Source organism: Chroogloeocystis siderophila 5.2 s.c.1 (genome assembly GCF_001904655.1).
Classification (GTDB): Bacteria; Cyanobacteriota; Cyanobacteriia; order Cyanobacteriales; family Chroococcidiopsidaceae; genus Chroogloeocystis; species Chroogloeocystis siderophila.
Window position 1 is genome coordinate 57,672 of sequence record NZ_MRCC01000017.1, and the last position, 57,671, is coordinate 115,342.

55 protein-coding genes (1 of these 55 only partly in view) are annotated in these 57,671 nt (G+C 43.1%); 23 read left to right on the forward strand and 32 right to left on the reverse strand.

Features of this window, described 5'->3' with window-relative positions:
- Positions 1–22: 22 nt before the first annotated feature.
- Complete coding sequence (locus tag NIES1031_RS18675; protein WP_143167815.1) at positions 23–1,579, reverse strand: hypothetical protein; 1,557 nt, start codon at positions 1,577–1,579, stop codon at positions 23–25.
- A gap of 346 nt (positions 1,580–1,925) precedes the next feature.
- Entirely contained in the window at positions 1,926–2,660 is a 735-nt protein-coding gene (locus tag NIES1031_RS18680; RefSeq protein ID WP_073550991.1) for a precorrin-2 C(20)-methyltransferase, read from the reverse strand.
- Between the two features lie 23 nt (positions 2,661–2,683).
- On the opposite strand from NIES1031_RS18680, the gene NIES1031_RS18685 reads away from it, so the two are divergent.
- Together NIES1031_RS18685 and NIES1031_RS18690 are read left to right on the forward strand one after the other, a co-directional pair.
- Positions 2,684–3,433, forward strand: coding sequence for an esterase/lipase family protein (locus NIES1031_RS18685; RefSeq protein WP_236738905.1), 750 nt, complete (start codon positions 2,684–2,686; stop codon positions 3,431–3,433).
- A 104-nt stretch (positions 3,434–3,537) separates the two neighbouring features.
- Positions 3,538–4,188, forward strand: coding sequence for a cytochrome b N-terminal domain-containing protein (locus tag NIES1031_RS18690; RefSeq protein ID WP_073550993.1), 651 nt, complete (start codon positions 3,538–3,540; stop codon positions 4,186–4,188).
- A gap of 163 nt (positions 4,189–4,351) precedes the next feature.
- Here NIES1031_RS18690 and NIES1031_RS18695 read toward each other — a convergent pair whose 3' ends face one another.
- Positions 4,352–6,241 carry a cation:proton antiporter gene (locus NIES1031_RS18695; protein ID WP_073550994.1) on the reverse strand — a complete coding sequence of 630 codons (1,890 nt, stop codon included), beginning with the start codon at positions 6,239–6,241 and terminating at the stop codon, positions 4,352–4,354.
- Positions 6,242–6,661: 420 nt separating this feature from the next.
- Between NIES1031_RS18695 and NIES1031_RS26420 the strand changes: the two genes are divergently transcribed.
- The 4 genes from NIES1031_RS26420 (at position 6,662) to NIES1031_RS18710 (ending at position 8,934) form a co-directional block, all read left to right on the forward strand.
- Positions 6,662–6,805 carry an EamA family transporter gene (locus NIES1031_RS26420; RefSeq protein WP_218596858.1) on the forward strand — a complete coding sequence of 48 codons (144 nt, stop codon included), beginning with the start codon at positions 6,662–6,664 and terminating at the stop codon, positions 6,803–6,805.
- Positions 6,806–6,899: 94 nt separating this feature from the next.
- Positions 6,900–7,457 carry a bifunctional transcriptional activator/DNA repair enzyme AdaA gene (locus NIES1031_RS25105; protein WP_218596859.1) on the forward strand — a complete coding sequence of 186 codons (558 nt, stop codon included), beginning with the start codon at positions 6,900–6,902 and terminating at the stop codon, positions 7,455–7,457.
- Positions 7,372–7,956, forward strand: a complete 585-nt coding sequence (locus tag NIES1031_RS25110) for a methylated-DNA--[protein]-cysteine S-methyltransferase (RefSeq protein WP_218596860.1) — start codon at positions 7,372–7,374, stop codon at positions 7,954–7,956. Before NIES1031_RS25105 ends, NIES1031_RS25110 begins: the two co-directional genes overlap by 86 nt.
- 93 nt (positions 7,957–8,049) lie before the next feature.
- Positions 8,050–8,934: a DUF5895 domain-containing protein gene (locus NIES1031_RS18710; protein WP_073550995.1), complete on the forward strand. Its 885-nt coding sequence runs from the start codon at positions 8,050–8,052 to the stop codon at positions 8,932–8,934.
- Between the two features lie 43 nt (positions 8,935–8,977).
- On the opposite strand, the gene mltA is transcribed toward NIES1031_RS18710, so the two are convergent.
- From mltA to NIES1031_RS18730, 4 genes are all read right to left on the reverse strand, one after another.
- Positions 8,978–10,174, reverse strand: a complete 1,197-nt coding sequence (mltA, locus tag NIES1031_RS18715) for a murein transglycosylase A (RefSeq protein WP_073550996.1) — start codon at positions 10,172–10,174, stop codon at positions 8,978–8,980.
- A 13-nt stretch (positions 10,175–10,187) separates the two neighbouring features.
- The gene (locus NIES1031_RS18720) at positions 10,188–10,439 is read right to left on the reverse strand and encodes a hypothetical protein (protein ID WP_073550997.1); all 252 of its coding nucleotides are present in this window, start codon (positions 10,437–10,439) and stop codon (positions 10,188–10,190) included.
- Between the two features lie 189 nt (positions 10,440–10,628).
- Entirely contained in the window at positions 10,629–11,399 is a 771-nt protein-coding gene (locus NIES1031_RS18725; RefSeq protein ID WP_073550998.1) for a hypothetical protein, read from the reverse strand.
- 528 nt (positions 11,400–11,927) lie between these two features.
- Positions 11,928–12,395 (reverse strand): riboflavin biosynthesis intermediates N-glycosidase, encoded by a 468-nt coding sequence (locus NIES1031_RS18730; protein ID WP_073550999.1) that lies wholly within the window; start codon positions 12,393–12,395, stop codon positions 11,928–11,930.
- Between the two features lie 131 nt (positions 12,396–12,526).
- Between NIES1031_RS18730 and NIES1031_RS18735 the strand changes: the two genes are divergently transcribed.
- Positions 12,527–13,024, forward strand: coding sequence for a DUF2243 domain-containing protein (locus NIES1031_RS18735; protein WP_073551000.1), 498 nt, complete (start codon positions 12,527–12,529; stop codon positions 13,022–13,024).
- A 115-nt stretch (positions 13,025–13,139) separates the two neighbouring features.
- Here NIES1031_RS18735 and NIES1031_RS18740 read toward each other — a convergent pair whose 3' ends face one another.
- The gene (locus NIES1031_RS18740; protein WP_143167816.1) at positions 13,140–14,864 is read right to left on the reverse strand and encodes an ATP-binding protein; all 1,725 of its coding nucleotides are present in this window, start codon (positions 14,862–14,864) and stop codon (positions 13,140–13,142) included.
- A gap of 326 nt (positions 14,865–15,190) precedes the next feature.
- Positions 15,191–16,168 (reverse strand): cysteine synthase A, encoded by a 978-nt coding sequence (gene cysK / locus NIES1031_RS18745; protein ID WP_073551002.1) that lies wholly within the window; start codon positions 16,166–16,168, stop codon positions 15,191–15,193.
- A gap of 212 nt (positions 16,169–16,380) precedes the next feature.
- On the opposite strand from cysK, the gene cysH reads away from it, so the two are divergent.
- Positions 16,381–17,274 carry a phosphoadenosine phosphosulfate reductase gene (gene cysH, locus NIES1031_RS18750; RefSeq protein WP_236738906.1) on the forward strand — a complete coding sequence of 298 codons (894 nt, stop codon included), beginning with the start codon at positions 16,381–16,383 and terminating at the stop codon, positions 17,272–17,274.
- A gap of 73 nt (positions 17,275–17,347) precedes the next feature.
- Complete coding sequence (locus NIES1031_RS18755; protein ID WP_073551003.1) at positions 17,348–18,706, forward strand: selenium-binding family protein; 1,359 nt, start codon at positions 17,348–17,350, stop codon at positions 18,704–18,706.
- 178 nt (positions 18,707–18,884) lie between these two features.
- Here the strand turns inward: NIES1031_RS18755 and NIES1031_RS18760 are convergent, their stop codons facing one another.
- The gene (locus tag NIES1031_RS18760) at positions 18,885–21,098 is read right to left on the reverse strand and encodes a phosphoketolase family protein (RefSeq protein ID WP_073551004.1); all 2,214 of its coding nucleotides are present in this window, start codon (positions 21,096–21,098) and stop codon (positions 18,885–18,887) included.
- A gap of 179 nt (positions 21,099–21,277) precedes the next feature.
- Here NIES1031_RS18760 and NIES1031_RS23975 point away from each other — a divergent pair, with 179 nt between their 5' ends.
- The 4 genes from NIES1031_RS23975 (at position 21,278) to NIES1031_RS18775 (ending at position 24,168) form a co-directional block, all read left to right on the forward strand.
- Entirely contained in the window at positions 21,278–21,472 is a 195-nt protein-coding gene (locus tag NIES1031_RS23975) for a hypothetical protein (RefSeq protein ID WP_143167817.1), read from the forward strand.
- Between the two features lie 12 nt (positions 21,473–21,484).
- Positions 21,485–21,760, forward strand: a complete 276-nt coding sequence (locus tag NIES1031_RS18765; RefSeq protein WP_073551005.1) for a YqhA family protein — start codon at positions 21,485–21,487, stop codon at positions 21,758–21,760.
- Between the two features lie 153 nt (positions 21,761–21,913).
- The gene (locus tag NIES1031_RS18770) at positions 21,914–23,281 is read left to right on the forward strand and encodes a cytochrome P450 (RefSeq protein ID WP_073551006.1); all 1,368 of its coding nucleotides are present in this window, start codon (positions 21,914–21,916) and stop codon (positions 23,279–23,281) included.
- Between the two features lie 86 nt (positions 23,282–23,367).
- Entirely contained in the window at positions 23,368–24,168 is an 801-nt protein-coding gene (locus NIES1031_RS18775) for an LmeA family phospholipid-binding protein (RefSeq protein ID WP_236738907.1), read from the forward strand.
- 154 nt (positions 24,169–24,322) lie between these two features.
- Here the strand turns inward: NIES1031_RS18775 and NIES1031_RS24495 are convergent, their stop codons facing one another.
- Positions 24,323–24,475: a hypothetical protein gene (locus tag NIES1031_RS24495; protein WP_178378180.1), complete on the reverse strand. Its 153-nt coding sequence runs from the start codon at positions 24,473–24,475 to the stop codon at positions 24,323–24,325.
- Between the two features lie 127 nt (positions 24,476–24,602).
- A complete protein-coding gene (locus NIES1031_RS18780) occupies positions 24,603–25,403 on the reverse strand; it encodes a cyclic nucleotide-binding domain-containing protein (RefSeq protein ID WP_073551007.1) in 801 nt (266 codons plus the stop codon).
- A 270-nt stretch (positions 25,404–25,673) separates the two neighbouring features.
- Here NIES1031_RS18780 and cysC point away from each other — a divergent pair, with 270 nt between their 5' ends.
- From cysC to NIES1031_RS18805, 5 genes are all read left to right on the forward strand, one after another.
- Complete coding sequence (gene cysC, locus NIES1031_RS18785; protein ID WP_236738908.1) at positions 25,674–26,324, forward strand: adenylyl-sulfate kinase; 651 nt, start codon at positions 25,674–25,676, stop codon at positions 26,322–26,324.
- 182 nt (positions 26,325–26,506) lie between these two features.
- Positions 26,507–28,201: a beta-carotene ketolase CrtO gene (crtO, locus tag NIES1031_RS18790; RefSeq protein WP_073551008.1), complete on the forward strand. Its 1,695-nt coding sequence runs from the start codon at positions 26,507–26,509 to the stop codon at positions 28,199–28,201.
- A 224-nt stretch (positions 28,202–28,425) separates the two neighbouring features.
- On the forward strand, positions 28,426–29,532 hold the full coding sequence (locus NIES1031_RS18795; RefSeq protein ID WP_073551009.1) for a saccharopine dehydrogenase family protein: 1,107 nt from the start codon (positions 28,426–28,428) through the stop codon (positions 29,530–29,532).
- Positions 29,533–29,674: 142 nt separating this feature from the next.
- Entirely contained in the window at positions 29,675–30,040 is a 366-nt protein-coding gene (locus tag NIES1031_RS18800; RefSeq protein ID WP_073551010.1) for a hypothetical protein, read from the forward strand.
- 198 nt (positions 30,041–30,238) lie between these two features.
- Positions 30,239–30,712: a TspO/MBR family protein gene (locus NIES1031_RS18805; protein ID WP_073551011.1), complete on the forward strand. Its 474-nt coding sequence runs from the start codon at positions 30,239–30,241 to the stop codon at positions 30,710–30,712.
- 36 nt (positions 30,713–30,748) lie between these two features.
- On the opposite strand, the gene NIES1031_RS18810 is transcribed toward NIES1031_RS18805, so the two are convergent.
- The 6 genes from NIES1031_RS18810 to NIES1031_RS26120 form a co-directional block, all read right to left on the reverse strand.
- Entirely contained in the window at positions 30,749–31,180 is a 432-nt protein-coding gene (locus tag NIES1031_RS18810) for a WGxxGxxG family protein (protein ID WP_073551012.1), read from the reverse strand.
- A 415-nt stretch (positions 31,181–31,595) separates the two neighbouring features.
- Positions 31,596–32,846 (reverse strand): cation:proton antiporter, encoded by a 1,251-nt coding sequence (locus NIES1031_RS18815; RefSeq protein WP_073551013.1) that lies wholly within the window; start codon positions 32,844–32,846, stop codon positions 31,596–31,598.
- A 117-nt stretch (positions 32,847–32,963) separates the two neighbouring features.
- Positions 32,964–33,914 (reverse strand): branched-chain amino acid ABC transporter permease, encoded by a 951-nt coding sequence (locus tag NIES1031_RS18820; protein WP_073551014.1) that lies wholly within the window; start codon positions 33,912–33,914, stop codon positions 32,964–32,966.
- A 400-nt stretch (positions 33,915–34,314) separates the two neighbouring features.
- Positions 34,315–35,541 carry an ABC transporter substrate-binding protein gene (locus tag NIES1031_RS18830; protein WP_073551016.1) on the reverse strand — a complete coding sequence of 409 codons (1,227 nt, stop codon included), beginning with the start codon at positions 35,539–35,541 and terminating at the stop codon, positions 34,315–34,317.
- Between the two features lie 144 nt (positions 35,542–35,685).
- Entirely contained in the window at positions 35,686–36,117 is a 432-nt protein-coding gene (locus tag NIES1031_RS26110) for an Rpn family recombination-promoting nuclease/putative transposase (protein WP_330219975.1), read from the reverse strand.
- A 61-nt stretch (positions 36,118–36,178) separates the two neighbouring features.
- On the reverse strand, positions 36,179–36,487 hold the full coding sequence (locus NIES1031_RS26120; protein ID WP_269086027.1) for a DUF2887 domain-containing protein: 309 nt from the start codon (positions 36,485–36,487) through the stop codon (positions 36,179–36,181).
- A gap of 404 nt (positions 36,488–36,891) precedes the next feature.
- Here NIES1031_RS26120 and NIES1031_RS26425 point away from each other — a divergent pair, with 404 nt between their 5' ends.
- Positions 36,892–37,050, forward strand: a complete 159-nt coding sequence (locus NIES1031_RS26425; RefSeq protein WP_236738912.1) for a protein-tyrosine phosphatase family protein — start codon at positions 36,892–36,894, stop codon at positions 37,048–37,050.
- A gap of 118 nt (positions 37,051–37,168) precedes the next feature.
- Here NIES1031_RS26425 and NIES1031_RS18845 read toward each other — a convergent pair whose 3' ends face one another.
- Positions 37,169–38,050 carry an MOSC domain-containing protein gene (locus NIES1031_RS18845; protein ID WP_330219973.1) on the reverse strand — a complete coding sequence of 294 codons (882 nt, stop codon included), beginning with the start codon at positions 38,048–38,050 and terminating at the stop codon, positions 37,169–37,171.
- A gap of 53 nt (positions 38,051–38,103) precedes the next feature.
- On the opposite strand from NIES1031_RS18845, the gene NIES1031_RS18850 reads away from it, so the two are divergent.
- Entirely contained in the window at positions 38,104–39,087 is a 984-nt protein-coding gene (locus NIES1031_RS18850) for an alpha/beta hydrolase family protein (protein WP_073551017.1), read from the forward strand.
- 9 nt (positions 39,088–39,096) lie between these two features.
- On the opposite strand, the gene NIES1031_RS18855 is transcribed toward NIES1031_RS18850, so the two are convergent.
- The 6 genes from NIES1031_RS18855 to NIES1031_RS18880 all read right to left on the reverse strand — a co-directional run bounded on the left by NIES1031_RS18855 (position 39,097) and on the right by NIES1031_RS18880 (position 47,008).
- Positions 39,097–40,164, reverse strand: coding sequence for an ATP-dependent 6-phosphofructokinase (locus NIES1031_RS18855; protein ID WP_073551018.1), 1,068 nt, complete (start codon positions 40,162–40,164; stop codon positions 39,097–39,099).
- 4 nt (positions 40,165–40,168) lie between these two features.
- Positions 40,169–41,173, reverse strand: coding sequence for a dihydroorotate dehydrogenase-like protein (locus tag NIES1031_RS18860; RefSeq protein WP_073551019.1), 1,005 nt, complete (start codon positions 41,171–41,173; stop codon positions 40,169–40,171).
- 226 nt (positions 41,174–41,399) lie between these two features.
- Entirely contained in the window at positions 41,400–44,072 is a 2,673-nt protein-coding gene (locus NIES1031_RS18865) for a chloride channel protein (RefSeq protein WP_073551020.1), read from the reverse strand.
- A gap of 28 nt (positions 44,073–44,100) precedes the next feature.
- On the reverse strand, positions 44,101–44,688 hold the full coding sequence (locus NIES1031_RS18870; protein ID WP_073551021.1) for a GDSL-type esterase/lipase family protein: 588 nt from the start codon (positions 44,686–44,688) through the stop codon (positions 44,101–44,103).
- A gap of 58 nt (positions 44,689–44,746) precedes the next feature.
- On the reverse strand, positions 44,747–46,057 hold the full coding sequence (locus NIES1031_RS18875; RefSeq protein WP_073551022.1) for a TldD/PmbA family protein: 1,311 nt from the start codon (positions 46,055–46,057) through the stop codon (positions 44,747–44,749).
- 87 nt (positions 46,058–46,144) lie between these two features.
- Positions 46,145–47,008: a Tab2/Atab2 family RNA-binding protein gene (locus NIES1031_RS18880; RefSeq protein ID WP_073551023.1), complete on the reverse strand. Its 864-nt coding sequence runs from the start codon at positions 47,006–47,008 to the stop codon at positions 46,145–46,147.
- Positions 47,009–47,381: 373 nt separating this feature from the next.
- Between NIES1031_RS18880 and NIES1031_RS18885 the strand changes: the two genes are divergently transcribed.
- On the forward strand, positions 47,382–47,645 hold the full coding sequence (locus NIES1031_RS18885; RefSeq protein WP_143167818.1) for a hypothetical protein: 264 nt from the start codon (positions 47,382–47,384) through the stop codon (positions 47,643–47,645).
- A gap of 58 nt (positions 47,646–47,703) precedes the next feature.
- On the opposite strand, the gene NIES1031_RS18890 is transcribed toward NIES1031_RS18885, so the two are convergent.
- From NIES1031_RS18890 to NIES1031_RS18910, 5 genes are all read right to left on the reverse strand, one after another.
- Positions 47,704–48,477, reverse strand: coding sequence for an SDR family oxidoreductase (locus NIES1031_RS18890; RefSeq protein ID WP_073551025.1), 774 nt, complete (start codon positions 48,475–48,477; stop codon positions 47,704–47,706).
- Positions 48,478–48,920: 443 nt separating this feature from the next.
- Positions 48,921–49,868, reverse strand: coding sequence for a prolyl aminopeptidase (pip, locus tag NIES1031_RS18895; RefSeq protein WP_073551026.1), 948 nt, complete (start codon positions 49,866–49,868; stop codon positions 48,921–48,923).
- A 184-nt stretch (positions 49,869–50,052) separates the two neighbouring features.
- On the reverse strand, positions 50,053–51,048 hold the full coding sequence (gene ilvC / locus NIES1031_RS18900) for a ketol-acid reductoisomerase (RefSeq protein ID WP_073551027.1): 996 nt from the start codon (positions 51,046–51,048) through the stop codon (positions 50,053–50,055).
- A gap of 203 nt (positions 51,049–51,251) precedes the next feature.
- Positions 51,252–52,019: an SDR family NAD(P)-dependent oxidoreductase gene (locus NIES1031_RS18905; RefSeq protein WP_073551028.1), complete on the reverse strand. Its 768-nt coding sequence runs from the start codon at positions 52,017–52,019 to the stop codon at positions 51,252–51,254.
- 226 nt (positions 52,020–52,245) lie between these two features.
- The gene (locus tag NIES1031_RS18910) at positions 52,246–53,121 is read right to left on the reverse strand and encodes a DUF6920 family protein (protein WP_073551029.1); all 876 of its coding nucleotides are present in this window, start codon (positions 53,119–53,121) and stop codon (positions 52,246–52,248) included.
- Between the two features lie 197 nt (positions 53,122–53,318).
- Between NIES1031_RS18910 and NIES1031_RS18915 the strand changes: the two genes are divergently transcribed.
- Positions 53,319–55,577, forward strand: a complete 2,259-nt coding sequence (locus tag NIES1031_RS18915; protein WP_073551030.1) for an FdhF/YdeP family oxidoreductase — start codon at positions 53,319–53,321, stop codon at positions 55,575–55,577.
- A gap of 236 nt (positions 55,578–55,813) precedes the next feature.
- Here NIES1031_RS18915 and NIES1031_RS25120 read toward each other — a convergent pair whose 3' ends face one another.
- Together NIES1031_RS25120 and NIES1031_RS18920 are read right to left on the reverse strand one after the other, a co-directional pair.
- A complete protein-coding gene (locus tag NIES1031_RS25120) occupies positions 55,814–56,137 on the reverse strand; it encodes a hypothetical protein (RefSeq protein WP_218596861.1) in 324 nt (107 codons plus the stop codon).
- Positions 56,073–56,846 (reverse strand): alpha-amylase family glycosyl hydrolase, encoded by a 774-nt coding sequence (locus NIES1031_RS18920; RefSeq protein WP_218596862.1) that lies wholly within the window; start codon positions 56,844–56,846, stop codon positions 56,073–56,075. The genes NIES1031_RS25120 and NIES1031_RS18920 overlap by 65 nt, the downstream gene beginning before the upstream one ends.
- Before the next feature lie 514 nt (positions 56,847–57,360).
- On the opposite strand from NIES1031_RS18920, the gene NIES1031_RS18925 reads away from it, so the two are divergent.
- On the forward strand, positions 57,361–57,671 hold the 5' portion of the coding sequence (locus tag NIES1031_RS18925) for a DUF2459 domain-containing protein (RefSeq protein WP_269086031.1). Its footprint extends 238 nt past the window's final position; the window shows 311 of its 549 coding nt (coding positions 1–311); its start codon is at positions 57,361–57,363; its stop codon lies beyond the right edge, outside the window.

Genomic DNA, 57,671 nt, shown 5'->3' on the forward strand with positions numbered 1-57,671 from the left:
AGTCAGGATCAATTAGCAGCTATTACGCATCTGATTGTTGGGGTTGTTCTGGTGTATTTGGCGTTTCTGGAGGTTGAGCAGCGCAATTAGCTATATCGTACTGGTATTGCAAGTGGAACTGTTGATTTACTGAACTTTCACCCTTGGGAAATTCGTATGCTTGAACATATTCTTTAGCAGCCTGCTCAACACTCGCCGCCCCTTTGCGCGAAAGAAAATCAGGTCCAGAAACAATTCTACCAGCGGGATTGACAACGACTCCCAAAACTGCAACGCCTTCTAGTCCGCGATCGCAAGACTTAATCGTTTTATATATAGGTGCTTTGGTCACCACATTCGAGTAGTTTTGCTGGATGGTACTTTGACGTTTCGCCCACGCTTGCAATTGCGCATCTCTGTCACTCGTTGCAGATAGACCAGAACCCGAACCACCAGCAGTATTTGGCTCGCTACGCAATGCGGCAACAATTTGTTGTCGTCGTGTTTGTTCTGCGGTATTGTCTGGCTGAGCAGGATTAGTCGCACTAGCCGTATTTGGCTCGCTACGCAGTGCAGCGACAATTTGTTGTTGTCGTGTCTGTTCTGCCGTGTGTGGCTCTACAGGTTGTGGGTTAGTAGCAGTTTGTGGTGCAGCAGCTGCAGGTGGATTTGTCGCAGCGCGTTCCTCGCGAATTTTTTGCTGTAGTGCTAAGAGTTCCTGCTTACCGCGTTCTGGTAGTTGTTGAGGTCGAGGACCTGACTCAACAGGTTGCGTTGGGTTAACTACGGCAACTTGCTGTTGTGGTTGACTTTGGGGCTGTTGCGGCTGAACTAAATTAGGAGGTGTCGGCAGCGTTTGTGCTACTTGACTTGGTGGTACTCCCTCAGGAGAAAATGGCTCCGCTGGATTCAAGCGCATGGCTGGTAGTCCTGCATTACTCGGCTGTCGCCATTGCGGTACCGGTGGTAATAATTCTCCTGAATTGTACGTACGGTTTTGATTTTGGTTTGGTGCTGCTGCTACGGGAGGTTGGAGATTGCCGAGTGGCGGTGGTGGCGGTAGTGTATTCAGAATAGGCGGCGGTGGTGGGGCGTTGATTATAGAACCTGTAGAGAAAGCCTGTTGGCTGTTTCGGCTGGGATTGACCTTGGGTACTCCGCTTGTTGTGCGGTTACTACGTTCTGGCGATACAGGCAAAATAAACGTTTGATTAGGTCGTAACGCTTGTAAGGAGTTGCTACCTACTGGCGGTAAACCAATTGATGGCGGCAGCGCAATCGGGTCTGGTAATGGTGGCAGCGCCCCTACGGGAAATGGTGGCGGCGGAGGTAACGGCGGTAAGGGACTCTGCTGTGTGGCAAATGGTGGCAATGCTGCGGGTACTGAGGACGCTCCTGGCAGACGGCTTTGTTCTTCAGGAGTTAGCTCTACAATTCCCACAGTTCGCTGCTGAATATTTGCGGCTAATTGCGAATCGTATGGTAAAAATGGCAAAACGATCAACAGCAATCCATGAATGCCTAAGGATGCTACGGCAGCCATGCCATTGGTCGAGCGAAAGCTTTCTGGTAAAGTTCTCATCAGGGAGGCGTAGGACATGATAGCTAAAGGTACACTCGTCTCCGGATTACAAGCTAATGACTGCGAGTAACGCGATACTCGTCGAGGTGTAACATACGACTTCTGTCGAAAGAAGTATGCCTATGGATCTTGATATTAACCTTTCTACTCTTAACACTAGAACAGCAAAGTTACCAGTTTTTGATTGAGAAAATGAGTATTCATTGTTAACTGTGTACAGACAAATATTCAAATTGCTAAGCCACTAGGGAAAAAACGTGAGATTGAAACTCAGATGAATGCATATGACACTGTGTATAATTCTACACAAATCTTAATAAAATTGTGGCTAAAAATCTATCCATAAGTGATTTTTCTCTGCCCTCTACTTTTGTTCTACGACGTTGCGCAATCGCCGAAGTTGCACGATAAGCAGTGAAAAATACGCTAACTTTAGTGTGGGATGTGATCGCAAGTCAGTATAAATTTTTTGTTGTGGTAAAGTTGCGTATTCGACAATCGCGCTATTTTCTAGCAACTGCCGCTGCTGCAATATCGCCCACACTTTCTCATAAACCGAACTTACTTTCATCAAGACAACAACATCAGCCCAATCAAGTACTGTTTCTAATTCCTTCACCGTATAAAGTGCTGGTAACACAACCAGTCGCTGTTGTCGCAAAGTTAATGGCAATCCCAACGCTGCGGTAGCCGCCATTGGCGAACAAACTCCAGGGATAACTTTAACGATCGCCTTGGGTTGTAGTGCTTGTAGTGTTTGTGCTAAGTAGGTAAACGTGCTGTAAAAACTGACGTCACCTTCACACGCAAACGCCACGTCTTTGCCTTGACTGAGATATTGCCAAACTTGTTGTGCTGCGGTTTCCCATGCGGCTGTTAATACCGTCATATCTTGTACGTAGGGAAAAATCAGTGCTAATTGCACTTGCTGCGGATTCAACCACTGCGCGATAATTTGCTGCGCTAACCCTTGTTTACCTTGAACTCCTGCTGGAAAAGCTACAACTGGCGCTTGTTGCAAACAACGCCAACCTTTCAAGGTAATCAATTCAGGATCGCCAGGTCCTACACTAATGCCGTAAAGAGTACCGATTACCATCAACAAGAGGCTAGGGAATGAATATGAGTATACTGAAATTTGTCCCCTCGCTCCTAGTTCCTAGCTTCTCGCTTCTCATGCTGCCGACTGTTATTCTGCCTGGATATCTTGAAGGTGCGATCGCTTACCGCGAACTCGAACAATCTTTACAGCAACAGGGATTGCCTACAGTTACTGTACCGTTGCGGCGTCGTGATTGGTTAGTGACTTTGGGCGGCAAACCAGTGACACCAATTTTGCAGCAACTCGATCGCACGGTCAAGCAAGCCCTAGAGCAATACAACGCGTCAAGAATTAATTTGATAGGACACTCGGCTGGCGGGTGGATTTCTCGTATCTACTTAGGGGATAAGCCGTATAGTAGTCTTGCCCAAGTCGATTTAACAACACCTTGGCAAGCACACCAGTACGTTGCGACATTAATCACCCTCGGAACTCCGCACACGAGTTTAGAACGCTGGACGCGCTGGAGTCTGGATTTTGTCAATCACAACTATCCAGGTGCTTTTTACCCACACGTTCGTTATGTCTGTGTTGCGGGAAAAACCATCTTTGGGCAACGCCGTCGCGGTAGTTGGTTAGCTTACAGTAGTTATCAATTAACTTGTGGTCAAGGCAATTGTTGGGGTGATGGCATTACGCCGATCGTTGCTGCGCATCTCGATGGTGCAGAAAACTTAATCATTGAAGGTGTCAATCACTCACCGCGATCGCCTGGTTTGTGGTACGGTTCGCCCTCTATACTACCGTTCTGGGTGACGTACCTAGCATAAGCACAATTAATTAAAATCTGCTTTGCAAAAGAGCTTCTTTATTAAAAATCGCGTTAAGATCTTAATAAAACTATACACTTTGTAAACGCAGGGAAAAATTAGTTATGAAATCGTATGAATTCGTCCTGCGGCGACTCGCGACTATTCTATCGGTAGCAATTATTTCATTAAGCGTCATGGCAGCAGTGACAGGAATTTTGCTGTCTTTCTACTACGAACCCGTCGCCGGTAGAGCCTATCAGTCATTAAACTGGATTGACACTGAAATTCCAAATGGCTTGTTAATTCATAGTATTCATGACATTGCAGGTAATGCCTTAATCGTCACCGCCTTAATTCAGATTGTCGTTATGTTTTTAGGCAGACAGTTTCGGTCGAGTTGGTTGACTGCTTGGATTAGTGGTATCTTGCTAACTTTAACTGGAATTGGTTTAAGTTGGACAGCAATTATCCTCGACTGGAGTCAAGTTGGCTACTGGCGTTTTCGCATCGAGTTAAGCACGATTGAAGCAATTCCGTTCATTGGTGGTACGTTACGCAATATTCTGACAGGTGGCGGAGCCGTCAATACAACAACAGTTGCGCACCTTTACACAATACACAGCTATCTTCTCTCTGTCGGTGCGATCGCGCTTGCTATCGTTCACTTGTGGAGTTTACTACAGCAAGAAAAAGAAATGAAAGGCGCTGTGGCAGAAACTTCACTGATGACAAGCGAAGTAAAAACAGAAGAAACCACATTTTCGCAAATTTGATTGTGATATCATCTCCAGCTAAATAACTAGAATATCGGTATCGTTTCGCTGTTAATGGTTAGTTAATAGTCACCCTTCCCCTTGACTAACCATTTTTGTTATCACCAATCAACTGGATTTGATATGATTTAAAGCAATTAGTCAAAGGCTAGTCGCTTTTGTTTTACAGCGGTGGAATGGGAACTTCTTCAACTTTAGAAAGCTTTTCTACATTCAAACGCCTTGCATTGCAATCGCCTGACAAACGTTTGAGCAGATTCGGTCTGGGATCGTGCAAGATGTAGATAATGCGATCGCTTGGTTGCCACTCTTCTGTCGCTGGTGCAATCAGAAACTGATCTTCGCGTTCGAGAAACAACGGAACAATCGCTTCAGTGCGCATCAAAGCTTGTAAATGAGCTTGTTGAAAAGAAAACTCGCGCTCGGTTAAAGTTGTTGTGCCTAACTTAACTCTGCCATCCTTGAGGTATTCATTCCAAGTTTTCAGCGGCAAGTCGGCAATAAAAGCTTGCTGCACCTTTGCTTTACCCGTAGCATTATTCGCTTCCGGGGTGCGCGGAAAAACTGCCAAAACGCGTGGAGGATTAAACTCTTCCGCAGCCCGCTGTGCTAGAACAAAATTAACTTCACCGTTATTCGTCATTGCCAAAAAAGTTCCTACCGAGTCGAGTTCGGCTTCTTCCAACACGCCTTTATCTAAAGCACTGCGAACGATCACGCGAATATTTTCGGCTTCTGCCTGTTGCGCTGCCACAGGGTCAGTATCAATTATCACTACAGACTCGCCACGTTCTTGAAACAAACGCGCAATTAAAACACTTAACGGGTTACAACCTACAATAACCGCTCCCGTTGCTTCTTTCGAAGTAATCTGTAACCAACTCGCAACCCAACCCGCAGTCAATCCTTGACAAACAACAGTCAAGATAATTGTTAAGAAAACGAGTGCTTTAATCGAATCTCCGCCGTTGATGCCGCGTTCAGTTAAGAAAATTGAAAATAAAGAGGCAACCGACGCAGAAACAATGCCTCGTGGTGCGATCCAACATAAAAACAGCTTTTGTCGCCAATTGAGATCGCTATTCCACGTACATATCCCTACATTCAGTGGGCGGATAACAAACATTAATGTCAGAACAGTAAATAAGCTACCCCATCCTAAAGCTAAAATACTCGCCAGCGATAAATCTGCTGAGAGCAAGATAAACAGCACCGAAACGCCTAGGATCGTGAGTTGTCCTTTAAATCGCCTTAACAATCGTTCTTCTGGTACAGATGAAGCGCGTAGTACAATACCTGCAACAACGGTTGCCATCAATCCCGATTCACTACGAACGAGTTGAGCTAACGTAAATAATCCCCACACTCCCGCTAAAACGACTAGATTTTTGAGTTCGTCGGACAAAAAATTGGCACGCTTGAACATTAAGCCGAATAATAAGCCACCGATCGCGCCAATACCTCCACCAATACCGAGACGGATAATCAAGCCACTGATTGCACGAATTGGATCGGTTTCGCCATTGAGAATCGTATCGAGAATCACAACCGCGAGGATCGCCCCTACAGGATCGATTAAAACCCCTTCTCCCTCCAACAATGTCGCCACTTGACGATCGACTTTAACAAGTTTAAGAAGAGGACTAATAACCGTAGGTCCAGTGACAACAACCAAGGATGCATAGAGAAAAGCAATTGTCCACGGGAATTCACTTAACCAATGCGCCGCCATACCTGCACCGATCAGCGTAATTGCAGTACCAATTGTTACCAAATTCCGCAAACTGCCAGAAACCTTGCCTAATTCGCGCAGTTCTAGGTTAAATCCACCCTCAAACAGAATAACAGCGGTTGCCAGCGCGACAATGACTTCTAAGCCAGAACCCAATGAATGGGGATGAAGTAGCCCGATGCCATCAGCACCCAACAAAATACCAAATAGCAGCAAAAACACGATACTTGGTACTTTGAGGTATTCTGCCACTACCTGAGCACCAATGCCAGCAGCGACAGCAATAACCATTTGCAAGGTAAGTTCAAACGATGCTTCCATAGGGGACTTGCAAAGTCTCTGTCATAACCTTTCGTTAAGGATAGTCGATATTCGCGCTGCTCGGTGTAACACTACACGCTCCCTCTGTTGTGAAGTTTTAATTTATTACGGTTAATTGTATTTTAGAATACATATTCTCTCATATTGTTTAGAGAATAAAGCAAAATAAATTTTTTATTGATTAAGTTAACTTATGGTTGTCCGCGTCGAAAAAGCAATCGCTGACTTATGAATTAGTCGTAATATTACGTATTTCTCAAAAGTAGAAAGTAGTTTTTTACTCAAAAATACTTTCTACTTAATCGCAAGTATCGAATAGAGATGAAGCGAAAAGAAAGCTTATGCTGTGGTCATACTGACAGCAAAGAAATAAATCTCCTGGATAAATCCTGCGAATAAGCCCCCTAAATCCATGCTAGTTTGACCTTAATTCCCGTCAGTGCACTGTTCCTTGGTGTATTTATCTTAAATGAACAGCTGACATGGAATGCGATCGCAGGTATGGCATTGATCTTTGTTGGACTTGTCGCAATTGATGGCAGACTTATAACAAAAAGCAGCTAACTTCAGTCTCATTCCAGTCAACCTCTCTCATACTGCCAACTCTGTGTTCTCAGTGTCCTCTGTGGTTCGTCAAAAAACTATTGCACATATCAAAATGAACTCAGCATTAGATTCTTTACAAGAATGGCAAGCAATTTTAAATCGAGACTCGCAATCTGATGGCAAAATTTTCTACAGCGTACACTCGACTAAGATTTATTGTCGCCCTAGCTGTCCTAGTCGTAAACCAAACCGCAACCAAGTAACATTTTTTCAATCGGCGCAAGAAGCCGCTGAATCACAAGGGTTTCGTCCTTGTAAGCGATGTCAACCACAAAAAATCCTCGCGCCTACACTCGATAAGGTTCTCACAGCCTATCGTTATATTGAAGCACAAAGCGATCGCATTCCCACCCTGACAGAATTGAGTACTCAAGTAGCATTAACTCCTACTTACTTCCAACGAGTATTTAAGCAAATTATTAGTGTCACTTTGTTTGAATACGCAAACGCCCAACGAATAAAACGATTGAAACAACATCTCCACCAAGGTGCAGAAATTACTGATGGGCTTTACGCAGTCGGCTATGGTTCAAGTAGTCGCCTTTATAAAAAAAGCACCCGAACAACTCGGAATGAGTCCTGCTACATACAAACGACGCGGGAAAGGTGAAGCAATTCGCTATACAAGCGCAAACTCGCCACTGGGTTATCTAACAATTGCAGCAACGACACGCGGGATATGTAGTGTTAAACTAGGAGACGATTTAACAAAACTAGAAAACGAACTTCGTAATGAATTTCGCTACGCATTGCTACATCGTGCCGATGATAAACTACAAGAATGGATTCTTCAAGCTTTAGTAGATTATCTCAGTGGTAAATTGCCTTTACCAGAACTTCCCTACGATGTCAAAGCCACTGCATTTCAACTGCAAGTTTGGGAAGCACTAAAGCAAATTCCTCTCGGTACAATAGTGAGTTACAGCGATGTTGCTTGCGCGATTGGACATCCTACCGCAGTTCGTGCTGTAGCGCGTGCTTGTGCGACAAACCCTGTTGCTCTCATTATTCCCTGTCATCGCGTATTACCGAAAACCGGAGGATTGGGAGGGTATCGTTGGGGCGTTTCTCTGAAACAAGCACTATTGGAAATGGAACAACAGCTTTGAAAAATAACCGTATTTCTACGGTACTCATTGTTGCTAAAGCTGGGAACTCTGAATGACGAGTAACCTCTTGTCAACCTTATTTAATATATTGCAATGGTTTCATCTGTAACGCATACTCCCAGTTTTGATTTTGATGATGACAAATTTAAAGCACCTGCTTCTGAGATACTGCCTTGGTGTCAAATGATTAACCCGCAATGGGGTGAAAATGGATTGAAGCCGTATGGATTAGCGATTACGCAAGAAAACGCAAAACTTGTTGGTTTTACACCTGATGAGAATTGGCAGCAAGTAGAATATACTTTTGGTTCGGGCGAAATTGTTGAGTTGTTAATGACAAGTACTCCGCGAATATTAGTCCTACATCGCGGACCTGTTTGTATCAAAGATCGTACGACAAATACCACTTTGGGTCGTCTGATAGATCATTACGAAAGTTTTACCAACGAGAAGCCAAAATTTAAAACGTTTACACGTTATCTCGTTTTCTTGGTAGGAAAAAATCAAAAGCTGCTGCATCATTCTCCATTGCGCTTGACATTAAGCGGTGCAGCTGGGGCAAGTTTTAGTACAGCGTTTCGTACCTCAAAAAATGGTCAAGTCACGAGTGGGTTTACGTTAGAACTGGAAAAAGCTTATGCTGCTTTTCGTCATCAATCATTTGCAGCTAAAAGTGGACTGTTTCACGCTCACGGCGTTTTTTGCCCTATCATTACCTCTGAGGAAAGAGGAACAGCACCTAATAAAGCTTTAGTGGCTGTTACAGTAGACTACGAGCATCCGACAGCAGAGAACTTAGTAGAGTACTTAATTCCGACAAATTCAGAAGAATCTGCTGTCATTTGTCAAACGTTTGAAACTTATCAAGATTTTGGTAAAGAACAACCAAAATTAGAAGCTGCTAGTACTCCTGACGTAGAGGAAATTGCTGATAGCGATCGCTTTGATGAATATGATTTTGATGCTGCACCTTATTAAGTAAATAGCAAGGGGACAAACAAGATGTCCCCACCACTTGAGTTTATTTCAGTAACAAATAATACAAATGTCCACGATGACCAGTCACTCCAGCGCGATCGCCGGCTAGTTTACCTGTACCCATGAAATAATCTACTCGTCCTGGCCCTTTAATCGCACCACCCGTATCTTGATCTAAAACGTAGCGGCTCACAAGGCGATATTCCATACTGCCTGTAAAATCGTTAGGAAACGGTAGTTGCGTATGAATCAATGCTAAAGCACCAGGCGGCATGAGTGATTTATCTGTCGCGATCGAGCGATCTGCGGTGACGGGTACTCCCAAAGATCCGACGGCTGGCGCACCTCCTGTTTCTCGGAAGAACACAAAACCACGATTACGCGGTAAATAGTTATTAAGCTCGGCTGGGTATTGCGTAAAGTAGTCGATCATCACTGGTAACGTTAAACCCGCTAACGGTAATTTGCCGTCTTTGGCTAATTCTTTGCCAATACTGGTGTAAGGGTAGTCTGTTTTTCCTGCAAAACCAATTGAAATCATTTTTCCATCAGCGAGTTGCAGCCGTGCTGATCCTTGAATTTGGGCTAAAAATGCTTCTAGGCGATCACGTAACCAAACAATTTCTAACCCCTTGAGTCTACTTTTGTCGCCTAGCAAACCATCTTTACCTTCGAGTTCTTGGCGAGTGGGGTGCGGTTTGCGCCAAGATTTGAAATTTGGCGGTAGCCGATACAATGGATAACGAAATTCTGCGGTGGGAACGCGGCTGGCTTGATAAATCGGTTCATAGTAAGCCGTGTAAAGAACATCGCCTTTGCCGTCTCGCCCTGTAGACTGGTAAAACACGAACTCACGCGATACCGCAGCTTGTAGTTCTTCCGGTGAATTTGAACGCACAACTAATTGTCGAAAACGCTCTAAACTACGTTGAACGCGATCGCGGGTAATTCCCGTTCCTCGATAGCGTCGATATGCGGCTGTCGCGGCTGGAGATTTAATATAACGTAAACTATGATCAATTGATGTTAGTAAGGCGTGTTTATCTCCAGGTTGACCACTTTGACCCCAAAAAATTTGCTCATCTAACCCTAATATTTCAGTCTGACAACAATCAGTATTTTGCTTTTGAACGCGTTGTGTGTCAGAAACAGGTCGCAATGGTATCCGCGCCACCGCTGGTACTGTCGTCAAGATAGCAGCGGCTAAACTTAGGGTCATTAAAGCCGTTTTTTTTCTCATCGTTCACTCCACACTAAAATCGTTCCACACTAGAGCTAAATATCGGCTCCACCCGAATTGCTACAATCTTCGATGGACGCACCACAAGGTACTCTCCTTGAATATTTTTGATCGGTACGCTAATAAAGTCATTAGAAGCCGCCTTTGGTGTTAATTCACTGCTGTACCACTTCTGAAATTCTTGGATTGTCGGAAAACGCACTTCTTCTCTGTGTCCGCCCTCGATGAGAAGATGTACCACGTATTCGTTAGGAGTTCTCGGCATACAAATAACGTTAATTTACGAATGCATCGCATTCATTTCTAACTGACTCGACTCGAAATTGAGAAGAGGCGGTAGAAAGGAGTCAGAGGTTAGGGTTAAAATAGGCTACCACAATATAGCTAAGAACTAAGAGTAAAACGCTAGTTTAAGTGAGCTTAGACTTTAGCCTCTACCTTCTCAGCAAACCAATTACGTAAATAAATTGAATCGCTGAAGTTGTGTTTCCATGACTTGAGGCAGTATTGTACCAAGTTCTATGCTGTTATTGAATTGCAATAATTGGTAATTAGGTAAATCAAAAGGTAGTTGTCCAGCTAAATCTTTTCGCTGCATCTGTGCGAGAACAATTTGTTCGGTTCGCTTGCTTTGGATCGCATAGCCAATTTCAACACAGACATTCGGGCTAAGAATAAGCTGCGCCTTCCCTTTGCTGTCAATACTTGTAATCGGTGTACTATCGGCAATAAATAATAAACTTTTACGAATTTTTTGCATCGCGGTGCTATTCAAGCGTATACAGCTATCACCAGAGCGATGTGATTCAATTAATGATAATTCGATCCGCGATCGCTTATTTAAGGTAGCGATCGCTTTTTGTAATTCTTCTCTTAAAGCTTCACTAGAAGCTGTATACTCGGTTTGATAACAAAAAAAGATTGTTGGCTCTAACGACGCCATGACCGTCTGCTTCGTGAAATAAATTTCATGGCTACTCAGGTCAATATTCGCGATTGTATAACCACCGCTACCTTCAATGTAAAATTCAACGTTCTCTCCTTGTAAGTAACGCTGAAACCATGTCGATTGTTTAACTTGTTCGCGATCTTCTAAAAAATCTGCCCTAAGCGCAGATTTTAATAAACTGTTTTTGCTGAGGCGCAGATCGTGAGGACGTTTTTCTAATTCTTCTAGCGGTTCATATTCGTGAATATACCAAGCTTTTAGAGCAATAATCGCCATACCGTGCGCTGTTTATGCTGACTTTATGTTCATTACTCTCAAAATTCTACTCTAAAACAAAACAACACCCAAAACTCTACTAGCTAAGACACTTCCTCTTATAAAATTAGCTTCCCAGGGTTGTATCCATTAGAATACATCGCCCCCAATTGCCAGCTTGAGGAAATATTAGCATTCGACTTGGGTGTCGTTTTTTGTTTGACGAGACAGATGATAGTTAAACAGCGCTTTTACCTCTTATACTAGTTTGTTTTTTTTCTTAGGCTGTTGTATCTGCCAGGGAAGCTTGAGAAGCTTCAATTACTAAGTTAAACACTTAGCTATCAGGATGCAAGCGGATGCAATCAAACTTTACTTTATCCACTTCTAAAACAATAAGTAGCAGATCATTGTTGACTGATGAAATAGACAAATTCAAAAAGTAATAACTCAGCCAATATAAAGTTATATAAACAGTTGGACTCTCATAGTTAAACTCAAAAAACGATAGCAAACAGCGATCGCTGCTCAAAAACAAAGACAATTTCGTTAGCAGTAGTTGTTCGCAGTATATACTGTACGGATTTGTTCGCGCACACTCATAAGAACTTGTCCCAGATGGTTCTGACCTGTTTTATCTACACCGCAACCCCAGTAATAATCCGTAGGTGAATTTTCCACAAGCAGCGTGTCGCCGGTAGCAAGTAAAATTGCTTGAATGTCTTTGTGGGTGAGAAATTTTTGTAATACAGCTTCGCGCATGACAGAAATTTTGACTTGTTCCCAGTCAGGGCGTACTGGGCGCGTACAGTCACGTCCTAACGCTGCGGCTTCCTCTGGCGTTTTTACGGCGTGAATGACAGGAATAATTGCGGCTTCTGCGGTTCCCACAAACTTTTGTGCTTGATAGTAGTGTTCGACGGTTTGCCAGTGTTTACCTTGTAAAAAAACTCCATGAGGTGAAAAATTGGAGAAACAGCCGTAAGGCTCATTCACTTTATAAAAGTAAATCGTCATCTTCCGCAAATCTCTGACACGCCAAGTTCTATCATGCCTGTAGATAGAGCAAGCACTGAAATTTCTCATTTAAATTAAATGGCAGCAAGTACTGCAAGGTAGTCGCTGTTATCACAAGGTGAGGTTTCCGTATGGAGGTGAATAACGAGAAGACGCAACGCTACAGCCCATTAGTGGCTGCTGGTGTTTTTCTCGGTCTAGGTTTAGGAGGGTTCTTCGATGGCATTTTACTGCACCAAATCCTCCAGTGGCATCATATGTTAAGTAGCGTTCGACCTGCTACAACTGTTCCAGAATTAGAACTAAATATGGTTGGGGATGGTTTATTTGAGGCAGGCACATGGGTGATGACGACTGTCGGAGTTGTTTTACTCTGGCGCGCAGGTAAGCGTGAAGATGTCCCTTGGTCGTCTCGTACTTTTTTTGGCTCCATTCTTGTCGGTGCAGGACTATTTAATTTAATAGAAGGATTGATTGACCATCAGATTCTTGGCATTCACCATGTAAAACCAGGTGTAAACGAGTTGCTTTGGGATATTGGCTTTCTCGTTGTTGGAGCAACTCTCGCAATCGTGGGAGGGTTGTTAATTCGCGCTGATCAGCTTTCTGGCGATCGCCAATTCTCTTAGTTCGCCATCTTAGGGAAAGTATAAACGTCGTTGCACTTCATAAGTTTTTTGCGATCGCCAACGGAGTGAAAGCTTGGAAAGAAATTTTGCACAAAGGCTAATAGATAGCTAAATGCTACCAATTATCACTGTATTTTGTGAGTTCAGCAACAACAGCAACTAAATCATACGGTTCGATTGGTTTTGGAAGATGCTTTTGAAAACCGGCTGCAAGCGCTTGTTGTCGATCTCGATCGCTGGCGTACGCGGTGAGGGCGATCGCAGGAATTTGTCCGCCTTTTTCTGGCGACAGGTTGCGAATTTGACGCATCAGCGCATAACCATCAATTTGAGGTAGCCCAATATCAATGACGAGTAGATCTGGTTGAAAACGAGGTAGAGTGTTGAGTGCATCAACTGCGGTACTTGCCCGCGTCACTTTAGCGCGATATTGTTCAAGAACGAATGTTACAAATTCTTGCGTACCCGCGTCATCTTCTACTACTAAAACTTTGGTATGACTTAAATCTAAGTCGGGTTTCGGCGGTTCAGTGTTTGCGGGTAACTTTTGCGGAGTTGTTATCAGCGGTAGTTTAAGAATAAAAGTTGCGCCTTGTCCTACACCAGGACTTTGAACTGCAATCGTTCCGCCGTGCGCTTCGACGATTTGTCGCGAGATCGCAAGTCCTAGCCCCAAACCACCAAAGCGGCGTGTAATTGAGCTATCTTCTTGACGGAAACGGTCAAATACATAAGGTAAAAAATCAGGCTGAATACCTTGTCCATTATCGCTGATCGTTACTTGCGCGTAGCGCTCTACACGTTCAAGTTCCACCGCGATCAAACCGCTTTCAGGTGTAAACTTAATAGCATTAGAAAGCAAGTTCCAGATGACTTGTTGCAATCTACTTGCATCACCCATCACTTGTCCAACTGTCGCGTTCAGCGTTGTTTTGATTTGAATTGACTTAGCTTCGGCTGCAAGACGCACGGTTTCTAATGCTTCTGAGATCAAAGTCACCAAGCTGACAGCAGTTAAATTGAGCGTTAGCTTACCTTGGATAATCCGTGATATATCCAGCAGATCGTCAACAAGTTGCGCCTGACGTTTGGCGTGTTGCTCAATACTAACTAATGCTTCTTGCAGCTTATCTTCTGGTAATTTATTTGATTGTAAAAGTTTTGACCACCCAAGAATTGGTGTTAGTGGGGTTCTCAGTTCGTGCGAGAGTGTCGCTAAAAATTCATCTTTAACTCGGTTTGCGGCTTCGGCTTCAGTTCGCATCGCTTGTTCGCGTTGTAGCAGGCGATCGCGTTCTTGTTCCATGTGTTTACGGGTGGTGATATCGCGCTGAATCGCTATAAAATGCGTAATTGAGTGATTAATATTACGAATGGGGGTGATATTCCACTCCACAAAAAATTCTGTGCCGTCTTTGTGATAATTAATTGCCTCGCCGTGAAATGATATACCCTCTAAAAGATGTCTGCGTAAGTCTTTTAGGACTTTACGATCCGTATTGGCACCTTGGAGTAAACGAGGTGTTTTGCCTAACACTTCCTCAATGGCATAGCCCGTCATCTGGCTAAAGGCTGGATTCACATAAACAATTTCCGGTCCTGGAGGATCGAGTTTTTCTGTTGTGATCAGAATCGAATCGCGCGATTGCTGTACTGCTGAGAGTAGCAACCGAATTGTTTCTTCTGTCACTTGTAGTTCTCGTAAAGCCGTACTTAATTGCTCTAAAGCTGTCGTTATCTGACTTTGCTGTGGTGAGGACAATAAGCTAGCATTCTGTTGCAGTTCAGTCATGTGCGTATACACATCTTGAATCTGCTTAATAAACTCGTCTCCGTTCACTGGAATGGTATCTTGATTTACGTTTATCTATTGTGAACTATTGTAAACAAGATTACTAAAATCCAGTATTAGCACTTCGAGAGATTTTGGTTGTGAGGTGATTGGTAACTAGTAATTGGTCATTAGACATCCTGTGTGAAGAGAATCGCAAATGAATTCGCTATTTCTTGATTAACAAAGTCCACCTCCGTGTACTGCGGGTAAGGCACGCCTTACCCTCTCAAAAATCTTGTTTGAGTGTACGAAGGTACACTTTGCTTGGATAGCCTCGACTTTAGTCGTATGGCATATGTGATTCATGCAGGAGACTGATTACCAATTTAGCCTTAGTTATCAGCACCAATTCCCGCTAAAGCAGGAGTTTCTATGAGATCTTCGCGAAACATTGCTGTACTCAAGTAGCGTTCGCCAAAACTCGGTTGAATCATGACGATCAATTTTCCAGCATTTTCGGGACGCTTTGCGACTCGAATCGCCGCAGCTAAAGCCGCGCCGGAGGAAATACCTGATAGCAATCCTTCTTCGCGTGCCAAACGACGACCATAATCCATCGCATCATCATCTTTGACCGTGATAATCTCATCAATCAAGTCGGTGCGTAAAATCTCTGGGACGAATCCTGCACCAATTCCTTGGATTTTGTGTCCTCCTGGATTACCGCCAGAAAGAACTGGACTAGCAATAGGTTCAACCGCGATCGCCTGAAAACTCGGTTTACGTGCTTTAATGACTTCAGCGACTCCGGTAAGTGTACCGCCTGTGCCAACACCAGAAATCAGAATATCCACTTCACCATCAGTATCTGTCCAAATTTCTTCAGCGGTTGTCTCGCGATGAATTTTCGGATTTGCGGAATTGCGAAACTGCTGTGGCATAAATGAATGAGGCGTTTTTGCCGCAATTTCTTCCGCACGGGCGATCGCACCTCGCATCCCTTGTGCGCCTGATGTTAAAATCAGTTCTACACCATAAGCTTTGAGCATCGTTTGCCGTTCAATGCTCATCGTATCCGGCATTGTCACAATTAATCGATAGCCTTTCGCCGCTGCGACCATTGCCAAAGCAATACCTGTGTTACCCGAAGTCGGCTCTACTAATACAGTTTTTCCAGGTTCAATTAAACCCGCTTCCTCGGCAGCTGCTACCATACTGACACCGATACGGTCTTTGACAGAAGCTGCGGGATTCATTCCTTCTAGTTTAACGACGATTCGTCCTACACATCCTTCTGATTGCGGAATGCGATTGAGTTGTACAAGAGGTGTTCGACCGACTAACTGAGTAATATCTTGAGCAATTCGCATCGTTTTACAGGCTCTACTAGCCACAGCTTAACAGGTAATTTTTATTATACTCCGGTTTTCCGATGGATTTTTAGTATTTTAAGGCTTGCTTTGGATTTCTTTATATGTCATACTTTGAGTTGCTCAAAAGATAAAAATACGATATTCCTACCAAAATACAGTAGATTAAAATAGGAGAGGATACCCAGAATCAGCAAAAAAACTTTGTCAGAGTGAACAAGGATTGGCACCAAGCGATCGCCAACGCTACTGCAAAGTCTGCAACAAAGGAAACTGCTGCACTAATGCAAACCGCTCTCCAACTACGGGTTAAGCATTGCCTATCGCTTGTTTTAGCCCTGACCCCCAACCCCCGATCTCTGACCTCTGTTACAAATATGCTCGTTCAAGATGTCGCAGTAGATACAACACAAAGTTTTGATTTAAACGAACTAAATCAGCGCTTTGCTGAGGTTCATCCAATTAATATACTGGGGTGGTGCTTAGAAAATTTGCGCCCTGGTTTAGTTCAAAGTAGTGCTTTTAACGTTAATGGTATGGCAATTATGCATATGCTCTACCAAATCGCGCCGAATCCTCCGGTACCAGTTTTATTTCTGGATACGCTACACCATTTTCCAGAAACTTTAGAGCTTGTGCGCGACGCCCAAAAGCTTTATGAGTTAGATTTGCACGTATATCGAGTTCCTGATGCGGATTCGCGAGAAAGCTTTGCGGCGCGCTACGGAGAATCGCTGTGGGAAAAAGATTTTGAGAAATACCATTACTTAACGAAAGTTGAACCACTACAGCGGGGCTTGCGCGAGTTAGGTGCGACGGCGTGGATTACCGGAAGACGCCGCGACCAATCGTCAACGCGATCGCATACTCCGATTTTTGAACAAGACAAACACGGACGACTTAAAATTAACCCCTTAGCAAGTTGGACGCGCCAAGATGTGTGGAAGTATGTCATGAGACATAACGTGCTTTACAATCCACTACACGATCAGGGCTATCCAAGTATTGGCGACGAACCAACAACAACACCAGTAAATGCGGGTGAAGACGAACGCGCAGGACGTTGGCGAGGTATGGGGAAAACAGAATGTGGTATTCATTTGTAAACTTAACTCTGGCACAATGGTTGGAGATCGAGGACTTTGATTCCAGAATCTTACTGCTTTTGGTGTAAGAGAAATGAGCAATCACAATCATGCTTGTTGTGGACCAGGTTACGCGTCGCCAGCAGATGCAATTCAAGCTGAACGCGAAAAGCTACTTTATACGATCGCGCTTTACACAGGAACAGGAATCGAAGAACCTGATTACTTAGCCACGATCGATGTTGACCCTAACTCTCCGACCTATTCGCAAGTGATTCATCGCTTACCGATGCCGTATATTGGTGATGAATTACATCATTTTGGTTGGAATGCTTGCAGTTCGTGTCATGGCGATGCGAGTAAATCGCGGCGCTTTTTGGTAGTTCCTGGTCAAAGATCGAGTCGAATTTATATTATTGATGTCGCCGAGACGCGATCGCCCAAAATCCACAAAGTTATTGAACCTGAAGAAATTATTCAAAAGACGAATTTAACTGCACCGCATACGGTACATTGCCTTGCGGATAGTCATGTAATGATTTCGATGTTGGGCGACAGCGAAGGTAATGCGCCTGGTGGTTTTTTATTACTCAACGCGGATTTTGAAATTGCGGGACGTTGGGAACTCTCCTCAGGAATGAACTTTAACTATGACTTTTGGTATCAACCGCGTCATAACGTCATGGTGAGTAGCGAGTGGGGCGCGCCAAAAACGTATTACCCTGGCTTTGACCTTGATGATGTTACCGCTGGAAACTACGGTCATCACCTGCACTTTTGGGATTGGTCGCAGCATAAAATCATCCAAAGTGTAGATTTAGGCACAGAAGGGTTAATTCCGTTAGAAGTTCGGTTTCATCACGATCCTGATAGTACGCATGGTTTTGTTGGTACAGCACTCAGTAGTAATGTATGGCATTGGCACAAACCAAACGGACATTGGCAAGTCGAGAAAGTGATTGATGTTCCATCGGTTGATGTCGAAGGTTGGGCAATTCCTGTACCGTCGCTGATTACAGATATTCTGATTTCCATGAGCGATCGCTATTTGTATTTCTCCAACTGGTTGCATGGTGACATTCGCCAGTACGACATTAGCGATCCATCGCAGCCCAAGCTAACAGGACAAGTTTGGTGCGGTGGCTTGTTAAGTAAAGGTGGTGAAGTGCAAGGACGTAAACTTCAAGGCGGACCGCAAATGCTGCAATTAAGTCTTGACGGTAAGCGGCTTTATGTCACCAACTCGCTATTTAGTACTTGGGACAATCAATTTTACCCAGACTTGGCAAAAAGTGGTTCGTATATGTTGCAAATTGACTGCGACACCGAAAACGGCGGTCTAAAAATCAATGAAAACTTTTATGTAGACTTTGGCAAAGAACCCGCAGGACCCGCACGCGCGCACGAGATGCGTTATCCTGGCGGCGATTGTACTTCGGATATTTGGATTTAGAAAGTGCGCTCGCGGTGTGACTCAAACCGACAGATCAATAAATAGCCTTCCTACATGAATCATAGATGCCTTCTGATCCGTGGACTTAGTTTATATAGCAGCGAATTTATTCGCAATTCTTTTCATACAGGAAGTTTATGATGGAAAAGTCCCCCAATTTATTGGGGGATTTAGGGCGCTAACTCACTAATTCCATCGCACGTTTTACTAAATTTTCTGCGGTTAAACCATTCAACGCCATCAATTGGGCGGGGCTAGCGGTTGTTTCTCCGCGTTTCCAAGCAAACGTATCGCGTTTGGCGGTACTGCGTAGCATGATTGGTTCTAGCATTCCACTTGCACCCGCTGTTACCCCAATTAAAGCATCGGCACCGAATAACTTTTCAAATTCCGCATCATCAAGGAAATCGCCATCAGGTTCAGCGCAGCTATCCCATGCAACATCACTTGGACGATACAAGCGACGAGGATTAACAACCGATACAACTCTGACGCCGACTTCTTGAACAGCAAGCGCCGACGCAGCTTCTAACACTGGTAGCAATACCATGTCACCAACAACAGCAAAGACAACGGTTTTACTTCCAGAGGCTTCTTGCAGTGCGATCGCACCATCTGCAATTGCTTTTCTTCCTTGTTCAAATGTTGTGCGAATTGGTAAGGGTGATTTACTCGCAGTGATGACAATACCTTTATTCTTTGTTGTCAATGCCCATTCATACGCAACTTGAATACAGTTAGCATCAAGGGGAAAGATTGGAAATACATTGCCATTACGCATCATCGCAGCAAAATAGGCTTCCACCTCTGGGCGTTGGTGCGTCCAACCGTTACGACCTTGTTCTAACGCGCCAGCCGTAAATAAAGTCACTGTCGATGGCGTTGGGCGGCGTAATTCTGCCATCGCTTGCGTCACAGTTTGCCAAATGGGTAAACCATTGATTGCAAAAGATTCGTAGGAACACCACAACGTACGACTACCCATAAGTGCAGAACCTGCGGCTAAACCTGCGCAAGCATCTTCACTGAGTGGTTCGTAAACTTGTCCGCCAGGTTTTTGATTGTACAGCGGATCTTCGGTCGGGTGAATGATTTTTAAGGCTTGGTTGATATTGGCAATTCCTGAAGCTTCATTTCCATCCGCATTCGTCACCAAGAAGTTGCGATCGCATTCACCAACTTTCCCTACCAATCGTCCCATCGCGGTTGTGGCAACTTTTGGATCGCCACCTACAGCGTATTCTTCTAAGGGTAAATCTTCGATTTCTGGTAATTCTAAAACCGATTCGGTCACTGCAACACGACTCGCAGGACCACCCCCCGCGCGTTCAAAGTTAGTACGTACCAATTGCCAAGCCTGTGGGGCTAAGGCGCGGGCTTGCAGCGCCTTGACAATATCTGGATTATCCAGCGTATGCATAGCGTAGAGGTTGTGCGATTTTGCGCCTCTTGCATGGACTCCAGCACCTTTTAATTGTTTGATAATGAGTACTGTACGCGTCCCACTTAATGCCGATTTGGCGGCTTCGTCGGCGGCGATGAGGACTGCTTTGGTAAACGCTAGGCGTTGCTTGAAAGAAAACGCGGTACTATCGACGTAGTTTCCTGATTGGTCTTGGTCGTCAAAGTCTTTGGCATCGACTAACACAACTTCCTCAAAGCCGTTACCGTGCCAATAAGCCATCATCTGCTCGTTGGATTGCGTAGACACCATACTATGATGCTCTTGGCTAAAACCATTCCACACCAGCACGGGTAAAAAGTTCGTCATTCCTGGATACGCGGTGTGAAAATGCGCCATACTGCTCATAATGTAAGGTTCGCCTAATCCACCGTCACCAATCGTCACAGGAAATAGCTTGTCACGGTGCAAGCGCGCAGCTGCCATTGCGAAGTGTTGCCCTTGTCCTAACGGACCTGCGGGTGAGAGAATTCCTGGAATGCAACCGGATAAGTGTCCGAGTAAGCCGTGATGTTCGCGAAAGCGATCGCGCAGTTGTTGTACCGTATTGATTCCCATGTCTTCGAGGGATCTATCGAGAAACATCGCACTGTAAAATCCTGGGGCGTGATGCCCAACTTCAGTGAGAATGTTTTTATGCCCCAGCATGACTAATGCGGCATACGCTTCGACTTGGCTGGCAAATCCGCCTGGATGTCCTGAAGCTTTGCTTGCCGTAATTTGTAATGTTAGATAACGTAGCGCGTCAGCAGCAAGTAGCGTTTGGAAAACTACCGCTGGATCTTCAAGGTCGCTAATCGACGTATTACCAGAGGCGATCGCGGCTTGTTTGCCATAAGTTTCAAATTCGGGCAGCATTTCTCCAAAATACTGAATTCCTTCGCAGAAATCTGGAGTTGCTAACTTTGCCGCTTGCGTCGATGCCGTCATGCTCAATTTCCTCTGTAATTACAGTACTGTTGCTCTTGAAGTGGCTTAACTAACGATTTTACAATTTCCCTATTCCCGAAATTATTACTTCTACTTCTGGCAAAAATCAATTCTGGTAATCTAATCTGGGCAAATTGTTACACTTCTATCGTTTGCATAGCACAATATTTTAAACATTTATGATGCGTCGCCTACTCTCTTCCTCAAAATATATTATGATTTTGCCTGCTTTGTCTAATGTGTTAGTAGCCTTGGTATTGATGATTTATTGTACTATACAAACCTTGGCTGCTTTTATTAATTTGCTTCAACGAAGTTTTAGTGGCGGCTTATCTAAAACTGTTGTTTTTGATGCTGCTATTAGTTTTTTATAAATAGCTGATCTTGTGCTTTTGGCAACTGTAATTTTAGTGATCTGTCTTGGTTTAGACGAGCTTTTTATTAGTCAGCTTAATTTGCCAAGCTGGTTATTAATTGGCAATCTTGGCGATCTTCAAGATAATCTTATTGGTACTGTTGTTGCTGTTATATTTATTCTATTTCTTGGGGCAGTTGTTAATAATATTCCTAACTTATTACCCTTCGGTGCATCTGTGGCTTTAGTAATTGTTGCCTTAGCCATTTTTACTAATTGGGTTCCTAACTTGAAGAAAAATTCATAAAAATTTAAAATAAATAGCAATTTTTTAACAACCGCAGAGACGCTGAGAACACAGAGAGAAAAATTAGGAAAGATGTTACGAATGGTTTAGAAGCGCTATAGTAGCTGTAGAAAATAGTTAATAAGATAAATATATAAATAGCTTAAATTTGAAATGCGAGTAACTTCTTCTATACAAACTCCTGCACTACTGCAAACTTTGCAATTAATTTCTGAACCAACTAAGTTCTTAGAAAGTTGTGTGCAGCGGTATGGAGATCCTTTTACTGTTAGAGTACTAGGTTTGAATTCTCCACCAGTTGTGTTTTTTGGTAGTCCCCAAGCTATTAAAGAAATCTTTGCTTTACCAGGTGAGAAGTTTGATTTTAAAAAGGCTACTCATGTTTTCAAACCGTTGATGGGAGAGAAATCAATTATTTTACAAGAAGGTCGTAGTCATCAGCGCCAGAAACAATTAATGATGCCACCGTTTCATGGCGATCGCATGAAAGCTTATGGTGAAATTATCGCGCAAATTACGACAAACGTCACTGACCAATGGTCTGTAGGAAAAGTCATTTCGCTACAGCACGAAATGTCAAATATTACTTTGCAGATTATTTTACGAGTTGTCTTTGGAATTAGTCCAGGAACGCGCTATGACAAAATTCAAATGTTACTTGGTTCGCTATTAGATGATGTCACGAAGCCTTTGTACTCTAGTTTGTTTTTCTTTCCACCGCTACAAAAGGATTTGGGTGCCTGGAGTCCTTGGGGAAAATTTTTACGACGCCGACAAGCGATTGATGAGTTAATTTATAGCGAAATTGCGCAGCGTAGGCAAGAAAACAAGACTACGCGTAGTGATATTCTTTCAATGTTAATAGCTGCACGCGATGAAAACGGTCAACCTCTGACTGATGTAGAGTTGCGCGATCAATTAGTTTCACTACTGTTGTTAGGGTACGAAACTACAGCAGCAGCTTTAAGTTGGGCGTTTTATTTAATTCACTCTTCGCCACAAGTTTTGGCAAAATTACTACAAGAATTAGCCGCATCTTCGGCGAATCCTGAAGATGTTGCTGCTTTACCCTATTTAACCGCAATCTGTCAAGAAACACTGAGAATCTATCCTATTGGCTTAATTTGTACGCCACGAATGGTTAGAGATTCGGTACAAATAGCAGGCGAAACTTTTCATGCGGAAACTATTGTTGTTCCTTGCATTTATTTAGCGCATCGTCGCCCAGAAACTTATCCTCAACCTGAAGAATTTTTACCAGAAAGATTTTTAACGCGGAAGTTTTCACCATACGAATATTTACCCTTTGGTGGTGGTATTCGTGGCTGTATTGGAATAGCGTTTTCAATGTATGAAATGAAACTTGTGCTGGCAACTATTTTATCGCGCTTTCACTTAGCTTTAGCTGATTCGCGTCCAGCACATCCAGTGCGTCGTGGAATTACCATCATTCCTTCAGCGAGTGGAATGAACATGGTAGTCAAAGCACAACAACCTGCAAAAGTACCGGTAAAAATGTAGTTTTTTCTACCAAAGTGTTTATTCCGTAATATAGATTTCCGTTGCTGCTGCAACTTCTACAGTAACAGTTAGAAGACTTATAAATCTTGAGTTTGTACAACGCAAGCTTTGAATTAGTAGCATCAGAGGAAATCGCAAATATCATGTTGGATGACACACGGTTAGAAGAACAGGCTATCAGTAAAGCAGCAGAAATTGGACTTTCTAGCCAAATCGAGCAAGCTGAGGAAATTAATGTCGAGGTTAAAACTGATCTGTGGAAGATTTTACAAGGACAAGCAGATTCCGTTGCGATCGCTGGTGAAGGTGTTGTACTGCAAAAAGATATCCGCGTCCAGCACATGGAACTGTCTACAGATAAAATTGACATCAATCCTTTCAGTGCTTTACTTGGACAAGTCGAACTCAATCAACCGGTACAAGCTAACGCCCGTCTAGTCATGTCTCAAGATGATCTCAACCGCGCGCTGAATAGCGATTATGTTCTTGACCAAGCGCAATTTGATTTGGATGTCGATGGGGAAAAGGTCAACTTGGCAATGCAGCAAATGCAACTCACGCTACCAGGTAACAATCAAATGGTGTTTGATGGTCAGGCTGTGTTGCAGGAAAAAGGTACTAACCGCCAAGTTGCCTTTCATGCAACAGCACGCCCGCGTACTCAAACTGAACCAATCATGCTAGAAGGGTTTACCTGTACCGAAGGCGATGGCTTTTCCTTGGAATTTACTGCGGCTTTGATGCAAAAAGTCAAGGAACTGGTTAATTCCGCTTACATCGATTTAGATACAATGGTGTTGCGTGTGAGCAACATGGAAGTACAGCAGGGCAGTATTTTACTTCAAGCTCAAGCTTTAGTTCGCGAACTTCCTACGATGGAACAATAATATCGTTTTGGAGTTCGTAAGCGATCACCTCACCAAACACAATTTGGCATGACTTCTAAATTCTAAGACTTCTCGGTTAGAGTATCCTCATCTGGGTCAATGCCCAAAGCTCTTAACCGCTCTGCTAGTCGTTCTGCACGCTGGCGTTCTTGTTCTACCTCAGTAATAATTCAGGTTGAAAGTCATGAAACTCATCGGGCAAGCCAGGCTCCTGTGGATCTTCGCTGGGTAAATCATACATCGTGGGTAGCGTTTCTCTAGCAGGACGCGGCGGATCAGTCTGCTCGATGTATCTAGCAAAAGACATAACAACTTTTATGATGTAGAAAAGCGTCTTACAGATTATATTAAATCAGTTTGACGGATATGAACTCATTGCCATAATAAGTAATTAGCCAACTATTCATTCCTGAAAACAAGTTAAAGCGCCAAGCTTACTTATCACGTAAGGGCCACCACGATACTTTATCTCTCGTCGCGCTGTAAGTTTCCTTCAACCGTTCAGCATCGATAACTTTAATTGTGTCACTTGAAGGATCGCTTGCTTTTACTGGTGCAAGTAACTTAACTTGACGCATTCCTTTAATTACTTGCTCAACAGTACGATGGTTAAGTTGGCTGGCACGCGCAATCACATCAATGGGTAAGTCAAAGATATAAGTTGCGTTTGTTTCTGGTTGATTGCCTAGTTCACGTTCTTGATACACCAGCGCACGTAACAAAGCTGCAACAGCTTGCGGCGGGTAAGTGCTGCCATTGAGTAAATGATATTGAAATTTTTGTTGGAGTTCAAATAGCAAATCGTAGCGCTGGCGAAAGACTTCACTATCTTCGTAAAGTGCTTGCACTGTTTCGACTGGAATTTTGATGACATCCGTTGTTTTATAAGCTTCTACCAAGCTAGGAAATGCCTTACAGATCAGTCCGTAGCTAAAAGGTAAACTTTGCATTCCAAAGCAACTACCAGGATAGCTAATACCAATGACTCGATCTAAAGGAGTGCTGCGGATCACCACAGGACCTCCAGCCATGATCGCATATAACACGTCTAGAGTTTCACCTTTCTGAAAAGCTGTATAAATTGGACGACTCGCATATAACTTCACTTGTGATATGTCATCAAGACGCAGGTAGCTACTTAGCCATGCTTCATCCAAGCCTCGAAAGAGATAGTTACTTTGAGTTAACACCCTGACGATGTTAGGTTCCGTAAGATGCTTAGCTTGTGTTGCCATGCCGAAGACTTTGAGCAAGCAATTTTCTTTATTGTTGCATGAAATACAATTGTACTTCTCACAAAATTTGTATTTCAAATGTTTTGAATTGTAATTGCGTTTTTAGCAAGTTACAGATATGATTGAATTTCAATAGAAACTGATGTTAACTCTGTTAAACGATAATCTTAAGAGTTCTTGATGGTTTCTGCTCAAGGTCTTAAATGACGATCGCGCATAGCACTGCGCTAAAAGCGATCGCCGCTATTAGAATTAGTAGAGATGTTTTCTATGGGACATAAGATGCAAGAGTGGTTGCGAACAGAAATTGTAGATGATGCGCCTATAGACGATGAGGAAGAACTCCTTCCTGAACGAAAATACCCGGCAAATCAAGGGTTTGTTCTCTGGTTGACAGGGCTAAGTGGTTCAGGTAAAAGCTCAATTGCTCGAAGAATCGAACAAGAACTGAAAGAACGCAGTTGTCTAGTCGAAGTTCTTGACGGCGATGTGGTGCGCACCAACCTTTCCAAAGGCTTAGGCTATAGCCGCGAAGATCGCAACACGAATATTCGTCGTATTGGTTTTGTCGCAAACCTTCTAAGTCGCAATGGAGTTGCGACAATTGTTGCGGCGATTAGTCCTTATCAAGATGCGCGAGAAAACTTACGCGCCACAACCGAAAACTTTATCGAAGTCTTTGTGAATGCACCGCTGGAGGTGTGCGAAACACGCGATGTTAAAGGATTATACGCAATGGCACGCGCTGGTGAAATTCGCGCTTTTACAGGTATTGACGATCCCTACGAGGAACCGATAAACCCAGATATTGTTTGCTACACCGCCGAAGAAACCCTAGAAGAAAGCGTCGCCAAAATTCTCGCGGAACTCGAACAACGCGATTGCATTCCACCCAAGCCACAGATTGAATTCTTTATTTAAAATTAAGTTTCTCTGAAGCAAGAAGCAGCTTTCTCCTCACATTCTCGCTTCTGGCTTGGTTCTTCCCAATTTTGGCTAACGCGTTAGCCAAAAGGAATAAGCTCTCTAACCCGCGAATGATTTTGTAATATTTAACTTATTTCTAAGATATCGGGAAGGTACCTGATCGGTGGAGTTCACCCATGCAAGCGTATGATGTTGTGATTATTGGCGCTGGACATAATGGTCTTGTATGCGCCGCGTATTTACTTAAAGCTGGTTATAGTGTTTTATTACTAGAAAAGCGTTCGCTTCCTGGTGGCGCAGCAACTACCGAGGAATCGTTACCGCAAGAAGCACCTGGTTTTAAATTTAACTTGTGCGCGATCGACCATGAGTTTATTCACTTAGGTCCGGTTGTTGAAGAACTCGAACTCGAGAAGTATGGTTTAGAATACCTAGAATGCGATCCTGTCGTCTTTTGCCCGCATCCAGACGGTAAGTACTTTTTAGGTCATAAATCGCTAGAAAAAACCTGCGCAGAGATTGCACGCTATAGCGAACGTGACGCGAAAAAATATGCTGAATATACCGATTACTGGCAACGGGCACTAGGCGCGATGATTCCGATGTTCAACGCCCCACCAAAATCTGTTATTGATATTCTTGGCAACTACGATATTAAAAAAATTAGAGACTTATTCTCTGTCATTGGCGCACCATCGAAAACACTCGACTTTATCCGCACGATGTTGACGAGTGCTGAAGATCTACTCAACGAGTGGTTCGACTCCGAATTTCTCAAAGCACCACTAGCCCGACTCGCTGCTGAACTCGGTGCGCCGCCTTCGCAAAAAACGATCGCAGTTGGTGCAATTATGATGGCAATGCGCCACGACCCTGGAATGGCAAGACCGCGCGGCGGTACAGGTGCGCTGGTACAAGCGTTACTCAATTTAGTCAAAAGCAAGGGTGGCGTTGTTCTTTGCGACTCTCACGTCGAGAAGATTTTAGTCGATAATGGTAAAGCTGTTGGCGTTCGCGTTGCAGGTGGTCAAGAATACCGTGCGAACAAAGGTGTCATCTCGAATATCGACGCGAAGCGAGTCTTTCTGCAACTAGTAGATAAAAGTGATATCGATCAAGTCGAACCTCATTTGCGCGAACGCTTAGAACGCCGAATTGTGAATAATAATGAAACAATCCTTAAAATTGACTTAGCGTTAGATGAAGTACCGCGCTTTGAACGATTCGACCATAAAGAGGAATATCTCATCGGTTCGGTATTAATTGCCGATTCGGTGAGTCATGTCGAAAAAGCACATAGCGAATGTACTTTGGGTAAGATTCCCGATGACGATCCGTCGATGTATTTGGTAGTTCCCACCGTACGCGATCCTTCAATGGCACCTCCTGGAAAGCACACCGCATGGATCGAGTTTTTTGCACCATATCAAATCGCGGGTGCTGAAGGTACCGGCTTAAACGGTACTGGTTGGACAGACGAACTTAAAAATAAAGTTGCCGATCGCGTAATTGATAAACTCGCAGACTACGCACCGAATGTCAAAAACGCAATCATTGCCCGACAAGTCGAAAGCCCCGCAGAATTAGGAAAACGCCTCGGCGCATACAAAGGTAACTATTACCACGTCGATATGACGTTAGATCAAATGGTATTCTTCCGCCCGTTACCAGAAATCGCGAACTACCGTACACCTATTGATAATCTGTATCTTACTGGTGCCGGAACTCATCCAGGTGGCTCAATTTCGGGAATGCCAGGACGCAATTGCGCGCGGGTATTTCTGCAAACGCAACAGCCGATCGCACAAACGCTACGCGATGCTAGAGATTCGATTAAATCTACTGTCGAGTCAGTGTTTAAAATTAACTAAGTTCTTGATGCTGGTTGTTTGAGGCTTTTCGCCCCCTAAATCCACGCCACTTGCACTCAACGAGGACACCTCCAAGGGCGCAGTGGCTGCCCACGCATTGGGAGATTTTAATTTAAAAAAAGCTTTTATGATCGACCCCTCACCCTCATCTAATACCTCCTATAGAGGCAAAAATGTAGCAATTTTGCTGCAATAGTATATACAATGTGACCAAATCTTAACCAATGACGGCGAGGGTTCTCATTCTTGGAGGTCGGGGGAGGATTGGCAGTAGTGTAGCCCAAGATATTGCCACCTATACTCAAGCAGAAATAATAATTACAACTAGAAAACCAGCCGCAGCGATCGCTGTTAAGGAGAGTTTGGGTTCTCAAGTAGAGGTTTTGACGCTCGATCTAGCTGATATCGAAGTCCTGAGAAAAGCGATCGCATCAGCCGATCTTGTAGTACACAGCGCTGGTCCATTCCATTATCGCGATGCTAGTGTCCTGAAACTTTGCATAGAGCAAGGTGTAAATTATCTAGATGTGAGCGATCATCCTTCTTTTACGCGTAAAGCTTTAGCATACCAATCTGCCGCAGCAGAGGCGGGAGTTACCGCAATTGTTAATACGGGGATATTCCCTGGGATTTCTAATAGTATGGTGCGCGAAGGTGTTGAGCAATTTGACCAAGCCCAACGCATTCATTTGAGTTATATCGTTTCCGGTTCTGGTGGTGCGGGAGTTACGGTGATGCGTACCACGTTTTTGGGATTGCAGAAACCCTTTGAGGCTTGGATTGATGGTCAATGGCAACAAGTGAACCCGTACAGCGATCGCGAAGCAATTGAGTTTCCCAAACCCTACGGGCGATCGCACGTTTACTGGTTTAATATGCCAGAAGCATTTACTTTACCCGAAGCATTTCCAACTGTCAAAACCGTTATTACAAAATTTGGTTCGCGTCCTGATTTTTATAATCACCTCACCTGGATTGCGGCGCACTGGTTTCCTAAACCGTTGATGCAAAAATCAAGTGCAATCGAATTTTTAGCTTATGTCAGCCATACTATGACCGACGTCACGAATCATTTTAGTGGGATTGGTGTGGCAATTCGTTCAGAAGTTAGCGGCGATAAACAAGGCACGCAAGCAACTTATTGTTCAACTTTAGTACATGAAAATACGGCGATCGCCGCTGGTTGCGGTACAGGTAGTCTAGCTCAATTCTTACTCGAAGGAAAACTCAAAAAACCTGGAGTTTGGGCTGTAGAACAAGCTGTACCTACAAATTTGTTCCATCAAGCTATTGCTAGCCGAGGCATAAAACTGCATCACGAATGGCTATGACGATTTTTTAGTTCTAATCTATCTTTAGAGAGAAGGCAGCACTAAATTTATCAAAGTAGTATGCGGTTCTTACAGATTAGTGTTGGATTTAATCCATAACTACGCTACACACTACTAGCCTTCATCTAGCGAGGATAATCTCATGCAACGACTTTTGAATTCATGGCGAGTAGCTCTACGAATTTTTGCCATTTGTTTGATACTTATCTTAATACCATGTTTAGTTATTGTTGGTACTGCACCTAGTTATGCTACTACGTATGCAGAACAAAAATTGGTACCTCCACAAGAAAAATTTCTCACATCAGAAGAAAAGATTGAACGTGCCTATGAGTTGGGTGAAGGGGCTGGAATGCTTGAAGAAGCAAAGCAAGCTTCGGCAAAGGCTAATATATTGACAAAACCTAATAAAACAGTCAACGTAAACACTGTAACGACGTCTAAATCCGAAGAAGGTTTACTAGAAAAAGCGAAAGAAATAGTAGAAAAAGTCAAAGGAAACGAATAGAAAAAACTGAATTTGATGTCGGTATTTGAGTATAAGTTTAGGCTCGATTTACCGACATTATTCAAAAAATAAATTATAATTTTGGCTTTCTTACCTAAGGCTGATTAAATTGCGATCGCCAATTGACACGATTGAGTTAACGTCGATTGATTCGTAGCTCCACCGAAGTGCGATAACTGCAACCGTAGGTAAATCAAAATGCTCAAACCTTGGATGATTATTGGAGGAATAACTCTATTACTTGCCCTAGCTAGTCTATTTTTTAGACCACGCGATACACAATGGGCAAAAAACTTAAATCGACCAAAGTGGTTGGTTTTTGAGCCACTAATTCCTGTTATTTGGACAATAGTTTTCACTGGTGGAGCCTTATCGGCTGCGACTGTTTGGGAAAAAGCTCCTGGAAGCTTTTCAACTTGGCTACTTATGGGACTTTACTTGTTGTTGGAAATAGTCACAGTTGCTTATATTCCTGCCACACTGCGATCGCGAAATTTGAAAATCGGTACAACTCTAGGTAGTAGTGGAGTTGTTCTCGGCATTATACTAACACTTATTGTTGGGAATATTTCAGGTTTAGCAGCTTTGCTACTTTTGCCATATATTCTGTGGAGTCCCGTTGGTACTTATATAACTTGGGAAATGATGCAGTTAAATCCCGAAGCTACATAAAATAAGGGTGAGTCAAAAGCTCACCCCTTTTGCTAATTAATATCTAGTCGTCCCTCTACCTGTACTGACTGTATTAGGATCGCGATACGCTGGCTCAGCAGGCTTGCGGAATAAATTAGCTAGGCCAAGTAAACCAAGTAAACCAAGCCAACCCCAGGAACCACCACCATCATTTGTTTGAGTTTCAGTGGTAGTAGCTGTTGTTCCACCATAGGTCGGTTCACCAGGAATAGTACCGCCCGTTGTAGTGTCACCATCTGGTGTCGTTGTTGTACCTGGGGCTGTACCACCAGGAGTAGTACCTGGCGTTGTGGTAGTGGTCCCCGTTGTACCACCAGGAGTAGTACCTGGCGTAGTAGTACCAGTTGTACCAGCCGCCTGCGCGATCGCAGGAACTGTTAAAGGCAAAGTCGCTAGACTGAAAGTCAAACCTGCCAAAATGATTTTATTGAGATGAGAACGTTTCATGTTTGTATTGAGTTTATAGTTTTTTCAACCGTAAGTACTAAAATCAGCAAGAGATGTTTGTGGCGCTAGTTTGAGTCTTAAATGTGGATTTCTAGGCGAGAAATGCTTTTTATCAAATGCTTACTAGAAGAGTGTGAGAGAAGTTATTAAGCCTTGATGTTAAATGCGATCACTATTGAATCTCTCATACACCCCCTTTATTCAATTGCCTGCCATTTTGACGAAGATTACTCTTATAAAACTTAGCCTCTTCAATTACAAGTAACTTCTACCAAAAGACTCAGCTCTGATTAAGCAAAATCGTATTTATTGATACAAGACCTGTAAGATGAACACTTAGTGGATGAGATAAACTCGGTTATTACCTCAATTCAGGCAATTAGGGCTAATAAATTGCAAGTACAGAATGCAAAAATCACGTAGATACATCAATCTTTCTACTACGGTTGTTTTTACACTGATTGTATGCATTCATCAATGGTGTGGTACTGATGCCATGCAGAATCACAGACGCCACAATTGTGATATAAGTAATCCAAGCAATTTGTTCGCCTAATTGACCTTCCAAACCGTGACCAAAGGCATAGGTGAGGTAATAAATAGAACCAACACCACGCACGCCAAACCAGCCAAACAACCAACGCGTGATCGGACGATAACCGCCACCTAGGGTACTTAACCAGGTTCCTAGCGGACGAATAATAAATAACAGCGACCCACCAACGATCAAAGCAGCGATCGCGTGTTGTTGAATTGCGGATATTCGTAGCATTGACCCTAAAATTAAAATTGTTGCTACTTCAAGGAGTTTCTCGATGCGTTCGGTGAATTCTCTTTGAGAGAAGGGTTTTTCAGGATCTTCATAACGCCGCTGCGCAACGATTCCAGCGACAAAAACAGCTAAAAATCCATAGCCGTTGACAACTTCTGTCAAAGAGTAGGTAAGCAAAATAATACTCAGCGCGACAAAGTCCTCCATCAAGTCATCGACTTTAGTATGCTTTTGAATCTTTTGGTCAATCGTCACCACAGCCCAGGGAACTGCGATTCCCATTACCATACCTACCGCAACTGCCCAAATTAAATCGATTCCAACCCATTGCCCAAACCACTCTTGCCAGTTGTTGCCGTCTTCAAACCAATGAATTCCAAAGTAGACGAAGGGAAAGGCTAAGGCATCATTTAAGCCACCTTCGGAGGTTAAACCAAAGCGTAACTCGTCACCATCTTCGGTATGTGTTAGTTGGACTTCTGAGGCTAATACGGGGTCAGTCGGTGCTAGAATTGCTCCTAACAAAATGGCGGGTCCCCACTCTATGCGCAAAAACCAATGCGCGATCGCGGCGATCGCAAAAATGGACAATGGCATCAAAAAACCGATCAAGCGGATTGTCGAACGCCACGCACCTGCATTTAAAGGGCGATTCATTTTTAAGCCACAACTGAACAGCGAAACAATCACAACAAATTCAGTCAAGCGTTCTAAGAACTGCGCATCAGGACGTATTTGAACGATATTCAACCCATACGGGCCAAGAACGACACCCACTACCAAGTAGATTAAGGCAAAAGAAATTGGTAAACGGGAAATCCATCCTGAACCTAGAGTGACGCACAATAACAAAAGACCTATCACGAGTAGGTCTAGGATGTAGATATCTACCATTGCCGCGAATGTGATTGAGGGATGTTAAAAAAGTCTAATGCGATCGCACTTGCTGCTCAATCAGCTTGTAGGGGTATTTAGTATTTGATAAAAAGTAATAGGTAATACTTAGATATATTATACTTTTTGCACAAACCGGCGTCCTAATAAACCTTGAGGTCTCACCAGCAGCATAACGAATAAGATACCAAAAGCAACCGCATCTTTGTACGCCGAGTACTCTCCAGGGACAAAGGCTTCAACCAAGCCAATCATTAAACCGCCTAAGACTGCACCAGGAATACTCCCTAATCCTCCAAGGACAATCACTGCTAAACCTTTTAAACCGAAAGCAATCCCAAAATACGGTCCTGCAATACTCACACTCGAAGCAACCAAAGTTCCGGCTAAACCCGCGAGAAAACTGCTGATAAAAAATGTTAGGACAATATAGCGATCAGTGTTGATTCCCAGTAAACTTGCCGTCGTTGGATCTTCAGCAAGGGCTTGCATCGCTTTACCATACTTAGTGCGATTGATAAACAACGTTAAAATTGTCAAAATCACAACAGATACAGTGAATATAACCACTTGTACACTGCGAATTGGTACGGGTTGTTCTGCTGTACCAAAGTTAATTGCCGCGGGGAGGTTTCCGTATGTACCCGCAGGAAAAGTATAACTTTCTGCACCTACTAAGTATTGAATTACATTTACAATCACCACCGCTACACCTAAACTTGAAACAACTGTTAGCAAGGGATCAGAACCACGACGGCGTAACGGACGAAAAGCAATGCGTTCAACGGCAACACCCACTAAACCAGCGAACGTGCTTCCCAAGACCAAAGCAAGAGCAAATGGTAACTGAATCGGTAACACAGCATTCGCAAGCAAACCATTAAACCCAAACGCACCACCCATCAGTGCATACGTAAAATAGGCACCTAAGGTAAAGATGGCTCCGTGAGCAAAATTAATAATACCTAAAATCGAAAATATGAGAGTATATCCTAAAGCAAAAATAGCGTAAGCGCTGCCAATCGATAAACCGTTAAGAACTTGTTGTAAAAACAGCGTTATATCCATTTTTATACTTATAACTTTTAATCAAACCTATAACTTTAAGTCGCGGTCAATAATAACTAATTACTAACTACTCTAAAATTTTCTATACTCGGTTTGTTGCATACTACCCTTTTATAGCGCTTAGCAATTAGCTTTTAAAAAAGCTTTATAGAATAATGCATTTACTCAATATGATTGTCTTAACCTGAATGCGTCTTGCTATAGTTGCGTCCAGCAGCCTGCATCATCGTTGGTTGGGACTTTTGGAATTGGTCTGATGTGCCAATTTTCCGTTTTTCAAGTAAGATTATGTATCTTGCAGCGTTTTGCTTTGATACATACATAGAGTTATTACTTTCTTTAATACGATAATCTTGGCACTTAGTATCAATATTATTGCTGGAATAATTTGAGCGTTCCATTATTTTAAAAATGCAAATTGACCACTATTGCCGTTATTATTCATTTTAATTTGAGCTACATAAAATTCTTTTTGTACAATCTCACCTTCGGGAGTAAAAGAAATTTCACCTAACGGAGTTTGATACTTTCCTGCTAAGATTTGCTTATTTAGTTCCGTGCGTAGTTGTGGTAGTGGTAAAGTACTAACGTCCGTTTTACTATCTAAAGCTCTGAGGGCTTCTACATAAACTTGTACAGCGGTAAAAGCTTGGGCGCTAAACTGGGGTGGTTCTTTTTTGTATTGACTGTGATAAGCATTGCGAAAAGCCGCATTCATTTCCCCAGGGTGTTCAGGACTGTAAGCTTGGGCTATTAATAAACCATCACAGAATTCTTTACACACGGTGAACACGTTTGATGTATTCAAACCGTTACCGCCAATAATTGCACCTTTATATCCCAGTTCACGTAGCTGTCGCACTAAGTTTCCGCCATCAGCTGCTAATCCAGAAATAATCACTAAATCGGGTTTTAAGTTTAATGCGTTCGTCGCTTGCGTTTGAAAATCTGTATCTGTTGTCTGGAACTTTTGTACCGTGACTAATTCGAGTCCTTGTTCTTTAATAGTTTGTTGAAAAATTTCGGTTTCAGACTTGCTAAAAGCGTCATTTTGTGCATAAAAAACAGCTACTCGTCTGATATTAGGATTACTCTTCAGTGCAGCTTGTACTGAGTTTGGTGCAACAACGGATACGGGTGCAGAAACTCGCGCGATATAATCGCCAATTTGCGGAATACCTTTCGCAGTGTTTGATGGTCCCACTACAGGAACTTTAGCTCTTTCGGCGATTGGATCGGCACTAAACGCTTGTTGTGATAAAGTTGGACCCACAATACCAACAACGCGATCGCTATTAATTAATGTTTGAAAAGCATTAATTGTGCCAGCTTCATCACCACCAGTATCTTGAAACACAAGCTTAATTGGCGTACCATCAATTCCGCCTTGTTCGTTAAAATACTTTTCAGCAATTCTCGCGCCAGCAACTTGTTCTTGACCTAGTAACGCAACATTACTCGTTTGTGCCAATGCCACGCCGATAGCAATTGGATTAGAAGCTGAATTCGATGTTGTATTTGTTGCAGTATTAGTTGTATTTGTACCTGTATTAGCTCCACTACACGCAGACAGCAGTAAAGCTAAAGTTACAAATAAGGCAGAAGGACGTGCAGCAAATTTGTGCATAGTATGGCGAAAACTATATGTAGGATGATCTTAATTTGACCACGCATGTGCGATCGCGCCAAGTATTTGTAAGTGATTATTTAGTTACTATTTGTTGCTGTTGTTGTCCCCAGTTTTAAAAAAAGTTTACGCGATCAATCGGTATTAAAATTGCTGTTGGGCGGTCTGCCTTACTAGTGCTATATCAAGTTCTAGTTGTTGGGCGATTTGTTCTACGGACACTCCAGCTTTTAGCAACAAAGGTACTGCGGCTAACTTACCTTCTCTAATTCCTTCTTCACGCCCTTCTTCACGCCCTTCTTCACGCCCTTCTTGATAAACTCTAGTTTGTTTGAGTTCGTTGAATTGCAGCATATCTTCGATCTCCTGTCGGCTCAATTTGGGAAACTTATAAACTATGATTGTCTCGATTAAATCTGATATTGCTTGCCTTGATAAAGCTGTGGCATTCTGTTTTGCTTGTTCTATCAGTTGTCTTGCGCGATGTGGTGTATTATCGTGCGACTCTACAATTAGTTGAATAATCCCGACACCTAATGATTGGTTTGCTTGTGGATCTAGTTCATCAAGATAAATCTACTGAACTTTCGTACTTTCTAGTAAAACTTGATGAAGCTTTGAATCATCAGGTTCTAAGCTACGCTTTGGGTAAATAATTACAGTATGCCAATCTTGTAGGATTTTGGTTAAAAAATAAGAATAGTTTTGCAAATACCCGATGATAAAGTAATTGGTCTTTTTGGAATTGAATCTCTACAAAATACACCGTTTGTATAGGAGTCTTCTGTAGTGGAAGAAATACGCCGTCAATACGAAAAGCAACTTGTTTGATTTCCACCGAACGAAATTGATATCCTTGCGCTTCATTGGTAGGACGACTAATTAATTCAAAGAAACTACTAGGGAACTCGGCAAAAATTTGATAAAAGATACTATCTGTTTTCACTACTATTATATAGCAAAGCGATACCTATATATCTATATAGACTTTAAATAGTATGGTATAAAAAAGGTGGTAAAGCAAACCAAGATACTTAACACGCTTGCTTAATAAAAGCTTGTTTTTTTAAAAGCCTTTATTGTGCAATCTTAAAAAGAATTATTATGTATAAGTTTGCTGCTGCTTGCGAGAATGAGTTAATTGTATTTGGTTCGGGAAAACCTCGTCAAAGCACGAAAGCATCTGCTCAATGATCGATTTTATGCACAGTCGAGATATCAAATTGCTGCTTACTTTTAGATGAGCTAGCCTGCTATTCAGGTTTACTGGGAGAGTATCAATATAAATTTGATATAAACCAAGTTTGTTGGGCACCAATTAAGGATTTTCACTTTGCTGAGACTGTAACTATAACTCAGAAAATATTACCGTTTGTAAGAACTGCCAACAAGCAAGATGAAAAAGTCGTTGTTCATTGTGCTGGAGGTGTTGGGCGGACAGGACACGTTTTAGCAGCATGGCTTGTAAGTGGACGTGGCTTCTCGAATAAAGATGCGTCGCCGCTGTAAAATGAACAGGGATAAATCCTCATGAGGCGGTAATTGTTGCTATGTTGAAAGGTCAAGATCCTTGGAAAGTTGTTGCGCAACTCAATTCACTTTTAGATGCTTGTCGTCAAAACAGCTTTTAACTATTTTGTCTAGAATAAACTTCAACTGTATCGCCCAAGTGAATACTTTTATCTTTTTGCGTTTTAGAAATTCTTGTATTGACACTCAAGCGGAAAAAGTGATTAAAACGCGATGCTGCTACCCAGGAAGGTAATGTCTCTTGGCGCTTGGCAATGAATGTTTTCTGAAAATGAGGATACGGTGTTGCTGTCAGTGAATCGCGTGTAAGGACAACACAGCGCTGACAAGGATTAATACCTTGAAATTCTACATTTCCTACTCGAAAAGAAACAGCATCACCTGTTGCGCTAAATAGTTGATCTTCCCAAAATGCGGGAACGCCATCGATTTCGATATTGGCACGGATGCGACGGCGCATTTCATCGAGACTTACATTAGGGAACCAAGAAGCAACTTCTATTAGCGTTGCGGTGCTAATTACAGTAGGTCCTGGCGAATCAGTGTCGTCGGGAAAGCCTGTATGCAAGTTTTGTTTTAATTGGACAGAAAAGCCAAAAAAATCACTCAACCAAGCTTCTAGTGCTTGTCTTTGGTCATCAAGATGAAAAATTTGTTGGGCTGGATCGCCTTGTATTTGCAGTGTAACAGTCCGATGAGATAGAGAGAAGTGCGATCGCAACAAGTGAACTTGTGCATTATGCTTACCATTAACGAATCTACCCTGAGCATCAACAATTGCAAACTCGCGATCGTGCTTTAACGCACCACTTGCTAAAACCGTTGCACTAGAAACAGAAATACCATCAAGCGATTTAATTGGATAAATCAAAACATGGGCAAGATGAGGCATATCAGCTTCCTCTACCTTGGAATGTGTGGACTTGAGCGCAGTTAAATCGTCTTTGCTGAGTTTATCTGACGCTCGTTGACGAATCATCAATAGCCACGTTGTTATGTATAGTATGCCAATTTATTACTAAGGATTACGATATGAGCGTTCGTGCATTTTTCCAAGTTGCCAAAGTAGAAAATGCTGCCTCTCCATACGATACGATTCACCTCAAAGTTTTCTATCCAGCGCAGAGATCAGCTAGCCCTCAAGAACAGGATATGGGTATTGTACCTGCGGATGAAGGGCGATCGCCTTTTAAAGTCGTCATTTTTTTTAATGGTATCAACTGCGGTCCAGAAATTTATCAATGGCTTACGGTTAAACTAGCAGAATGCGGGCTTGTCGTTGTCACTTTTGCTTGGGTAGCACAGAATTTACCTGGAATTGTCGCGCTTACTCCTGGCGTTGAACTTAAAAACTTAGCGCCTAACACCTATGGTACTGCTCCGACAGCTTCTGCTTTGCCAACACTGTTAGCTGCATTAGAGCGTTTACAATCTGAAGGGGTTCTAGCTGGTTTACTAGACTTAGACCATATCATTTTAGGAGGGCATTCGGCTGGCGGTAGAGTCGCGATTGAAAGTGCCGATCCGCGATTTTTTTCCCAAGTTGTCGGAGCTTTTGCCTATGGTGCACATACAGCAGCAATCGTACAGCTAGGGTATCCACCAAACACAATCTTACCTCTTCCTGATGCTTTACCGCTGATGTTGATTGGGGGAACCTGTGACGGCGTGATTGCCAAAAGTAGCCATCGTTATGGAGTTGATTGGGAACACGCAACAACGCCAATAACACGCTCATTCCAAGAAGCGATCGCGGGAAATCGCGGCGATAGTTATCTTCTCCTACTAGAGGGAGCAAACCATTTTTCTATCGCGCATCCGTTTGATTCTACGACAGGTAGACCTTTCTTAGATTTTCCTGCAACTCAACCGGAAGAGCAATTGCGGAATTTAATTGCTGAAGCAATTAATTTATTTATCGATGCGCACGTTCGCCATCAACTTAAGGCGCTGGAAACTCTCAATCGTTATTCAGTGTCTGACAATCCTTTAATTGCTGCATTTGAGCGCAAGTAGTTTGCGTACTTAGGTAAAATTTCCGACGTAAACACCGACAGCGCGCGCAGTTTCAACTAAATAGCTTTGAGGATTGACAAATAAGGGGCAATGTGATAGCACTTCTTGCAGAGGCACAGGGATAACTTGTCCATTTTGCCAAGCAACCATGCGATCATAGCGTTCTTGTGCGATTAAATCGACAGCAGCCTTACCAAAAGCTGTTGCCATGAGTCGATCCGCTGCTGAGGGAATACCGCCGCGTTGGATATGTCCGAGTACCGAAGCGCGAATATCAATGTGCTCTGTAAAGTAGCGACTGATTTGAGTTGTGATATATTGACCAATACCACAATCTTTGAGACTTGCAGCGTCACAACTTGGCGTTTCGGTTGCAGGTTTGGCACCTTTAGCAACAACAATGATCGCAAAGCGGCGATGAACGCGATCGCGCAAGTCTTGGATATGCTTGCAGATTTTTGCAATCGAATAGGAAATTTCGGGAATCAAAATGCAATCAGCACCACCAGCAATTCCTGCGTGGAGTGCCAAATGTCCCGAAGTGCGCCCCATAACTTCCACAACCATGACGCGATCGTGACTTGCGGCGGTAAACGTGAGACGATTTAAAGCATCGGTAATTGTGTTAACCGCAGTATCAAAGCCAATTGCCCGTTCGGTAAGCGCAACGTCATTGTCAATTGTTTTGGGAATTGCAACAATATTCCAGTTTCCTAAACGCGCCAAACGATGCAGAATTGCCAAACTACCATCACCACCAATCGCAATCAGTGCATTCAACGCTAAGGCGTGGTAACTTGCAACAATTGCAGTTGCCCGCGCGAGAGTATCACCTTTATTGATTGTTCCTAAAATCGTACCGCCCATACTCAGTAAAGGATCGATACCGCCTAAATCGAAGCAATGCAGATCTAACGGAATCGTTTGACGCTCCAGCAATCCTTGAGTTGCGTAGGGAATACCAAGAACCTCCCAATTATACGTAAGCCGAGCGTGGCTCACAACTGCGCGGATGACTGCATTAAGTCCAGGACAATCACCACCACTAGTAAGAATGCCAATTCGTTTTTGTCCCATTACTTTAACCGAAGTAATAAGATGACTCGTAGATACGCGCCCATTCTGGTTTGTAAGTTTGGAGCGATCGCACGTATTGCGCGCGTTCAAATGCACTTTGATCGGGGCAGTTTTGACGACTTAACATTCCTTGCAATTGCTGTACCGATTCATACTCGTGTTCCGTCATCCATTGCTCAAGTTCGCGTTCAATCACGTGGAGATGAAGGATACCATGCTGTAAGAGTACTGAACAAAGCATTGTCACATGAGCGCCTACCATCAGTAACTTAACCACATCTTGCCCAGTGTGAATCCCACTCGTTGCAGCTAAACCGGCGTTGATGCGTCCATACAAAATCGCAATCCAGCGTAGCGGTAAGCGCATTGCTTGGGGCGTGCTTAATAAAATATTTGGCTCAACGGCGAGAGTTTTGAGATTAATATCTGGTTGATAAAAGCGATTAAATAGTACCAAAGCATCTGCACCTGCATCATCACATCGCTTTGCCATATTCGCCATATTAGTAAAGTAGGGGCTAAGCTTAATCGCTACAGGCATTGACACCGATGCTTTGACTGCACGCAAAATATTGATATAAGTTTGTTCGATCTGTTCGCCTGTCACTTCCAAGTCGGTAGGAACATAGTAAACGTTGAGTTCTAGTGCATCTGCACCGGCTTGCTCAATTTGTCGGGCGTAGTTTGTCCAACCACCAACTGATGAACCGTTGAGGCTAGCGATAATCGGAATATCTACGTGTTCTTTGGCGCGACGAATGTGATTGAGATATTCTTCAGAACCAATGCGAAATCTTGCGGTCTGAGTACTTGCCGTACTGTGCGTGAGATCGTAGGCTTCTTGGCGTTGCGATCGCAGTTGTTCTTCAAAAAGCGAATGCAAGACAATTGCAGCTGCGCCTGCATCTTCCATGAGTTTGAGGTTATCAAGGTCTTCGGAAAGGGGCGAGGCTCCTGCTACCAACGGTGATCGCAGTGTTAACCCCATGTATGTCGTCGTTAAGTTCATACATCAAGATTGGATTTGTTAATGATACCGATTGACGGTTTAAGCAACTTATTTACCCATCTATTTATATAGAAAATTGGTGTGAGGAAATTGTGATGTTTTTCAAGAAGAAACGCGGCGTATGAATGCGATCGCGAATTTATTCACCGTTACATAAACAAATTCCACCTGCGTGGACTTATGCCAATTCTTTAAATTCCTCTGTTTGTGTAACCCTGACTGAGGTCTATTGCTGGCTCAGCGAACCGCGTACTAACATGACAGTGCATTTGGCACGGCTAGCGATTTCTGCGGGAATGTTGCCTTTAATTGCTTGTTGTAGTAGTCCCTCACGACTCGCACCCAGCATGACAACATCGATCTTGTCTTTCTCGATGACATGAAGAACGCCTTCAACTACCGAGGAAGCTTTCACCGGAGTTGCCACAACAGCACCAACAGAATTGCGTCGCCGAATTAAATATTGCAGCGCATTTTTTAAAACTTTCATGTCTAGCTGAGTTTCCGACAGTGGAAAAACCTGACATAAGCGAATATACGGAGCATTACTTGTATTAATTAAACCAGGAAGCAGTTCAACCGCAGCGTTGGCATTAGGACCACCTGCCATGGGAACTAGCCAGCGATTAAATTCTGGGGAAGCTTGAACTTGCAACAAAGTTCCCGCATCTGCATCTTGAATTGCTAAATCTTTACTAGAGTCACGGTTTTTGACACCTAACCCTGCACCAAATCTTACCAAAACAACATCACACGTCGCTTGCCGGATTAAAGTATCGACAACGTTGCCAAAAACTCGACCAGGAGTGATTGTTTTTCCTTTCCAACCCATTAATAATAGATCGATATGGCGTTCTTGTACTGTCTCTAAAATTGCTTGCGATACATCGTGTGCAACGCGAATTTGCGTATGGATGGGAATATTCCATTTGCGTGCCAAAATTTCAGCTTCGCGCAACAACCGCCGACTTTTTGTAGTACTCACTTCAGTTTCGGCGGGAGAACTGCGGCGAGGAACGAGAATGATTTGCACACACTCTAGTTCATAGTGACGTTCGCGGGCGATCGCGGTTGCTAAATGCAATAAGGAAACTGCTGTTTGAGGATTTGCTAAAGGAACGAGTAATCGACCTCTACCAATACTCGGCGATCGCGTTTGATACACGACATACGAAGGCTGCGGTTGCGGACCAATTTCGCGGTTTTTGCCATTGAGCTTATCTGCTTCTGCACGAATAATATCAGCCCGCGTGATAATCCCAATCAGTCTTTTATTTTCAACAACAGGTAAACGACTTAAATTAAACCGATCTAACCGATACAGCACCTCGCTTAAGCTATGCAAAGGATGCACTGTCACCGGCTGCGGTGTCATAATTTCGCTTAAAAGCATATCCCCAGGAAGTTCTAGTTCGCGTGCTTTCGCTAAATCTGATTGCGTAACGATTCCGACTAACTTACCTTCATCAACGACGGGAAAACCGCGATGTTGCGATCGCGAAAATGCTTGGATAGTTTCATCTAAACTCAATTGTGCGGCTAAAGTTTCGACGCGTGGTTGCATCACGTCTTTTGCTTTGAGTTCGATTAACAGTCCCTGAATCGGACCTTCTTTTTGCAGGCGAATGCCTTTTAATTCCAAAAGTTTGTCGTACAGTGAGCCTGGGGAAATTTTATCCGCAACCAGGTACGCTGTCACCGAACCGATCATCAGTGGTAACACCAAGTTGAAATCGGTGGTCATTTCAAACACAATGACGATCGCGGTAATCGGAACCTTGGAAACGACGCTAAAAAACGCTCCCATTCCTGTAAGCGCGTAGGTAGACGGCGAACCGAACCCAAATAGACTTTGTTCTGTGACACCAACAAGATAGCCCAGCGAGGAACCTAAGATGAGACTCGGTGCAAACAATCCTCCAGGTGCGCCCGAACCAAATGCAACAAGTGTTAAAATGAATTGCGCAACAAACGCGATCGCAGCTAAAGACCAATCTGCATTTCCGGTAATCAAAAACTCGCGCAAACCTGTATTATCGCGAAACGCAGCGGGTAGAAATGCGACGACTAAACCAGAAGTTCCACCTGCTACAGCCATTCGCAGTGGTAAGCCTATGTGCAGTTGGCTGTAAAATTTTGAGCTAGCAATGATGCCTCGGTTAAATAACGAGCCGAGTATTCCTGCTAAGAGTCCTAGCAACAAAAAAAACGGTAGTTCGGTGAGGGAGAAACTTGTCTGGGAAGCTGTTAAGACGAGATTTAATTGTAAAGTTCTTCCCCCTAGAATGCGCGAGACAACCGCACCGATAAACGAGGCGATAATTGCTGTACCTAGCGTTAAACCTGATAAGTCTTGCAGTAACTCCTCAATCACAAATAATACCCCTGTAATTGGGGCATTAAATGCGGCGGCTAACCCTGCACCGGCACCGGCTGCAATCATTTGTCGTCGATGTTCGGGAGATGTAGGAAACCAGCGGCTAAATTGTGCCGCTAAAGCTGCGCCGATATGAACGGTTGGTCCTTGTCTTCCGAGAGTTAACCCTGAACCTAAGGCAATTGTTGAGGCGATGAGTTTAACTAAAGCTTCCCGCAAAGATAACTTCACAGGTGCATCTGCAAGACTTGCTTTCACCTGCGGAATTCCACTTCCTGATGCTTCGGGCGCTAACCGTTCTAAAAGAAACCCCGCAACGTATCCTAATCCAAATCCAATTCCTGGCAATATCAGCCAAGGTGGAGATAAATTAGCAGCTTGAACGCGCCATGCACCAATCCAACCAACTCCAACGCGCAGTAAGATAGCAGAAAACGCGGCAACTAATCCGATCAAACACGCTTCAGCGATCGCTAAACGCCGACGCGGTAGGAGCCATTTACGAAAGGGCTGAACTGACATTAAGTGCGAATGTAATAAACACTACTCACTAAAACCACGATAACCAAGAAGACCAGCTTTGGACGATGTTCGCAAGTTCAGTATAACCGCCTGCACCAGGGTGATAGCAGTCATTCGCTGCGGCTTCTTTGAACCAAATCGCTGAAGATTGCAACTGAGTAAAAATATCTAAATATGCAATGTCTAATTTTTGACAAACATCAGCATAGTGTGCAGATAAACACGCAATCCTATTGTTTTGTTCGCGCTCAGGCGTTGGTGGAGGTCCTACCATTAATACAGGAAACATTTGCTTTGCAGTACCAAGAATATGATATAAGTTCTCAATAGAAGTCGAACAATCTACACGAGTTTTACCATTTTCTAGCGTTGTGTCATTCACGCCAAATGAAAATACAATCTTGCTATCAAATTCTGGACTCAGGCGACAACTTACCTCGTCTAACCAGCGCTTTTTGAGTTCTGTACTCGTTTGCCTGCGAACTCCTAAATTGTAGTAAGTGATGTCATGTCCTTGTTGACAAGCCGCAGCACAAATTCTTCCTGTCCAACCTAGACACTCAGGATCGCTCGTACCATTGACAAAAGATTCACCAAAAAAGCAGATGCGTGTCATAAAAGGGGTGAGGAACGAGGGGCGAGGGGTGAGAAATCACATTTTTCGATTCTAATCTTCAACCTCTTCCTGTAGTTGATAATCCTTCAACAACAACAGACGGAGTGTAGCAACTCCCGTTCCAATCAGCATCGCCACCCAGTGCAACTAATTGTTTCAATGCTGTGTAAACATTACCCGCAACCATCGTATCTTTGACGCGTCCTAAAACTTGACCGTGTTTTACGCGGTAGCCTAAGTCAACATTGATGGAAAAGTCGCCAGAGATGCTACCACCACCACCCAACATTTGATCGACAATGATTCCATCATCGAGTTTGCGAATCAAGTCAAGAAGTGAACCCGAACCAGGCTGAATTAGTAAGTTAAACATTCCTGGTGTGGGGTAACTTCCCAACCCTGGGCGAAAGCCGTTACCTGTACTACTGATATTTAGTTGACGTCCGGTGGTGCGATCGCAGTAAAAATGTTGCAAAATACCATTTTGAATAAATACAACCCGTTGCGTAGGCGTACCTTCATCGTCAAACGGACAACTATATGGTCCCGCCTCAGGGTCTTGATATAAAGTGAGTACAGGAGAAATCACAGGTTTACCGATGCGATCGCTCCACGGCGAAGCCTTTTCCAGAACTCGCTTGCCATTTAACGCCGCTTGTAAAGTTCCCCATATCATATCCGCAGCTTTTGAGGTAAATAACACAGGAACTCTTCCTGTGGGGGATGCGACATTTTCTGTTGCCCAGTCAAGGCGTTGGATAATTTGCTGCGCAATTTTTTCTGGTTGTAAGCTACCGCGTTCAGTTTGTCCGTCAGAAACACTCAAAAAATCATCGCCACGTACCCACTCAGCGGATACATAACACCCCAACGTCGTATCAGTGTAGTAGCAATCTAAACCTAGCGAGTTAACTAATCGCGTCGTTTCAACATCACTATCCCACTCAGCACTAATCAAAACTTCAGGGTAAACATCCCGAATTAGGGCGATCGCTTGTTTTCCCCAGTCGATGAGTTGTTCGACACTTACTGCTTCGCCTAAGTCAGGATAACTAGGTTGCGAATGACTCTCAATTTCGATTGTTTCAGGTTCATTGAGTTGACTTAGTGCGATCGCGCGATCTACCAATGCTTGAGGTTCCACAGATCCATAAGCTACCGCGAGTCCTGGACGTCCGTTGCGCCACAACCGCAATGCGGTTCCTTCGGCTTGAGTACTTTCTAACTGCTTGAGGCGATTCGCTTCAAAAAAAATCGGTCGAGATAGCGATCGCGATTGATACACTTCAGCTACCTCAGCCCCTGCTTTTGTGGAGAGATCGAGTAATTGTTCTGCGAGTGATGATTGTGGCAAATTTTCAGAACCCATGAGCGATGCTGAGTGTGGAAGTGGTAATGAAGCATTAAGCACTAAGCGATTGGCGATCGCTGGTACTTTTATGGCTCTGCAACCAATTTACGGCAGATTGGGTTCTTGTAATAGCCAAAATCCTGCAAAAGCTTCTACCTCTGGGTTCGCTTGGACTGCCAAAAAGTGAACTCCGTTAGCTTGTTGTTTAGCATTTTCAAAACCTTTGGCTTCTGCAATCATCTGGGGATCTTTGAAACTAGCCAAGATCCAGCTTTCCGTCACACCAGTTTCTAAGAGGAGTTGCGGTGTTTCTTTGCTGTCAAACTTAATATTGGCTAACTCCAAACCCGACATCCACCCTGCTAAAGGCATAGCACGAGGAGATAACACGATCACTCCAGGAATTTTTGTTTCAGCTTTGACGCCTGCGATTTCTAGGGGAAAAGCTTCACCAAAACCAATTTCCCACTCTGGCATATCGGCAAATGTGGCAGCTTCTAGCGTCACAAACGCCCATTGTTGCCCGATTAAGGCATCGGGTAAACGTTGCGGTAGCGGCACTTCCATACGTACCGAAGGATTTGTCGCGGCTTGATATCCTGGTTCTTGTGGGTATACTTCCTCCATGCGTTGTTGCAGCCACTGATTTAACGCCAATGTCCGACGACTCGGTTGCGCGGGAATTCCTAAATCTTCGCAAGCTTTCGTAATCATATTGTTCATCTGACGACGAAAGAAGCGAAACTTGACAGGAGACACTCCCGCTTGTGCGATCGCTTCTTCTAACGCAGTGCGCAACCAAACTGAGTTAACCTGCGTACTCGGACAATATTTAGCGAAGCGAAATAGCGAATCCGGTTTGGTACGGATATCTGTGAGACTCTCGCATACTAAAACTTCCCAAATTTTTTTTTGGTTCTCATCCAAAATTGGACGTGAGTAGAAATCAATTTCCCAGATACTGCCCATGCCTTGCCGTCAAAATATGGCTACTTGATTATGATCGTACAAGGTAATGAAGCGATCGCGACTTCATGATAGCAGAATTGAGCCTACTGACTTTTCAGCAGTCATGTGCAGTAGTAGCAAGCTAGTAAACGGTACGTTGTTCGTTCCAATACTTCTGTTTGCTTTTAATCTCTGAGCCTACACTGCATTACCAATTACATGAATATTTTTTACAAAAACCCACATTTTTTTGAAAAAAAAGATGTCTGAGATTGTTGTCAGTAATTAGAAGCTTGAAGTTACAAATTCAAATGTGACAGAAATGCTTTCTTCCTTAATTCTGCGAAAAGTTTACGCATTCGAAACGCACTTTGTACAGATTGGGAGTTGTGAAATGACAGTCATCACAGCCACACACACCTTCACCAGTAACAATTTTGAAACCATCGAGACAGCGTTTAATATTCCTCGTCGGAGGATTTGTGTCTTTCCAACAGTACCATTACGCCTGAGAACTGCGTTTTTTACCACCGCGAACTCTAATAATGGTTGCATCAACTATGGTGGAACTGCCTCAATTGCTGTTCAACGGGTTCAAGCTAAGGGTTTTCCAGGTCAAACCATCCAGATTGAGCAGAGTCTTCCTATTGGAGAGTAACTATAATGATTACCTGTAGTAGCTCAAAAACATACCTGTTTCAGTTCCGCAACGCCCACTACTCAGTATACCGATGAACCAGTGTCGCACTCGCTTGATCTGTTGCTAGAACGATTAATTCACTAATATTAACGTGTGGCGGACGCGTGGTGCAGAAATAGACGATTTCTGCAACATCTTCGGCACTCAGAGGTGTAATTCCTTGATAAACTTTATTAGCTCGCTCGACATCGCCATGAAAGCGAACTTGACTAAATTCAGTTTTTACCATCCCAGGATCTACCGAAGTCACGCGCACTGGAGTACCAAGTAGATCCATTTTCATACCTTCTGAGAGGGCTTTGACTGCTGCTTTAGTTGCACAATAGACATTGCCACCAGGATAAGTTTGATGTCCTGCAATGGAACCAATGTTAATAATATGTCCACGCCCACGCTCGACCATTTTGGGAGCAAGCAAGCGCGTTATGTAGAGCAAGCCTTTGATATTCGTATCAATCATTTCTTCCCAATCTTGAATATCGGCTGTGTAGAATTTGTCTAAGCCTCGGCTTAAACCTGCGTTGTTAATTAAGATATCTATGTTGTGCCAAGGTTCAGGAAGCGATCGCAGTGCTGATTTGACAAAGGTGCGATCGCACACATCTAATTGCAAGCAATAAACTTGAGTACCATATTGCTTTAATTCTTGGGCTAGTTCTTCTAAGCGTTCTAAACGACGGGCTACGAGTACTAATTTGGCTCCTCCTTGCGCAAATGCTCTAGCACAAGCTGCCCCAATACCACTACTTGCTCCTGTAATGAGTACAATTTGGTCTTGAATTGAAGCCATGTTTTGTCATTTTCCTTCAGCTATATTTAATTTATAACGACGTCACCGCAAAATTGCTTTGATAGCAGGAGTCAGAGTTAAACTCCCCTCAGGGAAATCACTACGAGTTGCTATAATTTCCTAACTCTATTGACTAGGGCTTTTAAAGCATGATTACTATATCGTTTGCATAATTGCAAATGGTATTTTTTATTTTACCAACAGCTATTTAAAACTTGCTGTTATGTCATTATAATTTCTATTTCAATGAACTTAAAAAGCTGAATTAACTAATCTTTCGTCTCATATAACTAAAGATAAAGACAGGCAGGTGCCATGCTTCAATGGCAACTTTAGATAAAACAAAAAAACACCTGACTAATTTTTTTAACTCAGCTTAAATATGCTTTGGCTATCATAGCCTTCTTACCAATTTAAGTAAAGGCGATTACAAAGTTATTCTACTAATGTTCTACAAATTTATCTGTTGCTGCAATTAAAGCACTGCGAATTCCTGGTTCGCTCATCGAATGTCCTGCATCAGGAACAACAATAAATTCTGCCTCTTGCCAAGCCTGGTGTAACTCCCATGCTGAAATCATCGGACACACAACATCATAGCGTCCTTGAACAATCACAGCGGGAATGTGACGAATTCGACTGACATTGAGTAGCAGTTGCTCTTCAGAATCAAAAAAACCTTTGTTAATGAAATAATGGCATTCAATTCGGGCAAAAGCGTCTGCAAAATTACTTTCCCCAAAAGTTTGAATCAAATTCGGATCAGGATATAATCTACTTGTACTTGCTTCCCATATTGACCACGCACGGGCTGCTTTGAGCCGCGTTTGCGCATCAGAACTCGTCAAGCGCTTGTAGTAAGCAACAAGAAAATTATTGCGTTCAGATTCAGGAATTGGTTTAACGTATTCTTCCCAAGCATCAGGAAAAATGTTACTCGCACCGTCTTGATAAAACCAGTACAATTCTTTTTGACGTAACAAAAAAATCCCACGAAGAATAAGTTCTGTACAACGTTCAGGATGCGTTTGGCTGTAAGCTAAAGATAAAGTACTTCCCCAGCTACCACCAAAAACCGCCCAGCGCTCGATTTTTAAGTGTTCGCGTAATTTTTCAATATCACTGACTAAATCCCACGTTGTATTTTCACGCAGTTCTGCATGGGGCGTGCTTCTACCACAACCACGCTGATCGAACATGACAACTCGCCACTTTTCAGGGTGAAAATATTGGCGATAAAATGGCGGACACCCGCCCCCAGGTCCTCCATGAAGTAGAACTACAGGCTTACCCTGGGGATTACCTGACTCTTCGTAGTAAATCGTATGCAAGTCAGAAACCTTTAAGTTTCCTTCGTTGTAAGGTGCAACGAGTGGGTAAAGTTCTCGCATGAGAAGACAATTTGAGGAGGGATCAGAGGTTGGGGATCAGAGGTCAGCGCTTAATCACTGGGTATCACATGAGAAGTCAACGGTGATTAATTAGAAATCAGGAGACGAGTAGCGCAAACTTTGGTTCAGATAAAATCTATAACTCTAACCCCTGACCTCTGACCTCTGATCCCTTCTTCACAGTCTAATCTTTCTTCATCCAACTGAACATAGCGCGTAGATCTTTACCGACTTCCTCAATTGGGTGTTCGGCTTCTTGACGGCGCATCGCAATGAATCCAGGTTTACCCGCTTGATTTTCTAAGACAAATTCACGGGCAAATTGCCCTGCTTGAATTTCCTGAAGAATCTTGCGCATTTCTGCTTTGGTTTGTTCGGTAACGATTCTGGGTCCGCGAGTATAGTCGCCGTATTCAGCAGTGTTAGAAATGCTATCGCGCATTTTAGCTAAACCGCCTTCTACAACTAAGTCTACAATCAATTTGACTTCATGCAGACATTCAAAATACGCGAGTTCAGGTTGATATCCGGCTGCAACGAGTGTTTCAAATCCGGCTTTAATTAATGCACTCAAGCCACCACAAAGAACCGCTTGTTCGCCAAATAAATCGGTTTCCGTTTCTTCGCGGAAAGTTGTTTCAAGAATACCGCCGCGAGTTCCACCGATACCTTTTGCGTACGCCATGGCGCGATCGCGTGCTTGACCACTGGCATCTTGATACACTGCAAATAACGCAGGTACGCCTTGTCCTTGTTCGTATGTGCGCCGCACTAAATGTCCTGGTCCTTTGGGGGCGATCATCACCACATCTACATTGGCGGGTGGTACAACTTGACCAAAGTGAATGTTGAATCCGTGTGCGAAAGCAAGAACTTTGCCTTCAGCTAGATTCGGTTCAATTTCGTCTTTGTAGACACTTTTTTGCACTTCATCGGGTAGCAAAATCATGATAAAATCTGCGGCTGCGGCTGCATCACTCACCGAATGAACTTTCAACCCTGCGGCTTCGGCTTTTGCTGCTGACTTGCTACCTGGATACAGCCCAACGATGACATTCATGCCACTGTCTTTCAAATTTAAGGCATGGGCATGACCCTGAGAACCATAGCCAATAATGGCAATTGTTTTTTGTGCTAAAAGATCTAAGTTGGCATCAGTGTCATAATACATCCGAGCCATAGGGGCAACTCCTTCGGTCAAGTGTCTAAATTACTGCAAATTTTTTATCTTACCCCAAAATGGGCAGCCTAATTCTGGTTAGTAACAACTCTTCAATTCTTCAACTACAAATTAGACTTAACTCTACAGAGTTAAACCTATTATGAATTACGCATTTGTAGGCTTAAGCCTACGGCAAATTACGAACTACAAATTATTCTCGGCTATTGTGCTGTGTAACCACCATCAATGACTAGTTCTGCACCTGTCACAAATTTAGACTCGTCAGAAGCTAGATAAAGAATACCATAGGCAATATCATCTGAATCGCCCATATGTCCTATCGGATGCAAACTATCTAACTTTTGTCGTGCAGTCTCAACATCACCTTGCTGTTTGAGAAAAGTTTCTACCATTGGTGTCCAAATAAAACCAGGATGCACTGAATTGACACGAATATGATTTTTGGCATATAACAAGGCATCGGTTTTACTCATTAACCGCACTGCACCTTTTGATGCATGATATGGTGGACTATCTGCCGCACCAACCAGTCCATAAATTGAAGAAAAATTGATAATACTGCCGCCGCCAGCATTTATCATTGCTGGAATTGCATATTTGGTACAGAAAAAAACACCATTGACGTTAACTGCCATTAAAGAATTCCATTCTTTTTCTGTAATCTCATGAGTAGGTTTGTTAACTCCAGAAATTCCAGCATTATTTACTAAAACATCAATTTTTCCCCACTTCTGGAGAACTTCTGTGAAGACTTTTTCGACTTGTGTTTCTTGAGAAACATCTAAATGCCAGTATGCTGCTTTGCCACCCTTGTTTTTAATGTCTTCTACAAGCGTTTTACCTTCGGCGTTCAAAATATCTGTTACTGCAACTTTAGCGCCTTCTTTTGCTAATAAAACGCAGGTGGCTTTACCGATACCTGCTGCACCACCTGTGACAATAACGACTTTGTCTTTGACTCGATTCATGATAGATGCTCCTATGGTGTTGGATTATCTGGAAATAAAGAATATGATGAACTTGTTCGACTTGTTGTAAAATCTTTTTTTTGAAACGAACCACATTGGCGCAGCCTTCCCATACAGTAGGCACGAAGAACGCAAAAGGAAGAGATATAATAGATTGCTGTATCACTTCATAACTAGTATTTCAAGAAATCAGATTTAGTTTTGGTTTTGAATCTGTTGTGGAAATTTAGAGAATTGGTGATGTAGTCATTTGATATGACGGCACTTCCTTTGATATTCCTAAAAACTCAACTTGTTCAAGTGTGCCGTGGAAAGATTCATAATATTGGTCTGTACCAAACCAATAACCTAGAATGACTTGTGAAGGAATGGTATAACCACCGAAGTTGTGTTCTGCTGGAAATTCACCACCCATAGGAATGTAAGTCCAATCAATATCTTTTGCAAGATCGCTCCAACGTGGGAAAGAAAGTTTTATGGGCTTACCGTTAGTATCAATTGTTAAAGTTAGCGTCACTGGTTCGCCGTTAGCTTTTAAACTTGCTTGAATTGTGTTTTCGTCAATTGCTTGCCAAGTTACACCATTTTGGGGAAGTAAGACTGAAGGTAGCCAGATATATTCTGCTACTAATCGCCCCATGCTAGAGCGAGTGATGTTAGGATTATGCGCATTGATCAGGGGTAAAAGTCCCCAGAGTGCAAATTGCACTCTGGCTATACCATTAGCATAGGAATCAGCTCCTTTAAATTGCAACAAACCATGACCAATTGTTGCTTGCCAAACAAAGCCTTTCACTGAAATAATTTCTTCGGCTTGCATTGGTAGCCAAGGTTGATCTTGCCCCATTCTCAAGCTACCACTCATTTTGAGACGTACGGAAGTTGCAAGGGGTGTTCCTGGAGTTATAGCGTGTAAAAAGTAGCGCTGTACGGGTGCAGGTAAGGTTGCAATCATTTCTTGGGTAAAATACTTACCTTCTGGTTGAGTTTCTAGCGATTGCCAAATTTGGTTTAGCTGTTGTTTTTGTCTGAGTTGCAAAGTCGCAACAACAAATGCGATCGCTCCTAAGGCACCGATACTCAAATAAACTGTAGTTAACATCTCTCTTGCCTCTTTGATGGTTTGAGTTCCTAAAAGTTCTTGTCACCATCTCTGCGTACATACTAAGTTAGGAAAATATCATGAGGAATTTGTGAGGCGAAGGTACAAACTACTATGAAAATCTATCTATTGATGAGTTCTCGCATTCTTGAATTTGCGTTACGGTCACAAGTAAAGACTTTTGCTGCTGTAGCTTTATGGATACCAACGCACAATCCCAACCGCCTTTTAATGAAACTAATGAGGATACACCGGAAATTGGTGGTGGGTTACCTGTAATTGAGTATTGGGCAAAGCATACGCTATCACCGGAAGGTTCAAAGCTGTGGAAAACGCTGTTTCATCATAGTGCTTGTTTATCCTGTTCTTGGGGTACAGGTGGGCAAAAGGGTGGATTTACGAACGAAGTCGGTGAAAAGTTGCAACGTTGTATGAAAAGTGTTGAAGCAATTTCAGCCGAAATTCAGCCTCCGGTTCCCAAACATTTTTTTGAAACGCATTCAATCGCCGCGCTGCAACAATTATCTTCGCTAGAAGCCGATCGCTTGGGAAGACTGAGTTTTCCGGTGATTTTGCGCGCGGGAAGTTCGCACTACGATCGCATTTCTTGGGATGAGATATATGCGATCGCTACCACCGCTTTTCAGAAACCACCCGAACGCGTTGCGTCTTATAGTTCGGGGCGTGGTTCTAATGAAGCGGCGTTTTTACTACAACTGATGCTGCGAACGCTCGGTTCTAATAATCTCGCAGATTGTTCAGATTTGTGTCATGCACCTTCCACAACCGCACTCAAAGCGATGTTTGGCACAAACACCTCAATTGTCAGCCTAGAAAGCTTGAAACAAGCAGATTGTGTAGTATTGGCAGGCGCAAATTCTGCATATAATCATCCTCGTTTGATGAATGAGTTGATTAAAATACGCGATCGCGGTGGTAAAGTCATTGTCATTAATCCGGTGATGGAAATCGGGTTAGTGAAATTTGGTTCGCCTGCATTTCCTGTCAAATCTTTGATTCCTGGTTCGGAAATTGCTTCGCTGTATCTTCAGCCGATTCCTGGTAGTGATGTCGCATTGTTTGTTGGTATCCAAAAAGCGTTAATTGAAAAAGGATACATCGATCAGGCGTTTCTCCAAGCACACGCTGAAGGATGGGAAGCTGTCATAGAAGACGCGCGATCGCTTTCTTGGGAAACTATCACCGCCACTTGTGGTGTCTCGCAATCAGAAATTGAAACAGCCGCAACAATCATTGGCACATCAAAGAATGCTGTCTTTGGTTGGGCAATGGGAATTACGCAACATACCAACGGCGTTGATAATGTTTATAGCATTGCAAACACGGCATTAATTAGCGGTCAAATTGGCAAAATGGGAGCCGGAGTGATGCCTGTACGCGGACATTCTAACGTGCAGGGCTTTGGTTCTATGGGTGTGACAGTCAAACTCAAAGAAGAAATTAAGCAGGCTTTAGAACAGCTTTTAGGGCGATCGCTCAACTTACCACAAGGCTATCATACCCGCGATCTCATCGAAGCCGCTGACGCAGGTAAGGTAGACACGCTGATTTGTGTTGGTGGTAATCTTTATGGTGCAAATCCTGACTCGACACAAGCAAAACGCGCGTTAGGCAATATCGACACCATAATTTATCTTGCTACTAAACCAAACATCGGACACTTTCACGGACTCGCAAAAACAAATACAATCATTATTCCTGTCCTCAATCGTTTTGAAAATCCGCACAAAACAACAGTTGAATCAGGTAACAACTTTGTGCGACTCAACGACGAAGGTAAAACGCATTTAAAAAATGCCGATCTAATTTCAGAAGTAGAGTTTTTAACCGAACTTGCACATCGATTACTCAGTGACTATCCTGTCGAGTGGCGTAAGATGCAAGATACGCGCTATGTACGGCAACTCATTGCTAGAACTATCCCAGGATACGAAAAAATTGCAACTATCGATGACACCAAGGAAGAATTTACTATTTCTGGGCGGATTGTTACCGAACCCCGCTTCAAAACTCCCTCAGGAAAGGCAAAAATGTTCGCAACACCACTGCCTAAACTTATCCTACCCGCACCCCAAGATTTTGGAGTTGAATCTGATAACTGTCTCGTTCTCGCATTGATGACAGGGCGCAGCTATTCACAACACAACACCGTTGTTTACAAAATTGGCGATCGCTATCGCGGAATGCCTCATCGCCACTGCATTCTGATGAACCGCATCGATGCTGAGAAAATAAATTTGGCACAAGGCGATCACGTTACGGTACAAGGTGACGCAGGTAGGTTAGACAACATAGAAGTCATTTACGGCGCAGTGCGAGAGGGCGCGGCGTTGATGTTTTATCCTGAAGTGAATGTTATCTTCAAGGCAAAAACCGAGGCGCGATCCGGTACACCTGCTTACAAGCGAGTGCCAGTGGTTGTTTATCCTAATTAGGATCTAACTAAGTAATACTGCTTACATACTTCGGCTACCTTGTCAACCCCTACTCATCCGAACGATAGATGTCCGATGCTACAGGAAAAAATACACTATAACCAGTGGCATCTATAGTTTTGTGGTTATCTAACGCAAGATGAATAAACTTTTGAATAATAGACTTTACTTGTGGGTAGGTGTTATTTCCTTTCTCGTGCTGTACTGGGTTGCAGCTAATGTATTTTTGTAAATAATTAAGCGGTGAAAATCGTACCTACACAAACGAAACCTATCACCTGTTGTACCATCCCAGTAGTTGGATATGCAATCGTAGCGAAAACCATCGACGTGATATGTTTCCAGCAAGTGATAATTAACTGTATAGAAAAAATCTTGGGTAAACTGACGATTAAAATCAGTACTTTCGCCGAAATAGTCTTTAACAAAGTTCCCATAAATGGATTTTCACGATAACCTAGCTGGCGATAAACGTAACTGTAAGGAAAGCTGTCACTAGTATGACCATAAACTGCGTCTAAAATTACCGCAATCTTTAATCTTTCTTTGATGTGCAGCATCGATGAATCGTTGTAAATCTTTGCGATTACCAAATCTTTCATCGACTCCAAAGTAACCAATCGGTAAAAATCCCCAATCAACTGTCATACCGACATGAGAAACTGGCATGACTTCGATACAATTAATACCTAAATTGGCTAGATAATCAAGCTGTGCGATCGCACCATCAATATCACCGCCAAACTCGGTAATCATGAGTTCATACAGAATCAAATCATGCAAGGCTGGAGTTTTCCACTCATTTTCTTCTATACTCCATTCGTAAGGTTGATATCCTAGTGTAAATGCAGAAAGTTTACCAACGCCAAATTCTCTAGCGAAAGGATCAATAATCCAGTCGATTTCTATGCGATCGCGATGTCTTAAGCAGTAGCGATAAACATATTTATCTTCGCTTCCCCACGTTAATTTCGGATGTTTTCTTTGTATAAACGCCTCGCTTTTAATATCGACTTTAACCGACCAATAATCACCGTGTTCTGCATCAACTGAATGTGTTAATTCAAACTCATGCGGAGGAATATCTTGGAGAAACTGATCTTTCTCGTGAATAATTTTTAACCACAGTTGATATACGTCACTCGCAGATACCCAAGGAAGAAACAACCCAAATTCGACAACGCCATCAGCAAGTTCTCTAGCGCCTAGCTTATCTACCAAATCTCTATGCAGTTTTTCGGAAGATCCTTCAAAAATAAGCAACTTCATTCAAGACTTTAAATTATGTTTGTCTACACAAATTTAATATTTGTAAGTAGGTTTAACCGAAAAATAGCTTATCCATTGAAACCGTAACTACAAAAACACAGCTTATCTTTACAAGTTTTCATAAGCCTTATCTTAGTTGGAAGCATGTCACCTTTGCACTAAGTAGAAATGCTTAAGGAGGGCTGGAAAAGTTAGGCTATATCGGCGAAAATCGAAGCAATCTACTCCCCAGACAAAGCCATAAAACCTGAACAACAGCAAGCCCTCAAATGATATTCTGTAAGAGTGAAGCATTTATAGCAATGTTACCCGTAAGTGCTATTATTCTTACAGGTCTAGCTAAACAATATTCTTTTTTTCTCAACCAAACTACATCAAAGTTTTAAAAATTCAATGTTCTTCAAAAATTTTTTTTTACTCTTTCGCTGTTTTCGCAGGTATTTTTTCTGTTCTTTTACTTGTTTCATTACTTCCCAGAAGATGGGAAACTTTTTCTCAAGAAGAAGATGTAACAATTTGTGTCAATCAAGTTGGTATTCATACTAATATCATTATACCTGTACAGAATAATATTTATAATTGGCAACATTTTTTAAATCTTAAAGAAATTGGTAAACAGCCTTCAGGAAATTATCAATACCTCGGTTTTGGTTGGGGCGATCGCGACTTTTATCCTACAAATCCTAGTCAAATTCAGGAAATCGTTTCCCTTGGGATACAAGCTCTATTCTTCTCCCGTGGGTCACTTATGCGAGTAGAAGGGTATCCAGAAATACCCCAAAGTCATGATATTCACTGTGTAGGAGTCAATACCTCAAACTATCT

Excerpts from the sequence above, each read along its gene's own strand:
- NIES1031_RS18675 (WP_143167815.1), bottom strand. The coding sequence starts at position 1,579 with ATGTCCTACGCCTCCCTGATGAGAACTTTACCAGAAAGCTTTCGCTCG.
- NIES1031_RS18680 (WP_073550991.1), bottom strand. The coding sequence starts at position 2,660 with ATGGTAATCGGTACTCTTTACGGCATTAGTGTAGGACCTGGCGATCCT.
- NIES1031_RS18685 (WP_236738905.1), top strand. The coding sequence starts at position 2,684 with ATGAGTATACTGAAATTTGTCCCCTCGCTCCTAGTTCCTAGCTTCTCG.
- NIES1031_RS18690 (WP_073550993.1), top strand. The coding sequence starts at position 3,538 with ATGAAATCGTATGAATTCGTCCTGCGGCGACTCGCGACTATTCTATCG.
- NIES1031_RS18695 (WP_073550994.1), bottom strand. The coding sequence starts at position 6,241 with ATGGAAGCATCGTTTGAACTTACCTTGCAAATGGTTATTGCTGTCGCT.
- NIES1031_RS25105 (WP_218596859.1), top strand. The coding sequence starts at position 6,900 with ATGAACTCAGCATTAGATTCTTTACAAGAATGGCAAGCAATTTTAAAT.
- NIES1031_RS25110 (WP_218596860.1), top strand. The coding sequence starts at position 7,372 with ATGGTTCAAGTAGTCGCCTTTATAAAAAAAGCACCCGAACAACTCGGA.
- NIES1031_RS18710 (WP_073550995.1), top strand. The coding sequence starts at position 8,050 with ATGGTTTCATCTGTAACGCATACTCCCAGTTTTGATTTTGATGATGAC.
- mltA (WP_073550996.1), bottom strand. The coding sequence starts at position 10,174 with ATGAGAAAAAAAACGGCTTTAATGACCCTAAGTTTAGCCGCTGCTATC.
- NIES1031_RS18720 (WP_073550997.1), bottom strand. The coding sequence starts at position 10,439 with ATGCCGAGAACTCCTAACGAATACGTGGTACATCTTCTCATCGAGGGC.
- NIES1031_RS18725 (WP_073550998.1), bottom strand. The coding sequence starts at position 11,399 with ATGGCGATTATTGCTCTAAAAGCTTGGTATATTCACGAATATGAACCG.
- NIES1031_RS18730 (WP_073550999.1), bottom strand. The coding sequence starts at position 12,395 with ATGACGATTTACTTTTATAAAGTGAATGAGCCTTACGGCTGTTTCTCC.
- NIES1031_RS18735 (WP_073551000.1), top strand. The coding sequence starts at position 12,527 with ATGGAGGTGAATAACGAGAAGACGCAACGCTACAGCCCATTAGTGGCT.
- cysK (WP_073551002.1), bottom strand. The coding sequence starts at position 16,168 with ATGCGAATTGCTCAAGATATTACTCAGTTAGTCGGTCGAACACCTCTT.
- NIES1031_RS18755 (WP_073551003.1), top strand. The coding sequence starts at position 17,348 with ATGAGCAATCACAATCATGCTTGTTGTGGACCAGGTTACGCGTCGCCA.
- NIES1031_RS18760 (WP_073551004.1), bottom strand. The coding sequence starts at position 21,098 with ATGACGGCATCGACGCAAGCGGCAAAGTTAGCAACTCCAGATTTCTGC.
- NIES1031_RS23975 (WP_143167817.1), top strand. The coding sequence starts at position 21,278 with ATGATGCGTCGCCTACTCTCTTCCTCAAAATATATTATGATTTTGCCT.
- NIES1031_RS18770 (WP_073551006.1), top strand. The coding sequence starts at position 21,914 with ATGCGAGTAACTTCTTCTATACAAACTCCTGCACTACTGCAAACTTTG.
- NIES1031_RS24495 (WP_178378180.1), bottom strand. The coding sequence starts at position 24,475 with ATGTCTTTTGCTAGATACATCGAGCAGACTGATCCGCCGCGTCCTGCT.
- NIES1031_RS18780 (WP_073551007.1), bottom strand. The coding sequence starts at position 25,403 with ATGGCAACACAAGCTAAGCATCTTACGGAACCTAACATCGTCAGGGTG.
- cysC (WP_236738908.1), top strand. The coding sequence starts at position 25,674 with ATGGGACATAAGATGCAAGAGTGGTTGCGAACAGAAATTGTAGATGAT.
- crtO (WP_073551008.1), top strand. The coding sequence starts at position 26,507 with ATGCAAGCGTATGATGTTGTGATTATTGGCGCTGGACATAATGGTCTT.
- NIES1031_RS18795 (WP_073551009.1), top strand. The coding sequence starts at position 28,426 with ATGACGGCGAGGGTTCTCATTCTTGGAGGTCGGGGGAGGATTGGCAGT.
- NIES1031_RS18800 (WP_073551010.1), top strand. The coding sequence starts at position 29,675 with ATGCAACGACTTTTGAATTCATGGCGAGTAGCTCTACGAATTTTTGCC.
- NIES1031_RS18805 (WP_073551011.1), top strand. The coding sequence starts at position 30,239 with ATGCTCAAACCTTGGATGATTATTGGAGGAATAACTCTATTACTTGCC.
- NIES1031_RS18810 (WP_073551012.1), bottom strand. The coding sequence starts at position 31,180 with ATGAAACGTTCTCATCTCAATAAAATCATTTTGGCAGGTTTGACTTTC.
- NIES1031_RS18815 (WP_073551013.1), bottom strand. The coding sequence starts at position 32,846 with ATGGTAGATATCTACATCCTAGACCTACTCGTGATAGGTCTTTTGTTA.
- NIES1031_RS18820 (WP_073551014.1), bottom strand. The coding sequence starts at position 33,914 with ATGGATATAACGCTGTTTTTACAACAAGTTCTTAACGGTTTATCGATT.
- NIES1031_RS18830 (WP_073551016.1), bottom strand. The coding sequence starts at position 35,541 with ATGCACAAATTTGCTGCACGTCCTTCTGCCTTATTTGTAACTTTAGCT.
- NIES1031_RS18845 (WP_330219973.1), bottom strand. The coding sequence starts at position 38,050 with ATGATTCGTCAACGAGCGTCAGATAAACTCAGCAAAGACGATTTAACT.
- NIES1031_RS18850 (WP_073551017.1), top strand. The coding sequence starts at position 38,104 with ATGAGCGTTCGTGCATTTTTCCAAGTTGCCAAAGTAGAAAATGCTGCC.
- NIES1031_RS18855 (WP_073551018.1), bottom strand. The coding sequence starts at position 40,164 with ATGGGACAAAAACGAATTGGCATTCTTACTAGTGGTGGTGATTGTCCT.
- NIES1031_RS18860 (WP_073551019.1), bottom strand. The coding sequence starts at position 41,173 with ATGAACTTAACGACGACATACATGGGGTTAACACTGCGATCACCGTTG.
- NIES1031_RS18865 (WP_073551020.1), bottom strand. The coding sequence starts at position 44,072 with ATGTCAGTTCAGCCCTTTCGTAAATGGCTCCTACCGCGTCGGCGTTTA.
- NIES1031_RS18870 (WP_073551021.1), bottom strand. The coding sequence starts at position 44,688 with ATGACACGCATCTGCTTTTTTGGTGAATCTTTTGTCAATGGTACGAGC.
- NIES1031_RS18875 (WP_073551022.1), bottom strand. The coding sequence starts at position 46,057 with ATGGGTTCTGAAAATTTGCCACAATCATCACTCGCAGAACAATTACTC.
- NIES1031_RS18880 (WP_073551023.1), bottom strand. The coding sequence starts at position 47,008 with ATGGGCAGTATCTGGGAAATTGATTTCTACTCACGTCCAATTTTGGAT.
- NIES1031_RS18885 (WP_143167818.1), top strand. The coding sequence starts at position 47,382 with ATGACAGTCATCACAGCCACACACACCTTCACCAGTAACAATTTTGAA.
- NIES1031_RS18890 (WP_073551025.1), bottom strand. The coding sequence starts at position 48,477 with ATGGCTTCAATTCAAGACCAAATTGTACTCATTACAGGAGCAAGTAGT.
- pip (WP_073551026.1), bottom strand. The coding sequence starts at position 49,868 with ATGCGAGAACTTTACCCACTCGTTGCACCTTACAACGAAGGAAACTTA.
- ilvC (WP_073551027.1), bottom strand. The coding sequence starts at position 51,048 with ATGGCTCGGATGTATTATGACACTGATGCCAACTTAGATCTTTTAGCA.
- NIES1031_RS18905 (WP_073551028.1), bottom strand. The coding sequence starts at position 52,019 with ATGAATCGAGTCAAAGACAAAGTCGTTATTGTCACAGGTGGTGCAGCA.
- NIES1031_RS18910 (WP_073551029.1), bottom strand. The coding sequence starts at position 53,121 with ATGTTAACTACAGTTTATTTGAGTATCGGTGCCTTAGGAGCGATCGCA.
- NIES1031_RS18915 (WP_073551030.1), top strand. The coding sequence starts at position 53,319 with ATGGATACCAACGCACAATCCCAACCGCCTTTTAATGAAACTAATGAG.
- NIES1031_RS25120 (WP_218596861.1), bottom strand. The coding sequence starts at position 56,137 with ATGCTGCACATCAAAGAAAGATTAAAGATTGCGGTAATTTTAGACGCA.
- NIES1031_RS18920 (WP_218596862.1), bottom strand. The coding sequence starts at position 56,846 with ATGAAGTTGCTTATTTTTGAAGGATCTTCCGAAAAACTGCATAGAGAT.